The following is a 54261-nucleotide window of genomic DNA, read 5'->3' as shown; positions in this document are numbered from 1 at the left end:
GGCCCCGGCACCTTGCGCAGGCCGCCGCGGGTTTTGTCGAGTGTCTTGCGGATCTGGCGCGCGCCTTTGCCGGTTAATTTTTGCGGTTTGCTACGCTCATCCATAATCTGCCCCTGTTGCTGCGCCCGGCACGGCGGAGTGCAGGGCGGCGTTTACTTCTTACGGCCGAAATCCACCGTTACCACGTTGGAGCCGTCTTCCTTTTCAACACTCGGGGCTTCTGCCTGTTCCGCTTCATCTGGTGCAATGTCGCCATCGGCACGGGCATCAAGGTCCGACTCAGCAGGTTGAAATTGCAGGCCAAAATCCACCGCCGGATCAACAAAGGCGGTGATGGCGGAGAAGGGCACCTGCAGAATGCTCGGGATCTGGTTGAAGCTCAACCCCACGGAAAAACCATCCTGATCCACGGTCAGATCCCAGAACTTGTTCTGCAGGACGATGGTCATTTCGTCCGGGAAGCGTTCTGTCAGATGCGAAGGGATCGAAACCCCCGGCGCATGCGTCTTGAAAGTGATGTAGAAATGGTGGTTCCCGGGGAGTGTGCCACCGGAATGCTGGACTTCACCCAGCACGCGGCCGACCACATCCCGCAGGGCTTCCTGCACGATTTCGTCATAGGGAATAAGGCTGTCAGGCGTATTGTCGCTCATGCCAGCATGAGTGGCGATGGCAAGCTGGTCGGTCAAGCGGAAACAGAGCCTAGGCCGCAATCTGTGTTGCTGGCGATTGATTCCCTGTTTCATCTGCTTATAGGCAAGGCATGCGCACAGGCCGGATCGAACGCAATACAAGCGAAACCAAGATACTCGTTGAGGTCAATCTCGACGGGACGGGGCAATATGACATTTCGACAGGGATCGGGTTTCTCGATCATATGGTGGAGCAATTCTCCCGCCATTCCCTGATCGATGTCACCATGAAGGTCGATGGCGATCTGCATGTTGACCAGCATCACACCACGGAAGACAGCGCGCTGGCGCTGGGCCAGGCGATTTCTCAGGCGCTGGGGGACAAGGCTGGCATTGGCCGATACGGATCGTCTTTCTCCCCGATGGATGAAACGCTCGCCCGGGTGGCGCTGGATATTTCCGGCCGGCCCTTTTTGGTCTGGAATGCTGCGTTCACGCAGGAAAAGCTGGGCGAACTGGATACGGAACTGATTGAACACTGGTTCCAGTCCATTGCCCAGACCGCCGGCATAACCCTGCATATCGAGCTGCTATACGGGCAGAACAACCACCATATCTGCGAAGCGATTTACAAAGGCTTCGCGCGTGCCATGCGCACAGCCGTGGAAAGCGACCCGCGCAAGGGGAACGCCATTCCATCCACCAAAGGCCAGCTGGGGGGCTGAACATTTATGGCTGAGGCACTCGCGCTGATCGATTATGGCGCAGGCAATCTGCATTCGGTGCATAACGCGCTTCGCGCTGCGGGCGCGGAACATGTCACTGTGACGGCGGATCCTGATCTGGTGCGCGGGGCCAGCCGGATTGTCCTGCCTGGAGTGGGCAGTTTTCGTGCCTGTGCAGCAGGGCTGAAGGCGATCGATGGTCTGGTCGAGGCGCTGGAAGAGCGGGTGATGGACGGAGGCGTCCCTTTTCTGGGCATCTGCGTCGGCATGCAATTGCTGGCGACGCGCGGGCTTGAACATGGCACGAGCGAAGGGCTGGGCTGGATACCGGGTGAAGTCGCCCTGATCGAGCGGACCGACCCTGCCGTGAAAGTTCCGCATATGGGGTGGAACGATGTGTCCCCCATGCCGCATCATGACGGCGCGGAACAGATTGAGGCGGGCGAAGCCTATTTCCTGCATTCCTATCACTTTGCGCCCGATAATGGCCGCGATATTGCCGCGATGACGGATCATGGCGGCGGTCTGGTGGCGGCGGTTGCGCGTGACAATTTGCTGGGCGTGCAATTTCATCCTGAGAAGAGCCAGACCTACGGGCTTTCTTTATTACATCGTTTTCTGGAGTGGCAGCCATGATCGTCTTCCCCGCCATTGATCTGAAACAGGGGCAGGTGGTTCGCCTGGCCGAAGGGGATATGGATCGCGCGACCGTTTATGGCGATAATCCGGCTGAGCAGGCGAAGCTCTTCGCCGCTGCCGGGGCCGGACACCTCCATGTGGTTGACCTGGACGGTGCTTTTGCGGGTGAGAGCCGCAATCGGGAAGCGGTCGAGGCGATTATTGCCGAATTCCCCGGTCATGTGCAGCTAGGCGGCGGTATCCGCACGCCAGAGGCGGTGGAGGGCTGGTTCAATCTGGGTGTCAGCCGGCTCGTCATCGGCAGCGCGGCGCTCAGCAATCCGCAATTCGTCAAGGATATGGCGCGCGAATGGGAAAATGGCATCGTCGTGGCGGTGGACGCCCGTGATGGCATGGTCGCCACGGAAGGCTGGGCCAATGTGTCCGACGTGCCGGTGGCCGATCTCGCCCGTCGGTTCGAAGATGCCGGCGTCGCCAGCTTGCTCTTCACCGATATTGGCCGCGATGGTCTGCTGAAAGGCTGCAATATCGACGCTACGGTCGATCTCGCGCGGCAGACCAATATGCCCGTCATCGCCAGTGGCGGCGTGAAGGGCCTGTGTGATATTCGTCTGCTTTCGGTCCATGCGTCAGACGGTATTGAAGGCGTGATCACAGGCCGCGCTCTCTATGATGGCCGCCTCGATCTGGCCGCGGCGCTGCAAATGGCGGAACAGGCATGACTGTTCGTGTCCGCGTGATCCCCTGTCTCGACGTGGCGGAAGGCCGCGTGGTGAAGGGCGTGAATTTCGTCGATCTGCGTGATGCCGGCGACCCGGTGGAGCAGGCGCAGGCCTATGACGCGGCGGGTGCGGATGAGCTGTGCTTTCTCGATATTTCGGCCAGCCATGAAGGCCGCGGCACCTTGCTTGATATCGTCCGCCGTACGGCAGAGGTGTGTTTCATGCCGCTGACCGTGGGCGGCGGTGTGCGATCGGTGGAGGATGCCCGCGCTTTGCTGCTGGCTGGCGCTGACAAGGTGGCTATCAATTCTGCCGCGGTCTCCCGCCCGGAAGTGGTGAAGGAAATTGCCGAGCGAATGGGCAACCAATGTGTGGTCGCCTCGGTCGATGCGCGCCGCAGCGGCGATGGCTGGGAAATCTATACCCATGGCGGCCGTCGTCCCACCGGGATCGATGCGCTGGACCATGCCAAGCGGCTGGCTGCACTGGGGGCGGGCGAATTGCTGGTCACATCGATGGATGGCGACGGGACCAAAAAAGGTTACGACCTTGAACTGACCCGTACCATTGCCGACGCGGTGAGCGTGCCGGTAATCGCCAGCGGCGGCGTGGGCAATCTGGATCATCTGGTGGAAGGTGTGACGCAAGGCCATGCCAGCGCCGTTCTGGCCGCCTCGATCTTCCATTTTGGCGAACATTCGATTTCCGATGCGCATGCGGCTTTGCGCGCCGCCGGGCTGCCTGCACGCGGCTAGGCCGTAAACGCATATACAGCACCATCGAGGCGCCCAAATGGCGAACATATCGGGGCAAAGCGCCCGCCGGGAAGGCTGTTTGCCTTACCAAGGGCGGTTTGGTTCGAGAGGGAAGCCATTTGGGCGTCGCCAAGCGATTTGGTCAAATTGGCCCACCGCTGCGTCAAGAAGCCTTGAAATATCGACATATTCCCACGCCTTCTTTCCTTGCGTTGACCATTTTGCCTCAAACCTCGACGGTGGTGTATATGTGTTTACGGCCTAAGGTTTTGGCCGTATTGGCCGGGGGCACCTAAACGCATAAAAAAGCTATCCACGCGTGACAGGGGCGACGATTTGAGCCCCTGTGGCGGTTCGCAGCCGCTTGACCCAAAGGCTGCTTGGCCGCATTGCAAATGGCTATGACTATGCTCAATCGTCTCGAACAAATCATTGCGGAGCGGCGCACCGCATCGCCCGACACCTCCTATGTTGCCAAGCTCAATCATCGGGGATTGCCGGTGATGGCGCAGAAGCTCGGTGAAGAGGCTGTGGAAACGGTTATCGCCGCCCTTTCGGGGGAGCGAAAGGACGTGATCAGCGAAAGCGCTGATCTGCTGTTCCATCTGCTGGTTCTGCTGGCTGCGAAAGATATCAGTCTGGACGATGTCATGGCCGAGCTCGAACGGCGTGAAGGCACGTCGGGCATTGCCGAAAAAGCAGCCCGGACCGAAAACACATTAGGGGAAGCGTGATGGCGATCGATCCCACCCAGCCTTATGATGATGACAATATCTTCGCCCGCATCCTGCGCGGCGAAGTGCCGGCCAGCAAAGTCTATGAAGATGACTGGGCGCTGGCCTTTCACGATGTCGCGCCGCAGGCAAAGCTGCACATTCTGGTGATCCCCAAGGGGCGATATGTCAGCTGGGATGATTTCTCCGCCACAGCATCGGCGGAGGAGATCACCGGCTTCATCCGCGCGGTCGGCCATGTCGCGCGGGAGCATGATCTGGTGGAGGATGGCTATCGCCTGCTGGCCAATGTTGGCGCGCATGGCGGGCAGGAAGTGCCGCATCTGCATGTTCACCTGTTCGGCGGGCAGCCACTTGGCCGGATGATCGCGGTCTGAAAATGATCCGGCGCTGCATTTGGTCGCTATTGTAACCCGTCTGGTCGAAGCTGCGTGCCGGGTGCCGTTCGCCTTGGCTAAGGGCTTGAAGAGATGACACAACAGCCGCAACCACCCGCTGGTATTTTTGACGAAGGGCTCCACCGTTTCCCGGTCCGGGTCTATTATGAAGATACGGACCTGTCGGGGATCGTTTATCACGCCAATTACCTGCGCTGGTTCGAACGCGCGCGTTCGGACATGCTGCGATTGCTGGGAATAGATCAGCGCAGCGCGGTGGAGACGGGTGAAGGTGCCTATGCCGTCGCCGATTTGTCGCTTCGCTATCTGGCGCCGGCGCGACTTGATGATGTCATTATTGTTTGCACTGTGGCGACGGAACTCAAAGCGGCAAGCGTGCGTTTGACCCAGCGTGCCTTCAGAGAGGAGACATTGCTGGCTGAAGCGCATATCCGTGTTGGTTTCGTTGCTCCTGATGGTCGGCCCCGCCGGCAGCCCAAGGCCTGGCGTCAGGCCTTTGAAACGCTCACCCTTTCGAAAGATCCTGCATGACCTCGCTTTCTTATCTGGCAGCAACAGCGGTTCCGCCGACCCGTCTGGATCCGTGGCAGCTGTTTCTCGATGCCGATATTGTCGTCAAGGTGGTGCTGATCGGTCTGATCGTGGCCAGTATCTGGTCATGGACGATCATTATCGGTTTCCTCATGCGTGCGGCCCGCCTGAAACGGCGCAATGCCCAGTTTGAAGAGGATTTCTGGGGTCATGATGATCCGGAAAAGCTGATTTCCACCAAACGTGCGTCCTCCACCCCTTCTGCGCGGGTGGCGAAGGCCGGAATGGATGAATTGCGCCTGTCCACCAGCGGTGCCAAATTTGACCGCGAAGGCACGCGGCTGCGTGTGGCGCAGGCGATGGAGGGGCAGGTCGCGGCGGAAAGTGACCGTCTGGCAGACCGGCTGAACTTTCTCGCCACCACGGGCTCGGTTGCACCTTTCGTGGGTCTGTTCGGCACCGTTTGGGGCATCATGAACAGCTTCTTCCAGATTGGTTCGCAGCAGAACAGCTCGCTCGCCGTCGTTGCTCCAGGTATTTCAGAAGCCTTGTTCGCTACCGCCGTTGGCCTGTTTGCCGCAATTCCCGCCGTTGTGGCCTATAACCGCTTCAATCACACGGTGAACGGCATCGAAGCCGGAATGCAGCGCTTTGGCGACCGTGTTCATGCGCAGATCAGCCGTGAAATGGACGGTGCCTGATGGCTATGGGCGCAATGTCGGCATCTCGGCGGGGACGGGGACGCGGCTCCCGCCGTGCGCCAATGGCGGAAATCAATGTCACCCCGCTGGTGGATGTGATGTTGGTGCTGCTGATCATCTTCATGGTCACCGCGCCGATGCTGGCGACGGGTGTGCCCGTGGAACTGCCCGATAGCCGCGCCAATGCGCTGGATCAGGAGCCAGATCAGATTACCATCTCGATCGATTCCTCGGGCTTTATCTATATTGACGACACATTGGTGGAGCGCGGCGGCTTGCCCGGAGCGCTGGCCGCGCTGTCGCGTCCGTCGGGTGAGCAGCCCTTGATTACCCTGCGCGCGGATACAGTGCTCGATTATGGCCGGGTCATGGCGGTTATGGGGGAGCTTAATCGCGCCGGTTTCAACAGTATTTCCCTGGTCACCCAGGGTTCATCTGACGCGCCATAACCCGGCATAAAATGGCAGTATTCGCGCATCTTTCCAGTGAAGAACGTCTCGGGCTCGGCGTGGCTCTGGCTGCGCATATCGCGCTGGTCGGCGTGTTGATGCTGCAGGATACGGATCGTCAGCCAATTCCTGAACCCAATCGCATGTCGGTCAGCTTTGCGGATCAGGTATCGCTCGAATCCACGGCGCCTGATGCTTCGGCAACGCCGCAAGCCTCCATCGCGCCCGAACTGTCTGACCAGCCTGAGCCCATGCCGGTGGTGGAGCAGCCGCCCGAAATTGTTGAACGCACCGTGCCGCAGCCGGTGCCTCGGCCCGTTGAGCGTCCGCCGGAGCCAAAACCGCAACCCAAGCCAAGTGCAAAGCCGTCCCCCAAACCGGTGGCCAAACCTGAGCCCAAGCCAAAACCGCAACCGGCAAAGCGGGAGCCCAGTGGCGGCAGCCGCATCGGGGATGATTTCCTTGCCGGCACCAGCTCTGGCGAACGCGATGGCGCAGGTTCCCCAGCGGATAATTTTGGCCCCGCGCAGCAAGCCTCACTGGGGCAGGCGATCACGCGCCAGCTGAAGCCCCATTGGACGGCTCCGCAGGGGCCGGATGCCGAATTGCTGGTGACCATCGTGCGCTTCCGGCTGAACCGCGATGGCAGTCTGGCCGGAACGCCTGAAATCGTCCGGCAATCGGGCGTGAATGCCACCAATGAGACGCAGAAATCGAGGCATGCCGAACAGGCCATCCGCGCGATCCGTCTCGCCGCACCCTTTAACCTTCCCGACCAGTTCTATGATAAGTGGAAGGTCATCACATCCCAATTCGACAGAAGGCTGTAGTCATGATCCTTCGTTTTGCTGCCTGTGTTTCGGCATTTCTGATTGCCGCACCAGCTCTGGCCCAGAGCCCATCATCACCGGTGGAAACGCCGCCATCATCCACCGCCGCCCCGGCCGCGCAAGCTGGCGATAGTGCCGCTGCCCAGCAGGATGATGCCGGCGGCCTGTCCGTGGTCGTCTCGGACGACAATGCCTGGCGCGATCTTGGCATTGCCATACCGGCTTTCGCGACCAATCAGGATGTACCGACCCCGGCCAATTCGCAAGGGACCGCGGCGCTCGGTCTGGAGCTTGCCCGGGTCATCACGGCGGATCTGCGCAATAATGGCCTCTTCCGCCCTGTGGGGCCGGATGCCCTGCCGCGCCCACCCTATGACCGGATCATGGCGCCGGACTATGCCGTATGGAGCGGCCGCTCTGCCGAAATGCTGGTCCATGGATATGTGCGCGCGGGCAGTGACGGCCGGCTAACGGTCGGCTGCTATCTCTATGACGTTGCCCTGCAGGATCAGCTGGACAAGGCAGGCTGGGTCGTTGAGCCCGCCGACTGGCGCCGCGCCGCGCATAAATGCGCCGATCTGGTATATTCGCGGCTGTCGGGCGAAGATCCGTTTTTCGACAGTAAGATTGCCTATATCGCCGAAACCGGTCCCAAAGATAACCGTGTTAAACGGCTCGCCATTATGGATTCTGACGGTGCCAATCATCGTTTCATCACCAGCGGTCAGGCGACTGCGCTCACGCCGCGCTATTCGCCCGATTATTCGAAGATTGTGTATCTCAGCTATCTGAACGGCAATCCGCGGATCTATATCTATGATATTGGCACCGGGCGGCAGCGGTTGATTGTGCAGAGCGATTATCCCGCTTTTGCCCCGCGCTGGTCACCCGATGGCAAATGGATTCTCTATTCCATGGCCAAAGGCTCCAACACGGACATTTACCGCGTTTCGGCGAATGGTGGGCAGAGCGAGCGGCTGACGGATAATCCCGGCATCGATGTCGGTGGCTCCTATTCGCCCGACGGGTCGAAGATCGTGTTCGAAAGCGACCGTTCGGGCAGTCAGCAAATTTACATTATGAATGCGGATGGTTCGAACCAGCGCCGGATCAGCTTTTTCGGAGGCCGCGCCGCGACCCCCGAGTGGAGCCCGCGTGGAGACCAGATTGCATTCACCCATATTGCGGGGGATCTTCGGGTCGCCGTGATGAGCCCCAGCGGCGGCAACATGCGTCATCTGACCAATGGATGGCAGGATGAAGCACCGACCTGGTCCCCCAATGGCCGCATCGTCCAGTTTTTCCGGACAGCGCCCAATTCGGGTAAAACATCGATCTGGCAAGTCGATCTGACAGGGCGGAACCTCCGGGAACTTCCTACGCCGGTCGGAGCTTCCGATCCGGCATGGGGACCGGTTTTGCCCTGAATGCGTTGTAGGTCTGAGTCAGGGGGCACAATCCGCAGGATAAGGTGCCTAAAAGGAGAGTAGCATGAGGTATCTGGTTACTGGAGTTACGATGGCAGCGGCTATTGCGCTGGCCGGTTGTGCGAAAAAAGCACCTGAAGAATTGCCACCGCCGCCGGCTGCACCGGCACCGGCACCCACACCTGCGCCGACTGGGCCGCAGCCGGGTACGCAGGCGCATTTCAGCCAGGCGATGATGGGTCAGGACGTGATCTATTTCGACACGGACAAATACGATATCGATGCTGAAGATCAGGCAGCGCTGCGTCAGCAGGCACAGTATCTGCTGCAATATCCCTCGGCCAATGCCACTGTGGCGGGCCATGCCGATGAACGCGGCACGCGCGATTACAACCTTGCTCTGGGTGAACGCCGCGCCACCGCTGCGAAGAATTACCTGGTGAGCCTGGGAGTTCCGTCGACGCGTCTTTCGACCATCAGCTACGGCAAGGAACGTCCGGTTGCGACCGGTTCCAACCCGCAGGCATGGGCGAAAAACCGCCGCGCTGTGACTGTGGTGGTCAATTGATCACTGGCTGAAGGGGAAGAGGCAGGCCCAAGGGCGCGCCTTTTCTTCAAAATCAAAGGCGCGCTGATCCCTATCGGCGCGCCTTTTTGTTTGATTCAGGGGGCTGTCTGCGGTTTCAAGTACGGCCGGTGCCGTGCGGCGGCGCCTGCGGGTGGTCAAGAGCAGCACGACCACTCTGTACCGCCATCACCAAATCTCGGGACCGCTCAAGCTTGGTGTGGCCTTCTGGCAAGGCACCATTGGTTCTTTCTGACCGAAAATGGCCAGGGCACTTGGAATCCGGCGGTTTTCACGCCACATTAGCACAATGCATAAGGGTAGTATCTGATGGCCAAGGCGCGGCGTTCGCTCGATTGGGGTTTTCCTCGCTGGCGAAGCTATGGCAGCTCGCGAGAGGCGACGAATGTGCGCATTTGCGATCGGCATGGCTGCGATGATGCCGGCAATTGCCCGGCGCCGAAGGCACCCAACAGCCCTGACCGCTGGTATTTCTGCCAGAAGCATGCCGCCGAATATAATTCGAAATGGGATTATTTCGAAGGGCTGGACAAGGCAGAGGCGAAGGAGCGCGCGCAGGCTGAGCAACGCGATAATCAAGGCTATGCCGAATCCCAGCATTATGGCTGGGCCGGATCCGGCGATGGCAGCCGCAGCGCGGATGAGATGCGTGCGCTGGATATGCTGGGGCTGGAAGCCGATGCGGATTTCGACATGATCAAGAAAGCCTGGCGCAACAAGGCCAAGGAAGTGCACCCCGACGTGAAGCCGGGTGATGCCGAGGCAGCCAAGCAGTTTCAGGCCTATCAGCTGGCCTATGATGTGCTGAAGCAGGCGCAGGACCGGCGGGAATGGAAGGGGTGAGGGCTGACTAGCCCGTCACACCTGTTCGAGCGCCTGCTGGAAATCTGCAATCAGATCATCCGGGTCTTCAATCCCGACTGAAATCCGCACCAGATTATCCGTAATCCCCAATGCACGCTTTCGGTCATCAGGGACCGAGATATGCGTCATGCTGGCGGGATGGCTGGCCAGTGTTTCGGTTCCGCCAAGGCTGACTGCCAGCTTGGCAACCTGAAGCGCATCCAGAAAGCGGAAGCTCTCCGCTTCGCCGCCCTTGATGAAGAGCGAGAATGTGCTGCCGGGGCCGGTGCACTGGCGTTGATACAATTCTTTGCGTGGGCCATCGGGCAGCAGGCCCAAAAACCCTATGTCTTCGATCTTGGGATGGCTTTTCAGCGCTTCGCACACCGCGATGGCATTCTGGGTCGCGCGTTGCACCCGGATTTCGAGCGTTTCCAGACTGCGCAGCAGCATCCAGGATGTATGCGGATCGCAGATTGTGCCCATCACATTGCGGAGCGCACGGATCGGGTCGAGCAGGCGCCGCTCACCCGAAATCCCGCCTGCCACCAGATCGGAATGGCCCCCGGCATATTTTGTCAGGGAATAGACCACCAGATCGGCCCCGTGATCCAGCGGCTTTTGCCAGATCGGTCCCAGAAATGTGTTGTCGATTGCGATAGGTGGCACGGTGTCGGCCGGATCAAACGCCATCGAGCGGGCATCATGCACCGCGCGGATATCCACCAGCGCATTGGTGGGGTTGGCTGGGGTTTCGAGGAAGATCATGGCCAGCCTGCCGCCCTGATCCTGCGCCAATGCGCGGCCCTTGGCGATCGCCTGGTCCACCTCCGCGCGAGTTGCCGTGGCGGGAAAATTGACGCAGGTGATGCCGAAATTCCGCAAGATCTTGCCGATGAAGCTTTCCGTTGCGGCATAGAGCGGGCCGGAATGGCACACGACATCGCCCTGTTTGCAATGGGCGAGCAGCAATGTGGCAATGGCCGACATGCCGGAGGAGAAGACAAGCGAATCCTCGGCCTGATCCCACAGGCTGAGCCGGTCTTCCAATATTTCCTGATTGGGACCGTTAAAGCGCGAATAGACCAAGCCTTCGGCGTCGCCTTCAGTCAGTCCGGTAATACGCTCAAAATGGCGTTTCCCCGCGGCGGCGCTTTCAAAAGCGAAGGTGGATGTCAGGAAGATCGGGGGTTTCAGCGCGCCTTCTGAAAGCGACGGCGTAAAACCGTGGCCCATCATCGCAGTTGAGGGCTGAACAGCTGGTTTGCCTGTTGCGCTAGCATTGCGGCTGGCCGCATTGTCGGTTTTTTCGGACATGATTTCATATGTAACCGCCTGGCCGGCGCTTGCCAATCGCCCTTCTGGGAAAAACTGCCCACTTCAAGGGGATACGCCATAAGACAAACGGCCCGCCACATGGTTGCGGCAGACCGTTTGAAGTCACTTATCCGGTGCTGGTGCGGCGCTTATTTCGGCGCCAGAACCATCAGCATCTGCCGGCCTTCAAGGCGGGGATAGGCTTCCACTTTAGCTATTTCGGCAACGTCTTCCTGCACCCGGCGGAGCAAATCCATGCCAAGTTGCTGGTGCGCCATTTCCCGTCCGCGGAAACGCAGCGTGATCTTGACCTTGTCACCCTGTTCGATGAACTTGGTCACGTTCTTCATCTTCACATCATAATCATGCGTGTCGATGTTGGGACGCATTTTGACCTCTTTAATATCCTGGGTCTTCTGCGTCTTGCGTGCTGCGTTCGCCTTCTTCTGCGCCTCGTAGCGGAATTTGCCGACATCGAGGAACTTGCAGACGGGCGGATCGGAATTGGGCGCGACTTCGACCAGGTTCAGGCCGACCGCAGCCGCCCGTTCCATTGCATCACGTGTGTTGAGGACGCCGAGATTTTCACCATCGCCATCGATGACGCGGACTGTGTCGACTTTGATGAAATTATCGAAGCGCGGCCCGCTTTTGACGGGGGGCGATAATGAGCGCCGAGGTGGACGAGCTATTGTGGGGTCTCCTGTATCCGTTAAACTTGAGCTGTATTTAAGGGCAATCTTTCAAATTAGAAAGGGGTTCCCGTTATGTTGCCCGTTTCCACAAGGGGAAATGCAGCAATTTACCCTTCGCATGCAGCATCGCCATGATCGTATCAGCCGGTTGCATTGCCTGTACGATGGCCGGATCGGCCGCATTCATTCCGCCGGTCAGCGCGCCAAAAGCGGGCAAAATCAGGCGTTCGGCGCTGCCCGAGCCATGCACGAGGCAAGGTTTCCTGACCGGCCGGTTACGCAGCGTGACATGGAGCCGGGGGTGATAATGACCAGATATTTCCGGCCGCTTTTCTCCCTCCTGCGCCTGATGACGTAAGTGAATACCGCCGGTTTCTAGCGAATCCACCACTGCTCCGCCCAATTTATCACCCTCTGTCAGTTCCGAATCATGATTGCCGGTGATCCATATCCAGTCGGTCGACAGTGTCAGCGCGCGCAGCATTCCGGCGGCATAGGGTTCGAGCCGGCGGGCTCCTCCGTCATCATGAAAATTATCCCCCAGCGTGAAAACGCGCCGTGCGCCGGTTTCACGAATGGCTCTCGCCAATCGGTCCAGCGTTTCGCGGCTGTCATAGGGGGGCAGCATCTGTCCGTGCCCGGCATAGAAGCTTGCTTTTTCCAGATGCAGATCCGCCACGAGCAGAGCCTGCTCTTTGGGCCAATAGAGCGCATTGGCGCTGGTGAGGGCAAATTCATCCTGAGCGAACGAAACGGGAACCATGGCAATTCCTTGCCGTAAAGCAGAACAAATGGCAAGCGGATGACATTATGGAAAACTGGACCGCCCACACCGATCGCGCAAAAGACTGGTTCGAGAGCCTGAGGGACCGGATTTGCGCCACCTTCGAAGATATCGAGCGCGAGGCCGGCAGCGATGCCAGCTTCGATTATACGCCGTGGAATCGCAGCACGGAAAGCGATGACGAAGAAGGCGGGGGTGGTGTTCGCGGTGTGATGAAGGGCAAGGTCTTCGAAAAAGTGGGCGTGAATGTCTCCACCGTTTCAGGGCAATTCTCCCCCGAATTTGCCCGGACGATCCATGGCGCAGAGGACAATCCCGGCTTTACCGCAACCGGCATCAGCCTGGTCGCCCATATGGCCAATCCACATGTGCCGGCGGTGCATATGAACACCCGCTTCCTGACCACCAGCAAGGCGTGGTTTGGTGGCGGGGCCGATCTCAATCCGCCGATCCCCTATGAGGAGGATACGGAGGAGTTTCATGCCAATTTCCGCGCCGCCTGCGCGAAGCATAATCCGACCTATTACGAACGTTTCAGCAAATGGGCGGATGATTATTTCTTCATCCCGCATCGCAACGTATCGCGCGGTGTGGGGGGCATTTTCTACGACCATCTCGAATGCGGCAATGATGCCGAGTGGGAACGCAACTTCGCCTTCACGCAGGATGTCGGCACGACATTTCTGGACGTATTTCCGCGCCTTGTGCGCCGCCGGATGGGCATGGAATTTACGCCGGAGGAAAAGCGTCAGCAGCTCGAATGGCGCGGCCGCTACGCGGAATTCAATCTGGTGTATGACCGCGGCACATTGTTCGGCCTGAAGACAGGCGGCAATATCGATGCCATTTTGATGAGCCTGCCGCCGGAGGCCAATTGGAGCTGATCCATAACGTCACGGATCATGTGCAAATAGGCGTGCATGATTAAGATTCGTTCAGTGTAATGCTGATAAGCATCCTTTTTGTTGTAAACCGGCGGGAAATCGCCACATCATCGGCCCTGATATGCTGCGCCAATATGAACTAGTCGAACGGGTCAAGGAATACGCCCCCGACGCGGATGAAGCTCTGCTCAACCGCGCCTATGTCTATACCGTGCAGAAGCATGGCACGCAGAAGCGCGCCAGTGGCGATCCGTACTTCAGCCACCCGGTCGAAGTGGCGGGGTTGATGACTGATCTGAAACTGGATCAGGAAACGATCATCACCGCCTTGCTCCACGATACGGTGGAAGACACGCTGGCAACGATCGAGGATATTGAGGCGAATTTCGGGCCTCAGGTCGCGCGTCTGGTGGACGGTGTGACGAAACTGTCCAAGATCGAACAAATGCCCGAGAATGAGCGGGCGGCTGAAAATCTGCGCAAATTCCTGCTCGCGATGAGCGAGGATCTGCGCGTGCTGCTGGTCAAACTGGCCGACCGCTTGCACAATATGCGCACGCTGCATTTCATCAAAAAGCCGGAAAAGCGTCGCCGCATCGCGCGCGAAACCATGGATATCTATGCCCCGCTGGCCGAGCGTGTGGGCATGTATGAATATATGCGCGAAATGCAGTTGCTCGCTTTCGAACAGCTTGAGCCCGAGGGCTATTCCACCATTACCGGCAGGCTGGAATATATCCGCAGCCAGGAAGGCGGCCAGGTTGATGAGATCGCGCTGAAGATCAAGCAGGCGCTGGCTGAAGCCGATGTGAGCGTAGAAGTGTCGGGGCGGGAGAAGCACCCCTATTCCATCTGGAAAAAGATGGCCGAAAGGCATGTCAGCTTCGATCAGATCACCGACATCATGGCGTTCCGGGTGCTGACCGACACGTCCGAGGATTGTTACCGCGCGCTGGGCGTGTTGCATAGCAATTGGCAAATGGTGCCGGGGCGCTTCAAGGATTATATCTCTACCCCCAAGAGCAACGGCTATCGCAGCCTGCACACATCCTTGATTTATGCCGGGTCCATGCGGGTGGAAGTGCAGATCCGCACACGGGAAATGCACCGCCTCAATGAATTCGGACTGGCGGCGCATTGGGCGTATAAGCAGGGCGGGGACCGTCCGGATGGGCAGGTCGGTTGGCTACGCGATTTGATGGAAATCGTGGATTCGAGTCAGGACGCCGAAGAGCTGCTCGAACATACGAAGCTGGCGATTTATCAGGACCGGATTTTTGCCTTCACCCCCAAGGGGGCTTTGTTTCAGCTGCCCAAAGGCGCCACTCCGGTCGATTTTGCTTTCACCGTGCATACCGATCTGGGCGCGCAGACAGTTGGGGCCAAGATCAATGGCCGCCACATGCCGCTCAGAACGTCGCTCCAAAACGGCGATGTTGTCGAAATCATCAAGGGCGCCAACGCCGGGCCGGAATTGTCATGGCTGGGCTTTGTTGTCACCGGGAAGGCGCGCGCGGCCATTCGCCGGTCCGTGCGGATGAAAGAACGCGCCGAGATGATTGATCTCGGTCAGCAGCTGTTTGAGGAAATAGCCGACCGTGTCCCGGCCAAAATCGGCAAGAAGGCCATTCGTCTGGCCGTAGAGCGGCTGGAGCTCGAGGATGAGCAGGACCTGATGTATGCGGTGGGGTCGGCGAAGGTGACCGATCGCCAGGTGATGGAGGCTCTGGTGCCGGGCAGTACGGCAGATTTGCCCGAAGAGCCGCGCCGCGAACGGTCGATTTCGATCAAGGGCATGACGCCGGGCATGGCCTTCGACCTTGCCGATTGCTGCCACCCCGTGCCGGGGGACCGGATCGTCGGGTTGCGCAAGCCGGATTGCAATGTGGAAGTGCACACGATCAATTGTCTCGCACTGGCGGAGCAGGAGGGCGCGGATTGGGTCGATCTGTCATGGGGCGAACGCTCCGGCGGCGCTGTCGGGCGGCTGCGGGCGATGCTGTATGACCGGCCGGGAACGCTGGCGGAAATGGCCGGCATTTTTGCGCAAAACCATGCCAATGTGATCAATCTGTTATTCTTCCAGCGCGAAAGCCCGTTCCATTCCTATGATGTCGATCTGGAAGTGCAGGATCTGGCGCATCTGACCCGCATTCTGAGCGCATTACGGGCCTCTGATGCAGTAGCGCAGGCTGAACGTATTTAGGCGTTTACGGCCTGACTATTCTGGCGAGGCTGCGGCGAGATGCAGCGCAATATGCGCGCTGGCCAGGGATGCGCGGTTATCGAGCAGCGATTGGCGGCTGGATATCAGCTGCCGCTGGGCATCGAGAACGTCGAACAAGGATGCAAGCCCTTCACGGTAGAGAGCATCGGATTGGGCAAGGGCGCTTTCGCTTTCCATGATCGCTTCCTCCAGCGCATCACCGCGATCCGAATAGGCGCCGATCGCCACCAGCGAATTTTCGACTTCGCCAAGCGCCATCAGGAAGGTTCGCTGATACTCCGCCAGACTGGCCTGCGCCTGTGCCTCGGCAGCGGTGATTTCGGCGCGCCGGCGTCCGCCATCGAACAGGGGCAGGTTCAACGCTGCCCCCAGCCTTGCTACCATATCGGAAAACAGGCCGCTCACAGAGCCATCGCCGATCACCAGCTGGGCGGGGAATGTCAGCGACGGCATCAGATCCGAGCGTTCGATGCCGATTTGCGCAGCGGATTGAGCCAGGCGCATTTCGGCTGCGATGACATCTCCGCGCCGCCGCAGAAGATCAGTCGGGCCGCCCAGCGCCGGGCCGGTGGAATAAGCAGGTATGGCATGGAGGCCGCTGTCTTCCGCTACCTCTTGCTCTGCGGCCTGATCCTCCGCTGAGCCCGGGTCAAATATGCCGGGCTCACGTCCCAGCAAAACGGCGAGCGCATTCAGCGCTTCACTGCGCGAAATTTCTATCAACCCGCGGCCCGCTCGCGTCCGGGCAAGGTCAGAGGCTGCGCGGCGAACGTCCAGATTGGCCGCCAGCCCGGCTTGATAGCGCAGCGTCACGATGCGCAATGTCTGTTCCTGCAAGCTGGTCGATTCATCGAGCAAAGCGAGCTGTGCCCCCGTACGGCGATATTCGATATACTGGCTGGCAATGGCGGCGGCCACGATCCGGCGGCGATCGGCCAGCAAATATTCGGATTCAGCATATTCTGCGGCGGCTAGCTCGACTTCTGCTGACAGCCGGCCGGAGAGATCCGGGTCAAATTCGCCAAACAATCCGGCGGTGGCGCTATCGGACGGACCGCTGCCTGTGGCGATGTCTACCTGAGCAGAGCCATCAAGGGAGGGCAAGCGATCTGCCTTTTCGGCGCGCAGCAGCGCTGCCGCGGCGCGCAGGCGGTCCTGCGCGGCATCAATTTCCAGATTTGATTCAAGACCCTGAAGGATCAGCTGATCGAGAACGGGATCAGCAAAGCCTTTCCACCAATAATCATCCAACCCAGATGGAGGCAGATTGCCGGAAAATTCTTCCGGTGCGGTTAGCTGCGGCACGGTGTCCGCTGTTGGCGACACCGCCGCGCAGCCGGCCAGACTTATGGTGATGGTCAGAAGTGGAAGGGCAGATCTGCGGATCATGTCGGCGCCATTGTCATATCTTCATCAACATCGTCGATTTCTTCTTCCAGACGCTTCAGATCCACGTGGCGGGGCTGGCCGAACCGCGCGATGCCGAGATAAATGACCGGCGTCAGGAACAGGGTGAAAATACCGGCAATACCCAATCCCCCGAAGATGACCCAGCCGATCGACTGGCGGGCCTCGGCCCCGGCGCCGCTCGCCAGAATGAGCGGCAAAGCCCCCAGCACGGTGGAAATCAGCGTCATGGCAATGGGCCGCAGGCGCAGACCGGCGGCCTGTTCCACCGCTTCCCTGACGGTGCGGCCCTGATGGCGGAGCTGATCGGCAAATTCGACGATCAGAATTCCGTTCTTGGCCATCAGGCCGATCAGCATAACCAGCCCGATTTGCGAATAGATGTTGATCGAAATGCCCGACAGAAACAGCGACAGGATCGCCGCCGCCAGCGCGAAGGGGATGGTCAGCAACACCACCAAAGCACTGGTCAGGCTTTCAAATTGCGCGACCAGCACCAGAAATACGATGATCAGGGCAAAGGCATAAGTCAGCAGCAGATCGTTTGAGGTCTGCTCCAGACTTTCCGCTTCCCCTTGCAGCAGAATGGAAACATCATCGCCTAGCCTTTCGGTGGCCAGTCGCTCTATTTCATCCACCGCATCCTGCAACGGTACCCCGGCGGCGACATCGGCGCTGAGCTCAATGGCCCGGCGCTGCTCCACCCGGTCCAGTTCCGCCGCGACGCCTTGTTCCTCGATCTCGGTAACGCTGGAAAGGGGCACCAGCGCGCCGTCCGTGCCGCGAATAAACAGATTGCGCAGATCGTCCGGATTGGTGATCGACAGGGCCTGCGATGTCAGGAAAATCGGCACCGCCTGATCCCCGATATTGAGATCGGCAATATCCGCACCGCCGACCATCGCGCGCAGGGTTTGGGAAAGATCATCCAGATCAATTCCCAGATCTGCGGCCCGCCGCCGGTCGATCCGGATAGACAGCTGGGGCTGGGTGGGCTGATAGGAAATGTCGGGATTGGACAGAATGCCGGAATCGCGATCAATTGCGTCTGATAAAGCCAGTGCGGATTGATAGATCGTTGGATAATCGGAACCCGTCAGGGCGACTTCAATGCCGTCGCCGCTGCCACCAAAGCTCAGCGTACCGCGACCGCGCGCACTGACGCGCGAGCCGGGAATATCTCGCAGCTTTTCATTCAGTTCGGCCACGATGGCGCTTTGGCTGCGGGACCGATCGGCCCAATCGGCGAGATAGGCATTCACCTGCACCCGGTTGGGGTCATATCGCCCGACGATGGAGAAGGTGCTGACGATTTCACCACTATCGATATAGGGCTGCAAAACCGCCTCTATCTCATCCAGCTCTTTATCCATGAAGTCCAGCCCGACCCCGTCCGGCCCGGACGCCCAGACCGAAATGGACGCGCGGTCTTCCTCGGGCACCAGTTCACCCTCGAGCTGCGTATAGAGCAGCGCGGTTGCCCCCGCGAGAATCACAGCACCAGCAGTGACCAGTCTGCCGTGATCGAGGCACCAGTGCAGCATGTGATTATAGCGCTCATTCGCGCGGCGGCCCCATTGGGCGATGCGGCCCGCACCGTCCTGATCGCTGGTCAGATAAAGCCGCGCTGACAGTGCAGGCACCAGTGACAGGGCCACGAAGGAGGAAATAATAACAGCCACCGCGAGGACGAAGCCGAATTCGCGGAACAGCCGCCCGGCCTCTGAAGGCAGGAAACTGATCGGCACGAACACCGATACCAATACGGCGGTGGTGGCGACCACGGCAAAGAACACCTGCCGCACGCCGACAATCGCCGCCGCTTTCCGGCCCAGTCCCCTGTTTTGCAATCGCTGGATATTTTCGAGCACCACGATCGCATCATCAACCACGAGCCCGGTGGCCAGAACCAGCGCCAGCAAGGTGAGCAGATTGATTGAAAAGCCCATTGCCCACAGGCCGCACAGCACGCCGATCAAGGCAACGGGAATTGTCGTGGCAGGGACCAGGGTCGGCCGCCATGCGCGGAAAAACAGCAGCATCGTGGCGACCACCACCATGATGGTGAAACCCAGCGTGATCAGCACTTCGCGCACCGATTTGGAAATGAAATCCGCATCATCCGAAATGATCTGAACCTCGACATCATCAAATCGGTTGTTCAGCCGCTTCACCGCCGCGCGCACTGCATCGGAGATTTCGATCGTGTTCGAACTTGCCTGACGGACAATCCCCAGCCCGATCACGGGCGTCGCATCCAGCCGGACAAAGTTGGTCGCATTGGCGGGGGCGAGCGCGACCTCTGCGACATCGCCAATCCGCGTGTTTCCGGCAATCGTCACGTCGCGCAGTCGCGCTGGGTCGCTCGCGCTGGCATCTGCGCGGATCACCAATTGCTGTGCTTCGGAACGGAAGGACCCGACCGGCACATCATAGGGCGCATTGCGCAGGGCATCGGCGACGTCGCTCAGCGTCAGGCCAAAGCGGTTGAGCCGCGCAGGATCGACCGAAACGCGCATTTGTCGCTCGCGCGTGCCGAATTCATTGATACTGGCAACGCCTTGCGCGGTCAGCAATTCCGGCACGATGTCATTATCCACCAGATCGGTCAGCGCAGCTTCGCTCTGGCGGTTGCTGGACACGGCCAGAATCATGATCGGCTGCGCATCGGCGTCGGCTTTCACGATCCGCACTTGTTCAACCCGGTCCGGCAGATCGCGCGTCACCCGGCTGATCGCTTCGCGAACATCGGAAGCGGCCGTGTCCAGATTTACGCCGGGGTTGAATTCCACCCGGACGCGCGAGTTGTTTTCTTCGCTCGATGAGCGGATCTGGCGAATGCCCGACACGCGGGAGGCGGCATCTTCCAGAATGCTGGTGACTTCGGCATCCATCGTTTCCGGCGCGCCACCGGGCAAAGTGGCGGAGACGGAGACGATCGGCCGGTCAACATCGGGCAATTCGCGCACTTCGACGCCGCTCAGCGCGGCGAGGCCAGCCAGGACGATCAGCAGATTGAGAACACATACCAGCAGCGGTCGCTTGACGGCCAGCATTGGCAGGTCGTTCTTATCCTTCATTAGCGGAGCCCGCCGGTTGGATTCGGACCTTCTGCGGTGCGCGTTCGCTGGCCTGAACCAGGCGAATTTTCTGCCCATCGCGCAGTTTCTGCACGCCTTTGACGATTACGCGGTCGCTTTCCGACAGTTTCCCGCTGACGAAGGCATATCCATCACGGCGCGAGACAATCGTGACCGGCACGCGCCGGGCGGTGCCGTCATTCAGGACGAACAGATAGGACCCGTCACTGCCCCACAAGATCGCCTCTTCCGGCACCATCGGGCGGATCGTGCCTGGACCCTGAAATGTTACGCGGAAACTCATGCCGGGGCGCAAACTGTCATCACTATTCGGGATGACGGCGCGCACGATAAAGTCGCGGCCATTCTCGCTCGCGCGGCTATCGGTGGCGAGAATGCGGGCTTCAACGCCCCGCTTGGTATCTGAAAAAGGCACAGCCCGGACATTCTGACCCACGCGCAACTGGCCAAAGACTTCCTCCGGCGCGGAGAAATCGACATAGAGCGTGCTGCGCTGGTCAAGCCGCGCGATCGGTGTTGACGTGGTGACGCGGTCACCCGGATCAATCTCGGTTAGTCCGATATGGCCGGAGAAAGGCGCCCGCACTGTCCGGTCAGCAAGGCTGGCCTCCGCCTGTTTCAGCGCCACCTGTGCAGAGGCGAGCGCGGTTTCGCCAGCCTCTATCTGACTTTCGGAAATGGCGCCGGTGTCTTCAATTCGGCGATAGCGGCCGAGCAATTGATTGGCCTCGCGCACCTGTACCCTTGCGGCTTCCACGGCCAGACGTTCCTGTCGGGAATCGATCTGCAGCAATGTCTGGCCTTTGCGCACATAATCGCCCGCCTGAAACAGAACCTTGAGCACGCGCCCGTTGCTTTCGGGGTAAAGCTCTGCCGATTGTGCCGCCCGCGCGGTCCCGATGGCCTGTGTTTCGGTGCGATCCGCCTCACGCTGCAAATTCTCCGCAATCACCGCGACGGATTGTTCCTTGCGGTCATCCGCGCCGGATGAACAGCCGGAAAGTGCAAGACTAAGCAATGTCAGCAGGGCAAGGAGACGAAAAACATCCATGCGCTGTGCTTGCAGAATCGTAATTCACGGTAAAGGCGTAATATGGGCACTATCCAAATAAGCGGATTTTTGCCGAGGGTGAAGCATCAAGCGCTGCGATGAGTTTCCCTTCAATTGCCGGACTTTGCCGCCTCGGCGCCTTATTGTTTCATTTTCTTTACGCGCTGGGCTGACCCCAAAGAAATCGCATGAGGCGCGCAATTGCTGCGCGGTCCTGAGGCGTGCAGGGGGCAGTGTTCGGGCGCTCAGAGATGATTCCGCCAGACTGATCGCAATTTTTATCGCGCCGGTCGTTTTCCCTGCTGCCATCCCTTGTGCAGGCAGGGGTAAAAGACCTAAGTGTCGGATCAAGTCAATTTCAATGGAATGGGAGATTATATGTCCAGCGCCCCGAAGACCGGATCCGAACAAGCGCAAGAGATCGCACGGGTATTTGCATTGCAGCAGGAACATCAATGGGATGTCAAAGCCAGCAATGCTGCGCAGCGTAAGGCCAAGCTTGAAAAGCTGAAGGCGGCGGTTGAGGCGCATGCCGATGATATTGTTGCCGCCGTGCAGAAGGATACGCGCAAGCCCGAGGGCGAAGTGCGTGTTACCGAAGTCATGAATGTCACGGCCAATATTCAGCGCAATATCGACAATCTCGATGAATGGATGAAGCCGACGCCGGTCACGCCTTCGAACAATGAAGATGACAAGGCGATGATCCTTTATGAAGCACGCGGCGTGTGCCTGATCCTCGGTCCGTGGAACTTCCCGCTGGGGCTGACTTTCGGACCGCTTGCTGCCGCGATTGCTGCGGGCAATTGCTGCATGGTGAAGCTCACCGACCTGTGCCCTGCAACAGCCAGCATCGCCGCCAAGATCGTCAGCGAAGTCTTCGATGAAAACGAAGTCGCGCTGTTTGAAGGCGATGTGAGCGTGGCAGAAGAGCTGCTGGAACAGCCGTTCAGCCATATCTTCTTCACCGGCAGCACGCGCGTGGGCAAGATCGTGATGAGCGCTGCGGCCAAGCATCTGGCCAGTGTGACGCTGGAGCTGGGCGGCAAGAGCCCGGTCATCATCGACAAGGATGCCGATGTTGAGAAGATCGGTGCGGCGCTGGCCGGGGCCAAACAGTTCAATGGCGGACAGGCCTGCATCTCACCCGATTATGTGTTCGTGCCGAGCGACAAGCAGGACCAGCTGGTCGATGCGTTCAAATCCAATGTTGCCGCCAATATGTATGACGAAGATGGCACCTTCAAAAAGGACGCGATTGCGCAGATCGTGAATCAAAGCAATTTCGACCGGGTGAAGGGCATGTTTGACGACGCCGTGGCGCAAGGCGCGACGGTGGCTGCAGGCGGCGAAATGGATGATTCGGATCTGACCATCCGCCCCACCATGCTGACCGGTGTCACGCCGCAGATGAAGATTCTGCAGGATGAGATTTTCGCGCCGGTCCTGCCGGTGATGACCTATGAAGATCTCGATCAGGTGATCGGCTATATCTCTTCGCGCGATAAGCCGCTGGCGCTGTATATGTTCAGCAATGATCAGAACAATGTGCAGAAAGTACTCGATCGCACATCCTCGGGCGGCACCACCATCAATGGTGTGTTCTCGCACTATCTTGAAAACAACCTTCCCTTTGGCGGTGTGAACCAGAGCGGCACGGGCAGCTATCACGGCTATTTCGGCTTCAAGGCGTTCTCTCACGAACGGGCTGTTTATCTGCACCAGTAAGGCAGATCGGCCTCATCAAGCGGCCGCAATAAAGACCTGAATGGACGGCCGGTCCCTGGCGGGGCTGGCCGTTTGTTTTTGCTGAATTCTTCGGCGCGTATTCAGGGATTTTTGGCGCCAGTCTTCTGGCGCGCCGGTCCGGCTACAGATGTTGCAATGAGGGGCAAGGCTCCCTATTAACAGCTCAGCATCAAGAGTTGGGGCGACGCCCAACGCCAACCTGCCATCCCGGGCAAGGTGGTGCTCCTGCAAAGGAGGATGTGGCCTGATCGGCAATTATGCGGATGCAGCCACCGGCGTCGTTTCCCGAAACAAGGATAGACGCGAAGTGCCAATTACGATTCCCGACGATCTGCCCGCCCGGCGTCAGCTGGAAGAAGATGGCGTGATCGTTATGAGTGAGACCGATGCCGTAAGGCAGGAAATCCGCCCCTTGCGCATCGGATTGCTCAATCTCATGCCAGACAAGATCAATACAGAGGCGCAACTGGCGCGTCTGCTGGGTGGTACGCCGCTGCAAATTGAACTGACATTGGTCAGCATTACCGGTCACGTGCCGCGCAATACGCCGCTCGACCACATGGATGCGTTTTATCGGTCCTGGGAGGATGTGCGCAATGAGCGGTTTGACGGATTTATCATTACCGGCGCCCCGGTGGAGCATCTGGCTTTTGAAGATGTGACCTATTGGTCGGAATTGCAGGACATCTTCAACTGGACGCAGACCAATGTGCATCGCAGCCTGATGATTTGCTGGGCCGCGCAGGCGGCGCTTTACCACTTTTACGGTGTGCAGAAGCAATTGCTCGCACATAAGGCCTATGGCATTTTTGAACATCGCAATTTGGCGGCGACATCCCCGTATCTGCGGGGCTTTTCCGACGAATTCGCTGTTCCGGTTTCGCGCTGGACAGAGGTTTCCGAGCAGGAAATAGCCGGGATCAAATCACTGGAAGTGCTGGCTGACAGCGCGGAGACCGGGCTGTGCCTGCTGGATGATGCGCGTCATTCCATGCTCTATATGTTCAACCATCTGGAATATGACGCGGATACGCTTGCACGCGAATATCAGCGCGATCAGTTGCAAATTCCCGCGAATTATTTTCCGGACGGCAACCCAGAATTGCCGGTCCGCAACAATTGGCGCAGCCATGCCCAATTGCTGTTCGGCAATTGGATCAACGAGATTTACCAGACCACATCTTTCGATTTCGTCTAGCAGGTGCCCTGCGATGATTACGCGCGCAGGGCTTAAATTCACGTGGTTCTTGCGCAAGTCACTCAGGCGCTGCCGCTCTCGCTTCATCTACCAAGGCCCGCGCTTCTGCGCCCGCCCAGTCGAACCCGCCGGTGATCCGCCAGACTTCATGGCCCCCGGCATCATACATGACGGTCATCGGCAATTCTCCGCCGCCATAGCCAAAAGGCAGGTCGTTTTCCGGGTCCATCCAGGGGTGCAGATTGGGCAGGGGTGTTTCGGCAAAGAAGGCTTCGACCTGCTCTGCGCCGCCCATATCTTCGCTCACCACCATAACGCGGACATCATCGCCCAGCTCGCCCGCCAGTTCATTCAGCAGCGGCATTTCCGTGACGCAGGGCACGCACCATGTCGCCCACAGATTGAGCAACAGGGGCTTGCCGGTCATTTCCGATATATTCGCCGTCACACCGGCAGGGTCGGCAACTGTCACGGCGGGCAGCGGGGCGCCGACATGGCTCCGGTCCACTTCGCCGGTCAGTTCATCTGCCTTTTCGCCGGCAGAGTTTTCCTGTTGTTGCGCCTCTTCTGTGCTTTCCCTATCGCAAGCAGCAGTAAGCAGCGCCAGAAGAAGGGTGGACAAAAGCGTGAGTGAACGGGCCAAGAGCGACTCCAATCAGATGTGGGGCGGGCGTTTCGCCGAAGGGCCTAGCGCCATCATGCGCGAGATTAACGCATCTATTCCCTTCGACAAGGCCCTGTGGCGGCAAGATATCGCGGCCAGCAAAGTGCATGTCGCGATGCTGGGATCATGCGGGATCGTTTCCGCCGATGATGTCAAACAGATTGATCAGGGTCTGGACGCTGTCGCTGCGGAATATGAAGCGAATGGCGTGCCCGAGGACTGGGACCTCGAAGATATTCACATGACCACCGAAAGTCGCCTGTCCGAACTGATCGGCCCGGTGGCCGGGCGGCTGCACACAGCGCGGAGCCGAAATGATCAGGTGGCAACCGATTTCCGGCTCTGGACGCGCGAAGCGATGGACCAGATGGATGCCGGCCTGGCCGCTTTGCAGCGCGCCCTGGTTACGCGTGCCGGCGAACATGCGGATAGCATCATGCCCGGCTTCACCCATTTGCAAACCGCGCAGCCTGTCACGCTCGGCCACCATCTGATGGCCTATTACGAAATGATCCGGCGTGATCGCTCGCGGTTTCAGGATGCACGCCGGCGGATGAATGAAAGCCCGCTGGGCAGTGCCGCGCTGGCCGGAACGGGTTTCCCGATTGACCGGGAAATGACGGCGCAGGCCATGGATTTCGACCGCCCGACTGCCAACAGTCTGGATGCGGTGTCCGACCGTGATTTCGCGCTCGATTATCTGCAGGCGGCGGCGCAATGTTCCTTGCATCTGTCGCGGCTGGCGGAAGAGTTCATCATCTGGGCCAGCCAGCCCTTCGGCTTTGTGCGGATGCCCGATACGCTGTCCACCGGCAGTTCGATCATGCCGCAAAAGAAGAACCCCGATGCGGCCGAATTGGTGCGTGGCCATGCCGGACGCATCATTGGCTGCGCGACCGCGCTGATGGTGACGATGAAAGGCCTGCCGTTGGCCTATTCGAAGGATATGCAGGACGACAAGCCGCCCGTGTTCGAAGCGGCCAGCCTGCTCGGCCTGTCGGTCGCCGCGATGACGGGGATGGTGGCTGATGCCACCTTCCGCACGGAAAAGATGCGTAAAGCGGCTGAGCTGGGTTATGCCACCGCCACCGATCTGGCTGACTGGCTGGTGCGCGAGGCGGATATCCCCTTCCGCGAGGCCCATCACATCACCGGTGCCGCAGTAAAGCTGGCCGAAAGCAAAGGCGCTGCGCTGGAGGAACTTTCGATGGCTGAACTGAAAGCGATTGATGAGCGGATTGACGAGCGGGTTTACAACGCCTTGTCGGTCGAGGCTTCGGTCGCCGCACGTTGCAGCCTGGGCGGCACGGCGCCCGATCAGGTCCGCCATCAGGTCGGTCTTGCCCGACAAGCTCTGGAAATGGACCAATGATGCGCGGTAATCATCTGGCGGCACTGGCCGCCGGAATGGCTGCTTTGCTGGCGCTGACCGGTTGCGGGCAGAAGGGCAATCTGCGGCTGCCGGAAGGGGAAACGCCGCCACCCGTCGCTTATGGTGAAAGTGAAAGCGCCGGTTCCAAAGAACTTCTTGAACTCCCCTCTCAGGCGGCGCCGGAACGCAGCGTGGAGCTGCGAAAACGGTCGGAGGAGCGCGAAGACGATCCTTTTGACCTACCCCCGGAAGATTAAGACTCATGGACCATTTTGAAATTCGCAATGGCGAGATGTTCGCCGAAAACGTGCCGCTTGCCACCATCGCAGCCGAAGTCGGCACGCCGGTATATGTCTATTCGCATTCCACGTTGCAGCGTCACGCGCAGGTGTTTCGCGATGCACTGTCCGCGCTGCCGCGCAAGCATCTGGCCTTTGCCGTAAAATCCAATCCCAACCTTTCCGTTCTCAGCGTGCTGCGCGATGAAGGATATGGCGCGGATGTCGTGTCCGAAGGCGAAATGAAGCGCGCACTGGCTGCTGGTATTCCCGCCAGTGACATCGTCTTTTCGGGCGTTGGCAAAAGCCGCCGCGAACTGGCTGCCGCACTTGATGCAGGGATCGGCCAGTTCAACATCGAAAGTGAAGAAGAAGGTGTCGAGCTGGCGGAAATCGCGCGGGACAAGGGGGGGCACGCTGTGGCCACCCTGCGCGTCAATCCCGATGTCGATGCGGGCACACATGCAAAGATTTCGACCGGCAAGGCGGAAAACAAGTTTGGCGTTGCTTATCATGATGCAGCGGAGATTTATGCGCGGCTTTCGGCTTGCGAAGGGCTGAATCTGCGCGGTCTGGCGGTGCATATTGGCAGCCAGATTTCTGATCTCGCCCCCTCACGGGCAGCATTCGAGAAAATGGGCGAACTGATGCGGCAGCTGCGCAGCGCTGGTCATTCAGTAACCCATATGGATCTAGGCGGCGGTCTGGGTGTACCATATCGGCTCGGCGAAACACTGCCCGGTCCGGATGATTATGGCGCGATGGTCGCTGAAGTCACGCGGGACTGGGACGCCACGATCATGTTTGAACCCGGCCGGGTCATCACCGGCAATTCGGGCGTGCTGATCACCGAAGTCATCCGCGTGAAACCCGGTGTTTCCGCGCCTTTCGTGGTGGTGGATGCGGCGATGAACGATCTGGCGCGGCCGTCGCTTTATGATGCCTGGCACGATTTTCTGGCCGTGCGTCCGCGGGGGGAGATGATGGAAGCCCATATTGTCGGCCCGATTTGTGAAAGTTCGGACACTTTCGCCAAAAACCGCACGATCGACGTGGTTGAGGCAGGTGATCTGGCCGTGTTCCGTACAGCCGGTGCCTATGGGGCAACCATGGCCAACACCTATAACAGTCGCGCTCTGGTGCCGGAAGTGATGGTTAAGGGCGATAAATGGGCGGTGGTGGCCGACCGGATCGAACCGGAAACCATCTTCGCGGCTGAACGGCTGCCTGACTGGCTGAGCTGATATGCGCAGCCTCCCGCTCTTCCACCGGATCGCAGACCGGCCCGTGCTGGTGCTCGGCGATGGGGCTATGGCAGAGCCAAAGCGCCGGCTGGTCGAGCGTGCCGGAGGCCGCGTGATCAGTGATGAGGCGGAGGGAATCGCTCTGGGCGCGCGGCTGGCCTTCATTGCCCTTGAAGATGCGGAAGCCTGCGCTCTGGCATCGGTCCGTCTGCGCAAAGCCGGCGTGCTGGTGAATGTCGTTGATCAGCCGGATTTGTGTGAATTCACGACGCCCAGCCTGCTGGAGCGTGACCCGGTGCTGATTGCGATTGGCACATCGGGCGCGTCAGCGGGTCTTGCCAAGCAATTGCGGTTGCGGCTGGAGGCCTTGCTGCCTGCCAGTCTTGGCCGGCTGGCACAGGCCCTGAATTATCGCCGTAAGGATATCCGCGCCCGTTACCCCGATGGCGGAGACCGGCGGCAGGCTCTCGACGCCGCACTGGGGCGCAACGGACCGCTCGACCCGCTGGATGAAGGCAGCGCGGACCGCATGGATGCATGGCTGCAGGCACCACGCGCAGCACCGGCATCGGGCGTGGTAGAATTGCATATTTCCAGCGACGATCCTGAAGATCTGACCTTTCGTCAGGCGCGGCTGATGGGCAGTGCCGACCGGATATTTTATGACAGCGGCATTGCGCCGCAAATTCTCAATCGCGCGCGCGCGGATGCGGAGCGGATCGAGCTGGATCAGGCCGAGTGCATGGACGACCTGCCCGGATTGTCCTTGATCATGCGCCGGATCCCTGACTGACGCGGCTTCGGAATGCATGGCAGAGCGGCGTTCCGCCGGTTTGTCACGCACACTGAATTGGCAGCATCGGGGAAATTTCCACTTTTCTGTGCATCTCCTACGCCACCGGGGAAGCGTGAGGGGAGCCGTCCGATGATCGCCCAGCCCAAGCGGGCTGCTTTGGTTCAGCCTGTCCGGAACGCCTTCAAGTCCGCCAGTTCATTCTTGCGCAGGGTCAGAACCTCGACGCCATCACTGGTCACGGCCACCGTATGTTCGAATTGTGCGGAGAGTTTTCCGTCCTCGGTCACGACCGTCCAGCCGTCATCCAGATCGGCGATCTTGCGGCTGCCTTCATTCAGCATCGGTTCGATGGTGAAGACCATGCCCTCGCGCAGTTCCAGCCCCTGACCCGCACGGCCGAAATTGAGCACTTGCGGCTCTTCATGCATTTCGCGCCCGATTCCATGGCCGCAGAATTCGCGCACCACGGAATAGCCGTGTTTGCGTGCGTGTTGGGCAATTGCATGGCCGACATCCCCTAAATGCGCGCCGGGGCGGACCTGCCGAATGCCTTTCCACATGGCCTCCTGCGTCACCCGGACCAATCGGCGGGCGTGTGGGGGAGGATTGCCGGTCAGATAGGTCTTGCTCGAATCGGCGATGAAGCCGTTCTTCTCCAATGTGATATCGAAATTGACGATATCGCCATCTTTCAGAACCGCTCGCGGGTCCGGCATGCCGTGGCAGACAACGTCGTTGATCGAGCAATTGAGCACATATTTATAGCCATATTGGCCTTTGCTTGCCGGACGAGATGCCAGATCGGCGGTGATGAAGTGCTCCACCAGATCATTGACCTCCATTGTCGTCATGCCGGCAAGCGGGAGATCGTCGAGCATTTCCAGCACAGAGGCCAGCAACTTGCCGGAGATGCGCATCAGAGCGATCTCATCAGGCGTCTTGATCATGTTAGGCATCTTCACAGGCCGGGGATTGAGCGTCTGCCTGTGCCATCCTGAGTTTGACGATTTCGTGGAAGGATAATGTCGGATTGGCTTCCGCCAGCTTGCCAATGGTCATCCAGAATTCGGCCTGTGCGTTGATGCTGCGGCACATGGCCGTGCTGACGCGGCGCAAATCCTCATGCAATTCGTCACCAATTTTCACGATACCCATATATGCACCATATCCTTTATATATGGATCGTATATGGTTCGTATAAGGCTAAGTCAAACCATCAGCTGGCGGTGCTCAGAATGCTGACCCGGCCAACGCGTCGATGGCGGCCTGCAAAATCACGGCGGCAGCATGCGAATCGATTCGCTCGGCGCGTTTGGCGCGGGACAAATCCTGCGCGATCATGGCGCTTTCGGCACTGGTGGTTGACCAGCGCTCATCCCACAGCAAAATCGGCAGGCCCAGCGGGGCGAGATTGCGCGCATAGGCGCGGCTGGATTGCGCCCGCGGCCCCTGCGAACCATCCATATTGAGCGGCAGGCCAAGCACGATGCCCTTTGCCATGCGCTGGCTCACCAGCTTTTCCAGCTCGCTCAGATCATGCGTGAACTTGCCGCGTTTCAGCGTTTTTCCCGGGCTGGCAAAGCTCCAGCCTGCATCACAAAATGCGGTGCCAATGGTTTTCGTGCCGAGATCCAGACCGAGGAGAACGCCCCCATCGGGCAGCGCATCGCCAAATTCCAGCGCGCCGGTGGCGATTATTGGTTTTGCGTCCACGTCTTCACCCGTCTTGCCACATCTGCCTGCACATTCCGCCAGAACAGCGGAATATCGTAAACGTGATAATTATTGCCCGGTAACACATAGGGACCAAGATCCGGCCCTTCTCCGATCAGCAACAGGCCTTGTTCGTCACACCGCGCCGGAACCACGCCTGGCACCAATTCACCGGATGTCAGCTGATCATTGGGAAAGAGTGTGCCCAGATTGTCGCGCGGGGGTGCTTCCCCGCCCATCGTGCCGGTAATCGGATTGGCGCAGAGTATGGGGCTTTCGCCGCGCAGTTCACCGTCAAAGCCCATTGAATCGCCATAGATGGTCAGCACGCGGCCGGGTTTTGCCGGCTCCCCGAAACTTGACCAGGTCGAAATGCAACTTGCCTGATCCGGCGTGTCGCAGGCGGGCAGGCCGAGTTCCGGCAGATCATGCTCCACCGATATCGGCCAGCCAACCGGATAGAATGCCGCGATGCGTTGCTGCAGCGGCGTTCCGGCGATCCGGTCATGCATCAGCCGCAGCAAATGCAGCGATCCCTGACTGTGTCCCGCCAGCACGATCGGCATGTCGGGATCGGTGTGTTCGAGGAAGTAGTCGAATGCTTGCTCGACATCGCGATAGGCCGCGTCGATGGCTTGCTGCGCTTCTTCCGAATTGGTCAGGAAGGCGCCGAAGGTGGCCTGGCGATAGCGCGGTGCCCATATTTCGCTCGCCTGATTGAACGGACTGGCCAGCCCATGGACGAACAATCGCGCGCGTTTCTGCGATTCGGGATCATTCAGCGGCGCATTCCACTGCGAGCGATCCAGATAGCTGGTCGGATGGACGAAGAAGACTGCGAAAGGCAGCCGCTCTGATTTGGCCGGGAAAGTGGCCGGGGGGGCGGGAGCAGCGGGTGAGGCTAAGGTCGCAGCGGAAGCGTCCTCGGCAACGACTGCCTCATCATCCGAATCTGCCTCGCTCTCCTCGACAGCCAAAGCAGGCCGTTCAATCGGTTGCCAGCGCGCAGGGTTTTCACCCGCGTCCATTCCCTCGCGCGAAAACCACATGGCGGGATCGGCATAGGCATTGGTTTCAAGCGGCGCCTGTTCGACAAAGTCAGTCTGGGGCACGAAGGCGATTTCAGTCAGTTCGTCCGACCAGATGCGCAATGCGGCGAGCGCGGCAATCACGAGCACGATCAGCGCCGCGATAACGTAGAGAAATTTACGGGCCATTATTCGGTTTCTTTGGAGGGGGTGCCAGTGCCGTCAGTCAGAGACTGAAAATGACGGTCATTGCTGCGGGCGCGCTGTTCCAGCACGACCTTGATCATCGCGAGCAGCGGATCGGCCAGAAACAGGCCGAGAATGCCAAACAGGATACCCATCACCAGCTGCATGGCTAGCACCAGAGCAGGCGCCAGATCGACGGTTTTTCGGGCGATCATCGGGATCACCAGATATCCATCCAGCGTCTGGACGAAGATATACACAAAGATGGTGTAAAGCCCTGTTTCAGTGCTGACAGAAAAGCCAACCAGCGCCATCAACAAGCCGGAAATGACTGCCCCCACATTCGGGATGAAAGCCAGCAATCCGGTCAGAATCCCTAGCAAAACAGCCATAGGAACGCCGTAAAATGCCAGCATCAGATAGGTGAACAGGCCTTCAAACACCATGCCGAGGATGCGGCCGGCCATCAGGCGGCGCATCGTCTGCGCCATTTCGGTGATCGTGCTGTAAAAGTCAGACCGGCGTTTGCGCGGCAAAATCCACGCGACACCGCGTTCATAAAGCCGCGGCTCCAAGGCAACATAAATGCCGATAATGACGATCAGAAACAGCGTGGTAAGCCCGCCGAAAACGCCGGTCAGAGCGCGGGTGACAGTGCCGACGCCGCTCATCAACTGCCCGGCGATGCTCTGCACATTTTCGGCGCGAATCGACAGCCCGTTTTTCTGCGCCCAGCTGATCAGCCTGTCGGCCTGCGTGGCGACCACTTCAGGCAGTGCCGCGGCCTGCTGCGCAACCTGGGAGCCGGCAAAATAGCCCAGCCAGACCAGAAAGCCGGTAGCTAGGATAAGGATCATGATGATTCGCCAGCTGCGGGGCAGGGGCAAAATCTTGCCCAGCAGACGCGCACCACCATCAATGATCGCGGCGAACACCATCGCACCGAAAATAACCAGCAGCGATTGGGAAATGTAAACAGTCAGCAGGGCGATGCCGACCACTGCGACCCAGACAAACGCGCGGCCAGCTTCCATCCGCAATTGCGGGTCAACGATATGGCTCGGGCTGGCACCCATGCTTTTATCGTTGTCGGAAGAGTCTTTCATTCGGATTGTCCAATAGTGTCGGTATCGCTGTCAGCATCAGGTATGATGGCCGGGCGCAGGCTGGTCCATGCGCGGCCTTTCCGCAATGCACCGATCCAGCTGAGCGGATTCCAGTTCTCGCTACCATCAATCGAAAAGGTAATGAATTCAGCGCGTCCGCCAATATTGGCCATCGGCACCGGACCGCCCAGACCATTGCCATAGGGGCCTGCCGGTGCGCGGCTATCAGCAGAATGGTCGCGATTATCGCCCATCACGAAGACCGAATCCTCCGGCACCGTGATTTCCGGCATATTGTCGAGCGGCTGACGAATATGGTCGATCACCAGATAGGTGGCCCCATTGGGCAGCGTTTCACGGTAGGTGGGCGGCTCATAATAGGCGCTGCCATCTGCCTCGGTCACCCGGTAGTCTGCGAAATCGGCGAGGCAAAGTTCCAGCCCGCAATATTGTTCATCGGCGGCCGGAATTTTCACAGGCGGCACCGTCTCGCGCGGAATAGGCTGCCCGTTCAGGATGATACGGCCATCGACGAGGGCGATACGGTCCCCGGGCAAAGCGACGACGCGCTTGATCAGGTCTTCTTTGCGGTCTGGCGGAACGGGCACGACAATATCGCCATATTCCGGGGTTGAGGGCGCGATGCGCCAGTCGGAGCGCTTAAGTACATGGAAAGACGCCGACACCCAGCTCCACCCATAGGGATACTTGCTCACGACCAGACGATCACCCACCAGAAGCGTGGGCATCATGGAGCCAGAGGGGATGTAAAACGGCTTCGCGATCAAAGTATGAAACGCCACCACCGCAAGCAGCATCAGCACCAGCCCGCGAATCTCGTGCAGCCAGTTTACCTTCTCCGCCTTGGGATCTGACGCCTTCTTTTTCCTGAACATCACACTCTTTTCATTCACAATATCTACGCCTGTGGGCGCGCTTCCAGAATAATGAAAGCCTGCGCCCATGGGTGATCATCCGTTAGCGTGACATGAATCACGGCCTCATGACCTTCAGGAACCATACGGTCCAGCGCCTCTTTCGCTCCGCCCGAAAGCGCCAGCGTTGGCGCACCGGAAGGCGCATTGACCACGCCAATGTCTTTCATGAAGACACCGCGCCTGAACCCGGTTCCCACCGCCTTGGAAAAAGCTTCCTTCGCAGCGAAGCGCTTCGCGTAGGTTCCCGCACGGCTATAGGGCCGCCTGGCCGCCTTGGCGCGCTCTGTTTCGGTAAAACAGCGATTCTCGAAACGCTGGCCATGCCGGTCGAGTGCCGCTTGAATACGCTCGATATTACATAGGTCGGAGCCAAGGCCGATGATCATCAGCGGGCCTCATCCATCAATTCGCGCATTTTGGTTACGGCAGGTTCCAGCCCCGTAAACACGGCCTCACCGATCAAATAATGCCCGATATTGAGTTCTGCGAGCTGCGGAATCGCGGCAATCGGCTGAACATTCTCATAGGTAAGCCCGTGGCCGGCATGCGGTTCGATGCCATTTTTGGCGGCGAGGGCAGACATGTTGGCGATGCGTTTAAGCTCGCTCTCCACGTCCGCGCCGGTCGCATGGGCATATTCGCCCGTGTGAAATTCGACCACTGGCGCGCCGAGCCGCAACGCCGCGTCGAGCTGCCGCTCATCAGGTGTGATGAACAGGCTTACCCGAATGCCAGCATCCAAGAGGCGCCCCACGACAGGCTGCAACTGATTATGCAGGCCGGCGGCATCCAGCCCGCCCTCGGTCGTGCGTTCTTCCCGCTTTTCCGGGACGATGCAGGCGGCATGCGGCCGATGCTGCAATGCGATGGCCAGCATTTCATCGGTCGCGGCCATTTCGAGATTCAGCGGCAGATCGGTCGCATCCTGAATACGCCTCAGATCTTCATCGCGAATATGACGGCGATCTTCCCGCAGATGGGCGGTGATGCCATCGCCGCCCACACGGGCGACGATTTCCGCCGCACGCACGGGATCGGGATGGTCCCCGCCGCGCGCATTACGAATGGTGGCGACATGGTCGATATTGACCCCGAGCCGAAGGCGCCTTGGCGTGCCAGCCTGGTTCAATTCTTGCGGCTCCCGGGTTTTTCAACCGGCTTTTCTGCCAGTTCAGGGGGAAGCTCATCCTCGGCATAGGTCGGGAAATTGAGCGATACCAAGGCGTAATAAGGCACATCAAAGGCCACTTCACCGCCAGAACGGTCCACCAGCGAACATGCTGCGATGATCGATCCACCCGCCTTTTCCACTTCGGTCATCGCCTCACGCGAGGACAGGCCCGTTGTGACCACGTCTTCGACCAGCAGAACCTTCTGTCCCTCGCTCAGACCGAAGCCGCGGCGGAACTCGAATGTTCCGGTGGGCCGTTCGACAAACATCGCATCCTTGCCCAAGGCGCGGCCCATTTCATGGCCGATGATGATCCCGCCCATGGCCGGTGAAACAACAACATCGATTGCCTGACGCACTTCACGTGGTATCTTGTGTACCAGCGCGATAGCCAGACGGCTGGCCCGTTCCGGGTCCATAAGAACACGCGCGCATTGGAGATAATGGGCACTGTGGCGCCCGGAGGAGAGTTTGAAATGGCCCTCAAGCAGCGCTTTGCTGGCGCGAAATTCGGAGAGAACCTCTTCTTCGGTCATAGCAGTGATACAGCCTTTTTTATGGGCGCTGAAGCACCCGTTACGGGGGATTTGGGTAACAGCTTTCGAAAAATCTCCCTAGAAGCGCTTGAGGCGCGGAGCAAGCGCGCGTATAGGCCCGGCAAAACCGGCCCGCTATATTTGGGGCAACGGGCGGACCTGCGCCCATCTTGAAAACGGAAAGCGTCTGACACATGAATTTCTGCCAAGTCGCTAGTAAGCAGCTGAAAATCGTAAGGGCGGTGATTCTCGCCTTCGCTCTGGTCGTGATTCCCCAGGCAGTATCTGCACAGGATACCGCCGCGGCGAATGTACAAACACAAAACGTGGCTGACGCATCGGTTCCTGCCGAAGTTGCTGCGGATGGCCAGAATGCCGAAGCAGCTGTTGGTGCTGATGCGTATAAGCCGCTCGGCCCCGATATGATCGTTGGTCAGCCCACGCCGGGTGGCATGACTTTCCAGGAACAATATTCGCCGAATGGGGAATATGCCCTCTGGATGCATGATGCGATCCTACTGCCGATCATCGTGGCGATCTCGCTGTTGGTGCTGGGCCTGCTGATGTGGGTTGTCGTGCGCTACAATCGCCGTTCGAACAAAGTTGCATCGAAGACCAGCCACAATACGGTTATCGAAGTCATCTGGACATTGGTTCCGGTGCTGATCCTCGTCGTTATCGCGGTCCCTTCGATCACGCTGCTCTCGCGCCAGTATGAAAGCCCGCCCGAAGATGCCTTCACCGTGAAGGTGACCGGTTATCAGTGGTATTGGGGCTATTCCTATCCCGACAATGGCGATTTCGAAGTCATTTCCAATATGCTGGATGACGATGAAGCCGTTGCACGTGGTCTTCCTGAGAAGCTGGCCGTTGATAACCGCATGGTCGTTCCGGTCGGTGAGCCGATCCGGATTCAGACCACGGGCGCCGATGTGATTCACTCCTTCGCGCTGCCCTCCTTGTGGTTCAAGCTGGACGCCGTTCCGGGCCGTTTGAATGAAAAGATGCTTCTGATTCAAAAGCCGGGTATTTACTACGGTCAGTGTTCGGAGCTTTGCGGCGTGCGTCATGGCTATATGCCGATTGCAATCGAAGCGCTTCCGCGTCCGCAATTCGAAGCCTGGGTGCTTTCACAGGGCGGCGAAATCGGGGGCGAGGACGTTTCGGACGAGCCCGAAGCCGCTGATCTGCAGGAGCCGGAAAGCTCCGTCGAAGGCGCTCCGGGCGCCGGCGCTCCGCCGGTTGACGCCGAAGAAGTCTGAGTCGAAACGAAGTTACTGAACAGGGTTGATCGTCATGGCTACCACCGCCGACAGTTTTCAGGCTCATACCGAAGAGCATCATCACGACGCGGACCATAAGCCGAGCTTTTTCGCTCGCTGGTTCATGTCCACCAACCACAAGGATATCGGCACACTCTATCTGATCTTCGCGATCTTTGCCGGTGTGATCGGGGGCGGCATTTCGGGCATCATGCGTGCCGAATTGCGCGAACCGGGTATCCAGTATCTCGGCTGGTGGGTTGCCCTGCTGGGCGGTGAGGCTGGTTTCGATCAGACGCTGCATATGTGGAATGTGCTGATCAGCGCCCATGGCCTGATCATGGTGTTCTTCATGGTCATGCCGGCCATGATCGGCGGTTTCGCCAACTGGTTCGTGCCGATCATGATCGGTGCGCCGGACATGGCCTTCCCGCGCATGAACAACATTTCCTTCTGGCTGACCGTCGCCGGTTTCTGCTCGCTGATGATCTCGACCTTCATGCCGGGTGGCACGGGTCTGGGTGCGGGCACGGGCTGGACTGTCTATGCCCCGCTGTCGACTTCGGGTTCGCCCGGTCCGGCAGTCGATTTCGCCATTTTCTCGCTCCACCTTGCCGGTGCGGGCTCGATTATGGGCGCGATCAACTTCATCACCACCATTTTCAACATGCGCGCTCCGGGCATGACGCTGCACAAGATGCCGCTGTTCGTGTGGTCGGTGCTGGTTACGGCCTTCCTGCTGCTGCTGGCTCTGCCGGTTCTTGCGGCCGCGATCACCATGTTGATCACCGATCGTAACTTCGGCACGACCTTCTTCGATCCGGCCGGTGGCGGTGACCCGCTGCTGTATCAGCATCTGTTCTGGTTCTTCGGTCACCCCGAAGTGTACATCATGATTTTGCCGGGCTTCGGCATGATCAGCCAGATCATCGCAACCTTCAGCCGCAAACCGGTCTTCGGCTATCTCGGTATGGCATATGCCATGGTCGCGATTGGCGTGGTTGGCTTCATCGTGTGGGCGCACCACATGTATACGGTCGGCCTGGACGTGAACACGAAGATGTATTTCACGGCTGCGACGATGGTGATCGCGGTGCCCACGGGCATCAAGATCTTCAGCTGGATCGCAACCATGTGGAAGGGGTCGCTGACCTTCGCTTCGCCGATGGTGTGGGCGCTGGGCTTCATCTTCCTCTTCACCGTGGGCGGCGTGACGGGCGTTGTGCTTGCGAATGGCGGCATCGACGACAATCTGCATGATACCTATTATGTGGTTGCGCATTTCCACTACGTTCTGTCGCTGGGTGCTGTGACATCACTCTTCGCTGGGTTCTATTACTGGTTCCCGAAGATGAGCGGCCGGATGCATTCGGAGCTGCTGGCGCATATCCACTTCTGGATCTTCTTCGTTGGCGTGAACATGATCTTCTTCCCAATGCACTTCCTCGGGATGGATGGCATGCCGCGTCGTATTCCGGACTACACACCGGCTTTCGCCTATTGGAACAACTTCGCCACGATTGGTTACGAAGTGATGGCTGTGTCCGTCGGCGTGTTCTTCGTGAACCTGATCTACGCCTTTGTTGCTGGTAAGAAGGCTGGCCCGAACCCCTGGGGTGAAGGTGCGACTACGCTGGAATGGACGCTCAGCAGTCCTCCGCCCTTCCACCAGTTTGAAACCCTGCCGGTGATCGATGACAATCACGATCACAGCCATGGCGGCAAGCCGGCAACGGCTTGATCATACCGTCCCGCAAGGATGCCGTAACAGGCATAAGGGCATGAAACAGGGCAGGGGCGCATCGGGAACGATGCGCCCCTGCTTTCAGGAAACGGACCCCAAACAGCAATGACCACCTCGAAAACTCAATTGATGCAGGCCGAATGGAGCGATTTCTACGCGCTCACGAAGCCGCGCGTCATGAGCCTGGTGGTCTTTACCGGTCTCTGCGGCCTGCTCGCGGCGCCCGGGCATATCCATCCCATTCTCGGCTTTACGGCAGTATTGTGCATCGCGCTGGGCGCAGGCGGTGCGGCCGCTCTCAACCAGTGGTGGGAAGCCGATATCGATGCCGGCATGAAACGCACCGCGAAGCGTCCCTTGCCGCAAGGACGCATGTCGCGGGACAACGCCCGTGATTTCGGCGTCATGCTGTCGGTCGGTTCGGTCATCATCATGGGACTGGCGGTTCATTGGCTGGCCGCCTCGATCCTCGCCATTTCCATTGTCTATTATGCGGTCGTTTACACGATCTGGCTGAAGCCGCGCACGCCGCAGAATATCGTTATCGGCGGCGGTGCCGGGGCATTTCCGCCGCTCATCGGCTGGATTGCCGTCACCGGCTCGATCACACCGATGCCGATCTTGCTGTTTGCGATTATCTTTTTCTGGACACCGCCGCATTTCTGGGCGCTGGCGCTGTTTGTACAAACGGATTACGCCAAGGTCGGGATTCCCATGCTGCCCGTGGTCGCGGGTGAAGTGGTCACGCGGCGGCAGATTCTGGCCTATAGCGTTATCCTGCTGCCTCTGTCGCTCGCCCCCTGGTGGATTGGTGGCACTGGAGCGATTTACGGCATTTCCGCACTGATACTGTCCGGCCTGTTTTTGGCCCTGTCGGTGCCGGTCGCCGTGCGGCGCAAGCAGCCGGAAGACACGATGAAGCCGGAAAAGCGCCTGTTCGGCTTTTCGATCCTTTATCTCTTCGCTCTGTTCGGGGCGCTGGTTGTGGATCGACTCTGGCTTGGTCAAGGATTATCAATATGAACATGACACCTGATGAAGAAGCTGAATTCAAACGCCGCAGGCGTGGCCGCAACGTGGCTCTCGGGCTGGTGCTCGCGGCTTTTGTCGTGCTGTTCTACTTTATCACATTTGCCCGGATGGGGGGCTGATTATGGCTATCGCCCGTGACCGCAACGCACGCACCATGCTTATTTTGCTGGGCTTCGTCGCTGCCATGCTGGCGCTCGGCTTCGCGTCGGTTCCGCTTTATCGCATGTTCTGCCAGGTGACCGGCTTTGCCGGAACCACACAGCGCGTCGATGTGGAACAGGCCAATTCGGTCAAAGCCACGGCAAATACCATTTCGGTGCGTTTTGACGGCAATACTGAACGCGGCATGCCGTGGGAATTTCGTCCCGAACGGCCCACCGATACGGTGACCATCGGCGCGAGGGACATGGCAATTTTCATTGCCCGCAACAATTCGGATAAGCCGATCACCGGAACCGCGACCTATAATGTCGAACCGGAACAGACCGGTCCTTATTTCACCAAGATCCAGTGCTTCTGCTTCACCTCGCAAACGCTTCAGCCGGGCGAGGAAGTGCGCATGCCGGTCTTGTATTATGTCGACCCGGCGATTCTCGATGATGAGAATGCGAAGGATGTTGAACAAATTACCTTGAGCTACACTTTCCATCAGGCGAAGGTGCAGCCCGAAACTTAGTCGTATATTCCTCGCACCGGATTAGTCTGGCGCGGGGGATGGGGGTATCAATGGGGGGAAGGGGGCACTTGCCTCTGGACCCGGGGGCAAGCCCACTTTAGAAGGGCGTGCTGAAGCAAGTTTGAGGACTCAAAGCATCATGGCTGGCGCCAAGAACCACGATTATCACATTCTGCCGCCCGATATCTGGCCATTCGTTGCCTCGATGTCGGCGCTGACTTTCACCAGCGGCATGGTCCTGTTCATGCACGAAATGGCCAATGCCTGGCTCGTTCTTGGTCTGGGCGTTGCCGGTCTGATTGCCACCTTCTTCGGCTGGTTCGGCAAGATCGTTGCCGAAGCGCAGCGCGGCGACCACACACCCGTGGTACAGTTGCACCTGCGTTATGGCATGATCCTGTTCATCGCGTCGGAAGTCATGTTCTTTGTAGGCTGGTTCTGGAGCTGGTTCGATTTCGCGCTGTTCCCCACTGACATGACCGATGTGATCGGCGGCATTTGGCCCCCGGAAAGCATCGAGGCCGTGATGGATCCCTTCGATCTGCCGCTGCTCAATACGTTGATTCTGCTGTGTTCGGGCACCACGGTAACCTGGGCGCATCACGCGTTGATTCATGGCGACCGCGAAGGTTTGAAGAAGGGGCTGTGGGCCACGATTGTGCTCGGCGTGATCTTCTCCTTTATTCAGGCTTTTGAATATATGCACGCGCCGTTCGGCTTTGGTGGCAACACCTATAGCTCGGCATTCTATATGGCGACCGGCTTCCACGGCTTCCACGTGCTGATGGGCACGATCTTCCTGATCGTTTGCCTGGTGCGCACCTATAAGGGCCATTTCACACCGCGCCAGCATTTCGGTTTCGAAGCTGCTGCATGGTATTGGCATTTCGTCGACGTTGTGTGGCTTTTCCTCTTCGTCACGGTCTATGTCTGGGGCGGCTGGGGCGCGGAGCTCCACTGATCTGCATGCCTGACAGTTCCCGATTGGAAACAGGGCAGCCCGCCATTGGCGCGGCTGCCCTTTTCGCATGGATTGCCCGCTTATGATTTCCCGTCTTCCCATCATTCCGACCGTGCTGGTTTCCGCCGCTATTGCGCTGATGATCGGTCTGGGCATCTGGCAATTGCAGCGGGCCGAGTGGAAGAATGCGCTGCTGGCCCATTATGCCGAGGCAGAAAATGCCGGCCCGGTGCCATTCCCGACCGATCCAGAAGAGGTCGAACAGGTTCTCTATCGCCCCAGCACCGTGAACTGCGCCCGCGTGGTGCAACTTGACGCGATGGCCGGCCGCAATGCGAGTGGCAAAAGTGGCTGGGCTGAGGTCGCCCGCTGCGAACTTACCGCGGGCGGGCAGGCTGACATTGTTCTGGGCTGGATTGACAGGCCGGAAATCGCCGAATGGTCCGGCGGTGACGTCAGCGGCATTATCGGGCCCGGCCGCGATGGCGAGGCGCGGTTGGTGGCGGCGCCGCCCCAGGCCGGTCTGACGGCCAATGCACGGCCAGATCCCGCTGATCTGCCCAACAATCATCTGTCTTATGCCGTGCAATGGTTCTTCTTCGCACTGACCGCGCTCGTCATTTATATTCTTGCGCTGCGCCGCCGGGACTAGTCGCGTATTTGCATCACATCCAAACTTCGCGCGAGCAAAGTGCTGCCATAGTTGCGCGAAAGCAGGTCAGAGGGTAACGGCGCTTCATCATGGACTATATCTCCACTCGTGGCAGCGCTCCTGCGCTCAATTTCGAAGGTGTGACCCTTGCCGGGCTCGCATCGGATGGCGGCCTCTATATTCCGCGCGAATTCCCGCGTTTCACGGCGGAAGAAATCGCTGCGATGGCTGGCCTTCCTTATGCCGAGCTGGCCGTCCGGGTGATGAAACCCTTCGTCGGTGATAGCCTTACGGAACAGACGCTGCGCGATTTGTGCCAGCGCGCCTATGGCCGCTTCTCGCATGAGGCGGTGACCCCGCTGAAGCAGTTTGATGAGCACAATTGGTTGCTCGAATTGTTCCACGGGCCGACGCTGGCATTCAAGGATGTGGCGCTGCAATTGCTGGGCCGGTTGTTCGAAGAATTTCTCAGCCGCAGCGAAGATCGCCTGACGATTGTCGGCGCGACCAGCGGTGACACCGGGTCTGCCGCGATCGATGCCGTTGCCGGGCGTGACCGGGTCGACATCTTCATGTTGCATCCCAAGGGGCGGGTGAGTGATGTTCAGCGGCGGCAGATGACCACCGTGCTTGCCCCCAATGTCCACAATATCGCCATTGATGGCAGCTTTGACGATGCGCAGGCGATGGTGAAGCGCATGTTCGGCGATACGAATATGACCGGGCGCTTCCACATCAGCGCGGTGAATTCGATCAATTGGGCGCGCTTGATGGCGCAGGTCGTGTATTATTTCGCGGCCGCTTTGCAGCTCGGTGCCCCCGCGCGCAAAGTTGCCTTCAGCGTGCCGACCGGCAATTTTGGTGATGTCTTTGCCGGCTATGTCGCAGCGAAGATGGGCCTGCCGATCGAACAGCTGATCGTGGCCACCAATGTGAATGACATTCTGCACCGCGCGCTGTCTGATGGTGACTATTCTGCCGGAACCGTCACCCCTACTGCCGCGCCGAGCATGGATATTCAGGTCAGTTCCAATTTCGAACGGCTGCTGTTCGATTGCGGCGGACGTGATGGCGCAGCCATGGCTGAACAGATGCGCGGCTTTGAAAGCAGCCGTGCGATGCGGCTCACCAATGCTCAGCGCGAAGGTGCAGCAGGATTGTTTACCAGCATCCGCGCCGACCAGTCGGATATGGCGCAGGCCATGCAATGGGCGAGCGAGAAATGCGGCGAGATCATTGATCCGCATACCGCGATCGGTCTCCATGCCGCGCGGGCCTCTGAATTGCCCCGCTCCATTCCCGTCGTGACCCTGGCCACGGCGCATCCCGCCAAGTTCCCCGATGCGGTGGAGCGCGCGACAGGCGTGCGACCGTCCTTGCCGAACCGGGTGGGCGACCTTTTCGAGCGCGAAGAGCGCTATAGTGAATTGCCGGGCGATTATGATTCCGTGGCGGAATATGTCGCGGAGCATGCGACGCCGAGCGTGTAAGGCCGGATTGTGGCACATCTGATCCAACAACCCTGCCTGCTGCAAGGCGAAGCATGGGGCGATTACGGACTGATCGATAGCGGCAATGGTCGCAAGATCGAACGCTATGGCTCTCGCCGTTTCATCCGGCCTGAGCCGCAGGCGATGTGGTGCCCGCGCGAAAGAAACTGGGACGCCGATGGCGAATTCATTCCCGGTTCTGACGATGATGGTGGTGGCCGCTGGCATTATAATAACCGGGTCCCCAGTGGCTGGAATCTGGAGTGGAATGATGTGCGCTTCGTCGCCCAATGCACGCCCTTTCGCCATCTGGGCTTCTTCCCCGACATGTCGCCCGTCTGGAACTGGATGCGCGGCCAGTTGGCGGACAAGCCCGATGCCTCCACGCTGAACCTGTTCGGCTATACGGGCGTCGGCTCGCTGGCCCTTTCGGAATGCGGGCCGGTGACGCATGTCGATGCGTCCAAGAAATCCGTCGCGCAGGCGCGTGAAAATGCCGAATTGTCGGGGATGGAGGATCGCCCGATCCGCTGGCTGATCGATGATGCCGGCAAATTCACGGCGCGTGAGGTGCGGCGCGGCAATCGCTATGATGGGATCATTCTCGACCCGCCAAAATTTGGCCGCGGCCCGAAGGGTGAAACATGGCGTCTTGAGGCCGGCCTGCCGGATCTGGTGAAGGATTGCCGGACGCTGCTGGATGAGGATAGCCGGTTCCTGTTTCTCACCGTTTATGCGGTGCGTATGTCCTCACTCGCATTGGGCGGGTTGCTGGACGAAATTTTCGCCGGACTGCCCGGCACGATAGAACATGGCGACCTGGCCATGCGTGAGGAAGGCGAGGACGGTCGTTTGCTGCCCACAGCCATTTTTGCGCGCTGGTCACGCAATGGATCGCCCGCAGGAGAGTGATGATGGCCGACAGTCTTGTGCTGGAAATTGCCGATTTCGAACATGATGTGCTGACCGGCATCTATTCCGAAGAAACCGGCAAGCCGCAGCCGTTGCGCTTTACCATTTCGGTCGAGCTGAAAGTGATCGACCGCTACGATCCCGAAACGCCGCTGGATGCCAGCAAGAATTACATGGATCTGAAATTTGCCGCATCGGATGCCTTTCCCGAAGGTCTGCATTTCAAGCTGATCGAATCGGTGGCGGATCATGTGTGCGACACGCTGTTTCTGCAGGATGATCGCGTGCTGTCGGTAACGGTTAAGATCGTGAAGCTGGCGCTCAGTGAAGCCAATGAAAAGATTGGCATGACGCTGCGGCGGGAACGCCGGGCCAGCTGATGCAGGAGGTGCTGCGTGTCTCCGTGCCCGCCGGGGGTGAGCTGCAGGCCGCCAGCGCGTTTTACGATACCGAACTGCCGCGTGTGCGCGCCCATCTGACCAGACTTCGTGAACAAAGCGCGGCGGCTGCCTTGCTGGTGTGTTTTATCGACCCGGCGCAGGAGCGCGTTTCCGCGCAGCATGGCTGGCGTCTGGCAGCGATACAGCAGCTCGCACGGGACTATGCGCCGCTGCGGGTCAATGGCCTGCAGGAAAATGGCGGTGCGGGTGCAAATGACGCGGCCGTGGATGAGACGGCAGAGTGGCTTCAGGGCGCCTCGGGCATTACCGGCCAGCTCTTCACGCTTGGGTAAAGTATGGCGGGTGGAAACGCCGGCGCATTTGCTGCATTGTAGTGTCATGACATGTGGCACCGGTCCCTTAGTGGACGCATTCAATCGCCGGATTACGTATCTTCGCCTGTCGGTTACCGACAGGTGCGATTTGCGCTGCACCTATTGCATGCCCGAACGGATGCAGTTCCTGCCGCGCAAGGAAGTGCTGACGCTGGAGGAATTGCACAAGCTGTCACTGGGCATGATGGCGCGCGGCATTTCCAAGATCAGGCTGACCGGGGGGGAACCCTTGGTGCGCCGGGACATGATGGATCTGGTCCGCGCTCTGGGCCGCCGGATCGGTGACGGTCTGGAAGAACTGACCCTGACCACCAATGGTACGCAGCTGGCTGATTATGCGGATGATCTGGCCGCTGCCGGGGTGCGGCGGGTGAATGTCTCGCTCGATACGCTCGATCCGCAATTATTCGCTGACCTGACCCGCCGGAATCGTCTGAACGAAGTGCTCCAAGGCATTACCGCAGCGCGGGAGGCCGGGCTGAAGGTCAAGATCAACACAGTGGCGTTGAAAGGTCTGAATCAAGACCATCTGCCGGAAATGATCGCCTGGGCACATAGTGAAGGGCATGATCTGACCCTGATCGAGGTTATGCCGCTGGGTGAAGTGGAGGGCGACAGGGTTGATCATTATCTGCCGCTAACGGCGGTACGCGACGTGCTGGATCAGCGTTTCACCCTGCAGCCATCAACGGATAGCAGCGGCGGTCCGGCGCGCTATTTCGATATTGAGGAAACCGGCGGACGGCTTGGTCTGATTTCTCCGCTGACGAACAATTTCTGCGCTGGATGCAACCGCATCCGGGTGACCGCCACGGGCCAGCTTTATGCGTGTCTGGGCGGAGCGGAAAAGGTCGATCTGCGCGAGGCTCTGCGTTCGGATGATCCCGATCTGCGCTTGGGGCAGGCGCTGGATGAAGCCATGCGAATCAAACCGGAAAAGCACCATTTCCAGATTGATAAACGCGGCGCTGTCCCGGCACAGCCGCGCCATATGTCTCTGACTGGCGGCTGATCCATGAGTGTGACCGTGGTTTTTCTGGGGCGCCTCGCCGATCTGGCAGGAGCTGAGCAGATGATGGAGGCACCGCTCGACTGGGCTGGCCTCTTGGCGGGACTGCCGGAGGATGCGCGCGTCGCGATTGGTGATGCACGGGTGAAGCTGGCGCATAATGGCAATCTGCTGAGCGACCGTGAAGCCTTGCAGGCCCAGAATGGTGATGAGGTGGCGTTGCTTCCGCCAGTCAGCGGTGGTTGAAGCGGTTACGGACATTCGGCTGCTCGAAACGGGATTTTCACCCGGTCGCGGATTGGGCAAGTTTGCGCAGCAAGTGCCAGAGGCGGGCGGCATCGCCAGCTTCGTGGGAAAGGTGCGCGCGGATGATGGCGTGAAAGCGCTGGAGCTTTCCCATTATGAACCGCTGACGCTGCCAGGCATGCAGCAGCTCGCGCAGCAGACGATCGGGCGCTGGCAGCTGGACGGTCTGTTAATGTGGCACCGGGTCGGCATTATGCGGCCCAACGCGCCGATTGTGCTGGTTTCGGCTGCGGCGCGCCATCGCCGGGACGCTTTCGAGGCGGCAGACTTCGTGATGGATCATTTGAAAAGCGATGCCTGGTTCTGGAAACGCGAACGCCGCGATGACGGGTGGCACTGGATAGACCCGCGCGCTGCAGATCATGATGATCTTGCCCGCTGGGGCTGAAAATAGGCCAGACATGCACAAAGGTGCAGCTTATTTTCGCAGAAATTTCTTATTTTGATTGTGGTCAAAGTCCTCCGCACTGATTGGGCCGAAGAATAGCCTTGTCATCACGGAGGTGAAAATGGTTCGGAAACACACACAGTTGGAGCTTTCACACAAAGCTCTGGTGCATGCTGATCTTCCCCGTCCGGCGGTTTCTGTCCGAGCGGCAGATCTCCCACTGGGCCTTTCCACCTCTGCGATTGGTCTCGCTCAAGCTTCTCCGGCGATGCTGGGAATCGGTTTGAGCGACGCCAGTTCTCTTCTCCATGGCGCCAGCGATCCAGCCGAAGCCGAGCTTCAACTCAAGATTCTGGCCGCCATGACACTGTTCTGGGGATTTGCTGTCGCCTTGATAGCTGCCCTAGTTTGACTGCCTTCATGGCATTCTCCCAACAACTTGGCGGAACCGGGCAACCGGTTTCGCCAATTTTTTTGGCAGTGGCGTAATTCTCTGAAGAATCAGTGTGGCTTCAGCTCGGGCTTCAATTCAGCCTAGCTAAAAGCGAATCGATAATTTTGTCTTCTGCCGCGACCATGGCGATAACCTCTTCGCGAACGGAATCGATTCGGTTTAGTTGTTCTGCATTCACTGCAGCATCGACATAAATACGGTCGAGATCGGCCAGGAAGACCATCGTGCTGCTGCGATGGCTTGCCATATTTGCCAGCGCCACTTGTGCATCGGTCCATCCATCACTGCCTGTCCTGGCGGAAGAATTTGCGGCCACGATTCGCTGCACCTGAGGGGCAAGGCTTAGAAAACGCTCATGCGCAGCCGCAGCCTCGCCGCGTAATTGCGCGATTCGGTCGACAATTTCGGCGGGTGGGGGCGGCGGAATGTAAGGTTCTGCTGCTGGTGGCTGCATTGTGCCGCTGACGCGTTCCGCATCGCGAATCGCCAGATCGGGATAAGTGCCGGAACTGGCGCAAGCGGCCAACATGGTGTAGAGCAAGCCTACGGAAATAATGCGAAGCGTCATGAATCTCGCTCTAGCCCGCCCATGCAAACTCTTCCAGAGTATATGGATATTGGCAGAGCATCGTTGACACATCGCAGGGCTTGCCTTAACGGCAACCATCTTTCCGGCGCCTTTTGGGGCGCGCGGCGCGTCGCCCGTTGTCCGACCTGACATGTTGTTGGGGCAGGATTGCAAGGCGGGGCGACATATGCAGATGATTGGATGGATATTACCATGTTCGCAGTAGTGCGCACGGGCGGCAAACAATACCGGGTTGCCGCAGGAGACAAGATTGCGGTTGAGAAGCTTTCTGGCGAAGCCGGCGAGACGATCACTTTGGGCGATGTTCTGTTGGCCGGCGAAGGCGGCGAACTGAAGGACGCTGGCAAGGTGAAGGTTTCGGCTGAAATCATCGCTCAGGCGAAGTCGGAAAAGGTTACGGTCTTCAAGAAGCGCCGTCGCCATAATTACCGCCGCAAGAACGGCCACCGTCAGCAGCTGACGCTGCTGCGCATCATGGCTGTTGGTGATTCGAAGGCTGCGCCTAAGAAGGCCGCCGCCAAGAAAGAAACCGCTGAAACAGCGGAAGCATAATTCAGCCGGGTACGGAGGAAGATTAGATGGCACATAAAAAAGCAGGCGGTTCGTCCCGCAACGGTCGTGACTCTGCCGGCCGTCGTCTCGGCGTAAAGAAGTTCGGCGGTCAGGAAGTGATCGGCGGCAACATTATCGTGCGTCAGCGCGGCACCCGTGTTTATCCTGGCGTGAATGTCGGGATGGGCAAGGACCACACGCTGTTTGCGCTCGCCGAAGGTCACGTGCGTTTCCACGATGGCAAACTCGGCCGCAAATACGTGTCGGTAGACGCGATGGCCGAAGCGGCCGAATAAGCGGACAGTTACCTATTGCGGGCTGTCCTTCGGGATGGCCCCGCCGGAGCTGAAAATCCGGCAGAAAGAGGGAGACGGGGCCTTACCCGTCTCCCCTTTTTCGTCTCCCCACACATGTCGCCCGTCGGGCGATCTGGCGTAGCATCTCCTCGTCTTGTGCGGCCTTTTCAGGTGGCATTGAGGGCAAGGGGAATATGGAGACGAAACGATGTTTATCCGTACCCAAAACCTGTTTTTGAGGCCCGCTTTCGCGGAAGACTGGCCCGCCTTGTTTGCTGGCATTGCTCAGGAAAAGGTCGTGCGGATGCTGGCTCGTGCGCCATGGCCCTATCACGCGCAGCATGCGCGCGCTTTCATCGCACAGCCGGCGGAGCCACTCTATCCCAGTTTGCTGGTCACTTTGCCCGCTGTTGATGGTGCGCCCATCATTGGCGGTGCAGGCATATCCAATGAAACTGACGGAGCGAATCTGGGCTATTGGATTGATCCGAATTGGTGGGGCCGCGGATATGCCAGCGAGGCAGGCGCAGCGATGTTGGAAATAGCAGCCAGTCTGGGTCACCGGCGTGTTGTCGCGCGGCATTATCCCGACAATCCGGCTTCAGGCCGGGTGCTGGAGAAGATCGGCTTTCATGCAACAGGCCGGTCTGGCCGGGCATTTTGCAAGGCGCGGCAGGAAATTCTGCCGACGAAAAATTATTTTATCGATCTCCATGCGCCGCATCCTGAAGCTGGCGATGGAGCGAGATACGCAGCCTAGGCTGCGCATGATAGTTAAGCCCCGATTAAGAACATCCTGCTTATTTTTCAGTAGTTAGCTGGCTATCCCGTCAGCCCTTGTTGCAAAACATTGCAGAGAGTAATTGCCCAAATCGGTCGGCGGTGGTCGACTGATTTGGGTTTTAAGGAGTCCTAAGTGTCGCGTGCGCCCAGAAAACGTCTGTCACCTGAAGAAAGCCGGAAAATGGCTCTGGAGGCAGCGCGTATATTGCTTGTTGAAAATGGGCCTCAGGGCGTCACGCTAAAGGCGGTGGCTGCGCGCATTGACCGCACGCATGCCAATGTTCTCCACCATTTCGGCACGGCGGCAGACCTGCATCGCGAATTGGCCAAATATATGGCCAGCCATGTGTGCCAGAGCATTTCCGATGCCATCCATGCACGCCGCGTTGGTGAAGCCACACCGCGCGATGTCGGAGATCTGGTGTTTGACGCCTTCGATCAGGGAGGAGCGGCGGCCTTGTCGTCATGGGCGGCCCTGTCTCGCAATACCGACACGCTTGAACCTATTCTCGCATCCATTCGCAGCGTGGTTGAGGAGTTTTCTCCTGACTGTGATGCGCGCGAGCTGGCCCGTATTTCGCATCTGCTGGTGCTTTGGGCGCTAGGTGATGCATTGATGGGGGAACAGCTCAGCAATGCGCTCGACCTCCCGCGCTCGACCGCGCGCGATGTGGCTGAAAGCACTTTGAAGAGGTGGTTTGAAGAGGATGTCTTCCGAATCGGCGCGTGATATCCGCTAGTCGGGCTGGCTGCTATCCGCATCGAGTGAAAGCCAGGCCGGCAGGATCGCCGGGTTAATATCCGCCACACGCAGATGATCCAGCGCATAGCCGAGCTCAGGATAGGCGGCCTTGCGCCGTTTTTCTTCCGAGCGATCAAATGGGACCACGACCAGCCGCCGGTTGACCTTTTGCCGCCAGTTCATGCGCGCGGTGTTTTCCTGCCCGATATAGCAGCCTTTTTCAAAACTAACCCCGTTGAGCTCGACCGCATTGGTTTCCAGCCACAAGATATCCGCCATTTCTGCGCGTCCTTCGGGCACGCCCAGCGACAGGCGGTGGCGAAGATAGGCATCATCCGCGCCTCTGTCCTCTGACGTAATGGGCGCGATCCAGCGTTGGCCGAGATCGCCCAGTCTTGGGTCTGCCGCGCCGCCATCACCCAGCTCGGCCTGCCAGAACACACCGATCGTGTCGTCGCGGGCAATCGTGATCTTCCGGCGCAGGCGGTAAAGCGACAGTCGCTTGATCAGGTCATCAGCCGCCGCGTCCTCACAATCGATCAACAGATCATCGCCCGACGGCCACACCAGAAAATCGAACATCGTTTTGCCCTGAGGCGTGAGCAATGCGGCATAGGCGGGCAGTTGCCCGCGCAAATCGTTGGTGACGAGACCTTGCAGGAAGCCGGTCAGATCTTCGCCGTCTGCATCGGCAGAAAGACGAATCACGGCGCGATTGAAAAGACGTTGCTGAGACATGCACCGAAAGTGGTCCCTGATGAGCGCAAATCAATAGTCTTTCCGGTCGGGGGCTGCGTATGCGCCAAGATAACAGGCAGCTTGCCAGTGCGGGCCGGGATAGGGCAGGGCGTTCAGACGTTGATGAGCCGCACACACGTATAGAAAGGCCTGCCATGACCCAATCGCCCGAAACCGTCCTCAGCGGAGGAACCGTTCACACCCCATCCGGGCCGGTTATCGCCGATGTAGCTATGCGAGATGGCAAGATTATCGGCGTGGGTACCTATCCCGATGCAGCGCGGCGGGTGGATTGCACCGGTCTGGATATTTTGCCCGGCGTGATCGACAGTCAGGTGCATTTCCGCGAGCCGGGCCTTGAACACAAGGAAGACCTCGAAAGCGGCAGCCGGGCAGCGGTACTGGGCGGCATTACGGCGGTTTTCGAGATGCCGAATACCAACCCCAATACCGACAGTGTGATGCGGATTCACGACAAGCTGGAGCGCGCGCATCACCGGATGTGGTGCGACCATGCCTTCTATGTCGGCGCGACAGCGGATAATGCCGAGCAATTGGGCGAGCTGGAGCGGATTCCAGGCACTGCCGGGGTCAAGATCTTCATGGGCGCATCGACCGGCAGCCTGTTGGTGGCCGAAGATAAGGAGCTGGCCCGCGTGCTCGCCCATGGACACCGCCGCGTGGCGATCCATGCGGAGGATGAGGACCGGATGAATGCCCGCAAGGGGGAACGCGTCGAAGGCGATCCTGCCAGCCATCCGGTATGGCGCGATGACGAGAGCGCTATGCTGGCCACGCAGCGTATTCTGAAGCTGGCGCGGGAGGCCCGCCGCCCGATCCATATCCTGCATGTGACAACGCCGGCCGAATTGGAGGTGATCTCGCGTCACCGGGATGTGGCGAGCTGTGAAGTCACGCCGCAGCATCTGACCCTGCGCGCGGAGGATGCCTATCCGCGTCTGGGCAGCCATGCGCAGATGAATCCGCCAATCCGTTCAGGGGCGCATGTTGACGGTCTGTGGGAATGGCTGCGTGCCGGTGTGCCCGATGTGATCGGGTCCGACCATGCGCCGCACACGCTGGAGGAAAAGGCCAAACCCTATCCGCAAAGCCCCAGCGGCATGCCGGGTGTGCAGACGTTACTGCCGTTGATGCTGGATCACGTTGCCAAGGGGCATATGTCGATCGAGCGGCTGATTGATATGACCAGCGCGGGTGTTCAGCGTATTTTTGGTCTGGTTGGCAAAGGGCGGATCGCCGCTGGCTATGATGCCGATTTCACCGTGGTTGACCGCAAGGGCAATTTCACGATTACCGAGGATTGGCTGGCGAGCCGGGCGGGCTGGTCCCCCTTTACCGGCATGGAGCTGGAAGGCCGCGTGGTCGGTACGATCGTTCGCGGGCAACAGGTGATGTGGGAAGCCGAACTTGCCGAGCAGGCTCTTGGCGAACCCCTACGTTTTGCGGGTTGCCTGTAAGGCAGAGCGGGATTTGGCCGATTTCCATTGATGCCAGATAAACAGGCCGACGCCCGACCAGATCAGCAGGAAAGCGAGGAGCTGCGCAATGTGCAGCTCCTCATGAAACACAAACAGGCCCATCCCGAAAACGATGGTCGGGCTGAGGAATTGTAAAAAGCCCATAAAGACCATCGGCAAACGCCGGGCTGCGGCGGCAAAACACAGCAGCGGTATGGCGGTCATCGGTCCGCCCAATGCTATTGAAAGGCCTTGGCCCCAGCTATGTGTCAGGCTTGAGCCGTCGGGCCCGGCAGCATAGATCAGTGCAATCACCGCCGCGATTGGCATCAGGATGATGGATTCCAGTGTCAGTCCCACCAGCGCGCGTGCGGCCACTGTCTTGCGCAATAATCCATAGAGGGCGAAACTGCTCGCAAGGCCAAGGCTGACCCACAAGGTCGCCAGTTCCTCTAGTGCCAGTACGGTCACCGCTATGGCAGCCAATCCCACCGCTATCCATTGCGGCGCGCTCATCTTCTCACGCAGGACAATCAGGCCCAGCAGCATCATCAGCAGGGGAAGGATATAATAGCCGATGCTGGCGGCATAGACATGGTCATGCTGGATCGCCCAGACATAAATCAGCCAGTTTGCCCCGACCAGAAGAGCGCTGCCGAGTAAGGACAGCATGGCCTTGCGGTCCCGCAATACGCCGCGCATTTCGCCGATCAGCTTGCGCTGAAAAATGAAGGCGAGGCAGATTGGCAGTGTGATGATCACCCGCCAGGCCACGAATTCGACCGCGGGCACCTGTTTAACCAGCAGGAGATAGACCGGCATCGATCCCCAGATGGCATGTGCGCCCAGTGCCAGGAACAACCCCTGACGGTCGATAGAATGTGATTCGCCGGCCATGATGAGGTCGGCCTAGAACTGCACCAACAGCCTAACAAGCTGCATCTCGTCGCACCACGTCAAACGGCTGGTCGCAAATTTCTCAAAATGCGGATTTGTTGCGGTGTGTTCAGGAAACCTAATCTATTCCTGAACCGTATTGGCAGGGTAAGAAGGAGATAAAGAGATGGGTAAGATGATCAGAAGCGCGATGTTGGCAGTAGCGGCAGGCGGTATGGCCATCACGGGGCTGGCCCCTGCGGCGGCGGCTGATTTTTCAGGTGCAGCGCCGGTTGCTGCGGGTAATTTTGCGAATGCGATACCGGTGATGTCCCCGGCGGATCAGGTGCTCGAATATGGCCGAGATCGTGGCCGTCATGAAGGGTGGCATCGCGGTCGCGGGCATCGGGACCGTTACGATCGCCGTGATGACCGCCGCGTATCCTATCGCGGTGAACGGGTGCGGCGTGACACCCGTGTGTGGCGCGGGCGCGACGGCCGTTACCGGTGTGAGAAGGAAAATGGGACCACTGGTCTTCTGATCGGCGGCGCAGTTGGCGGCTTGGCCGGCAATCAGATTGCAGGCCGCGGTGACAAGACGCTGGGCACGTTGCTGGGCGGTGTGGTTGGTGCTCTGGCCGGCCGGGAAATCGACCGTTCGGATGCTGCCTGCCGCTAAGCGCCTATAATATCGATTATTACGCTTACGGAATGTCCGGCCGGCTGTTGGCCATCGCCGGACATTTGCGTGGTTGATCCGGGTCGCACAAGTCGGAGATGCCACGCCAGGGCGCCCGGTGCACATATGATGCGCGCCGGGCGCCTTGCGCTATGAACATCTGCGCAGACGGCGAACTGTTGCTGCGTCAGTTAAAGCCTACGCCTACGCTGGCGCGGGGCTGTTCCATTTCCGTGCTGGCGACCGGATAGGCACAATAATCAGCGGCATAGAAGGCAGCGGGACGATGATTGCCCGACAGGCCGATCCCGCCAAAGGGCGCCGCGGAGGATGCCCCGTTTGTGGGGCGGTTCCAATTGACGATACCGGCGCGGATATTGGCCCAGAAACGGCTGTAATCCTTTGGCGATCCGCCCACCAGAGAGGCTGACAGGCCAAAGCGCGTATTGT

Annotated in this window: 63 protein-coding genes, 1 pseudogene and 1 riboswitch (2 of these 65 running past the window's edge); of the genes and pseudogenes, 42 read left to right on the top strand and 22 right to left on the bottom strand. The window is 59.2% G+C overall.

All coding sequences use genetic code 11. From position 1 onward, the window contains the following. A protein-coding gene (locus GRI91_RS14400) for a hypothetical protein (protein WP_160737378.1) crosses the window boundary here: on the bottom strand, positions 1–104 show its 5' portion. It extends 322 nt beyond the left edge of the window; only the first 104 of its 426 coding nucleotides appear in the window; the start codon lies at positions 102–104; its stop codon lies off the left edge, out of view. Between the two features lie 48 nt (positions 105–152). Beyond that, entirely contained in the window at positions 153–653 is a 501-nt protein-coding gene (locus GRI91_RS14395; protein ID WP_160737477.1) for an SspB family protein, read from the bottom strand. A gap of 110 nt (positions 654–763) precedes the next feature. Here GRI91_RS14395 and hisB point away from each other — a divergent pair, with 110 nt between their 5' ends. From hisB to GRI91_RS14330, 13 genes are all read left to right on the top strand, one after another. After that, positions 764–1357: an imidazoleglycerol-phosphate dehydratase HisB gene (gene hisB, locus GRI91_RS14390; RefSeq protein WP_160737377.1), complete on the top strand. Its 594-nt coding sequence runs from the start codon at positions 764–766 to the stop codon at positions 1355–1357. Positions 1358–1363: 6 nt separating this feature from the next. Beyond that, complete coding sequence (gene hisH, locus GRI91_RS14385) at positions 1364–1993, top strand: imidazole glycerol phosphate synthase subunit HisH (protein WP_160737376.1); 630 nt, start codon at positions 1364–1366, stop codon at positions 1991–1993. Next, entirely contained in the window at positions 1990–2718 is a 729-nt protein-coding gene (hisA, locus tag GRI91_RS14380) for a 1-(5-phosphoribosyl)-5-[(5-phosphoribosylamino)methylideneamino]imidazole-4-carboxamide isomerase (RefSeq protein WP_160737375.1), read from the top strand. The genes hisH and hisA overlap by 4 nt, the downstream gene beginning before the upstream one ends. Continuing rightward, positions 2715–3473 carry an imidazole glycerol phosphate synthase subunit HisF gene (gene hisF, locus GRI91_RS14375; RefSeq protein WP_160737374.1) on the top strand — a complete coding sequence of 253 codons (759 nt, stop codon included), beginning with the start codon at positions 2715–2717 and terminating at the stop codon, positions 3471–3473. The genes hisA and hisF overlap by 4 nt, the downstream gene beginning before the upstream one ends. A 401-nt stretch (positions 3474–3874) precedes the next feature. Continuing rightward, positions 3875–4207 carry a phosphoribosyl-ATP diphosphatase gene (locus GRI91_RS14370; protein WP_160737476.1) on the top strand — a complete coding sequence of 111 codons (333 nt, stop codon included), beginning with the start codon at positions 3875–3877 and terminating at the stop codon, positions 4205–4207. Further along, entirely contained in the window at positions 4207–4584 is a 378-nt protein-coding gene (locus GRI91_RS14365) for a histidine triad nucleotide-binding protein (protein ID WP_160737373.1), read from the top strand. Before GRI91_RS14370 ends, GRI91_RS14365 begins: the two co-directional genes overlap by 1 nt. A 93-nt stretch (positions 4585–4677) precedes the next feature. Then, positions 4678–5136 carry a tol-pal system-associated acyl-CoA thioesterase gene (gene ybgC, locus GRI91_RS14360; protein WP_160737372.1) on the top strand — a complete coding sequence of 153 codons (459 nt, stop codon included), beginning with the start codon at positions 4678–4680 and terminating at the stop codon, positions 5134–5136. Next, a complete protein-coding gene (gene tolQ, locus GRI91_RS14355; RefSeq protein WP_160737371.1) occupies positions 5133–5837 on the top strand; it encodes a protein TolQ in 705 nt (234 codons plus the stop codon). Before ybgC ends, tolQ begins: the two co-directional genes overlap by 4 nt. Further along, positions 5837–6286: an ExbD/TolR family protein gene (locus GRI91_RS14350; protein ID WP_160737370.1), complete on the top strand. Its 450-nt coding sequence runs from the start codon at positions 5837–5839 to the stop codon at positions 6284–6286. Before tolQ ends, GRI91_RS14350 begins: the two co-directional genes overlap by 1 nt. An 11-nt stretch (positions 6287–6297) precedes the next feature. Further along, positions 6298–7116 carry a TonB C-terminal domain-containing protein gene (locus tag GRI91_RS14345; RefSeq protein WP_160737369.1) on the top strand — a complete coding sequence of 273 codons (819 nt, stop codon included), beginning with the start codon at positions 6298–6300 and terminating at the stop codon, positions 7114–7116. A gap of 2 nt (positions 7117–7118) precedes the next feature. After that, positions 7119–8543: a Tol-Pal system beta propeller repeat protein TolB gene (tolB, locus tag GRI91_RS14340; protein ID WP_160737368.1), complete on the top strand. Its 1425-nt coding sequence runs from the start codon at positions 7119–7121 to the stop codon at positions 8541–8543. 64 nt (positions 8544–8607) lie between these two features. After that, on the top strand, positions 8608–9111 hold the full coding sequence (gene pal, locus GRI91_RS14335; protein WP_160737367.1) for a peptidoglycan-associated lipoprotein Pal: 504 nt from the start codon (positions 8608–8610) through the stop codon (positions 9109–9111). 327 nt (positions 9112–9438) lie between these two features. Then, positions 9439–9972, top strand: a complete 534-nt coding sequence (locus GRI91_RS14330; RefSeq protein WP_160737366.1) for a J domain-containing protein — start codon at positions 9439–9441, stop codon at positions 9970–9972. A 15-nt stretch (positions 9973–9987) separates the two neighbouring features. Here GRI91_RS14330 and GRI91_RS14325 read toward each other — a convergent pair whose 3' ends face one another. The 3 genes from GRI91_RS14325 to pdeM all read right to left on the bottom strand — a co-directional run bounded on the left by GRI91_RS14325 (position 9988) and on the right by pdeM (position 12747). Continuing rightward, positions 9988–11289, bottom strand: coding sequence for a cystathionine gamma-synthase family protein (locus tag GRI91_RS14325; protein ID WP_160737365.1), 1302 nt, complete (start codon positions 11287–11289; stop codon positions 9988–9990). A 149-nt stretch (positions 11290–11438) separates the two neighbouring features. Continuing rightward, positions 11439–11981 carry a translation initiation factor IF-3 gene (gene infC / locus GRI91_RS14320; protein WP_160737475.1) on the bottom strand — a complete coding sequence of 181 codons (543 nt, stop codon included), beginning with the start codon at positions 11979–11981 and terminating at the stop codon, positions 11439–11441. 73 nt (positions 11982–12054) lie between these two features. Then, complete coding sequence (gene pdeM / locus GRI91_RS14315; protein ID WP_160737364.1) at positions 12055–12747, bottom strand: ligase-associated DNA damage response endonuclease PdeM; 693 nt, start codon at positions 12745–12747, stop codon at positions 12055–12057. A 47-nt stretch (positions 12748–12794) separates the two neighbouring features. On the opposite strand from pdeM, the gene hemF reads away from it, so the two are divergent. Continuing rightward, positions 12795–13652 (top strand): oxygen-dependent coproporphyrinogen oxidase, encoded by an 858-nt coding sequence (gene hemF, locus GRI91_RS14310; protein ID WP_160737363.1) that lies wholly within the window; start codon positions 12795–12797, stop codon positions 13650–13652. Between the two features lie 121 nt (positions 13653–13773). Continuing rightward, a complete protein-coding gene (locus tag GRI91_RS14305; RefSeq protein WP_160737362.1) occupies positions 13774–15858 on the top strand; it encodes a RelA/SpoT family protein in 2085 nt (694 codons plus the stop codon). Positions 15859–15873: 15 nt separating this feature from the next. Here the strand turns inward: GRI91_RS14305 and GRI91_RS14300 are convergent, their stop codons facing one another. From GRI91_RS14300 to GRI91_RS14290, 3 genes are read right to left on the bottom strand one after another with little or no spacing between them, the layout of a single operon-like run. Further along, on the bottom strand, positions 15874–17268 hold the full coding sequence (locus tag GRI91_RS14300; protein ID WP_160737361.1) for an efflux transporter outer membrane subunit: 1395 nt from the start codon (positions 17266–17268) through the stop codon (positions 15874–15876). After that, on the bottom strand, positions 17265–20366 hold the full coding sequence (locus GRI91_RS14295; RefSeq protein WP_160737360.1) for an efflux RND transporter permease subunit: 3102 nt from the start codon (positions 20364–20366) through the stop codon (positions 17265–17267). Before GRI91_RS14295 ends, GRI91_RS14300 begins: the two co-directional genes overlap by 4 nt. Further along, the gene (locus GRI91_RS14290) at positions 20356–21438 is read right to left on the bottom strand and encodes an efflux RND transporter periplasmic adaptor subunit (RefSeq protein ID WP_160737359.1); all 1083 of its coding nucleotides are present in this window, start codon (positions 21436–21438) and stop codon (positions 20356–20358) included. Before GRI91_RS14290 ends, GRI91_RS14295 begins: the two co-directional genes overlap by 11 nt. Positions 21439–21816: 378 nt before the next feature. Here GRI91_RS14290 and GRI91_RS14285 point away from each other — a divergent pair, with 378 nt between their 5' ends. Beyond that, entirely contained in the window at positions 21817–23166 is a 1350-nt protein-coding gene (locus tag GRI91_RS14285) for an aldehyde dehydrogenase family protein (protein ID WP_160737358.1), read from the top strand. Between the two features lie 182 nt (positions 23167–23348). Next, a riboswitch (SAM-I-IV-variant riboswitch) is annotated at positions 23349–23456 on the top strand. 38 nt (positions 23457–23494) lie between these two features. Further along, positions 23495–24385 (top strand): homoserine O-acetyltransferase/O-succinyltransferase family protein, encoded by an 891-nt coding sequence (locus GRI91_RS14280; protein ID WP_160737357.1) that lies wholly within the window; start codon positions 23495–23497, stop codon positions 24383–24385. Between the two features lie 58 nt (positions 24386–24443). Here the strand turns inward: GRI91_RS14280 and GRI91_RS14275 are convergent, their stop codons facing one another. Next, positions 24444–25028 (bottom strand): TlpA family protein disulfide reductase, encoded by a 585-nt coding sequence (locus GRI91_RS14275; protein WP_160737356.1) that lies wholly within the window; start codon positions 25026–25028, stop codon positions 24444–24446. 16 nt (positions 25029–25044) lie between these two features. On the opposite strand from GRI91_RS14275, the gene argH reads away from it, so the two are divergent. From argH to GRI91_RS14255, 4 genes are read left to right on the top strand one after another with little or no spacing between them, the layout of a single operon-like run. Next, positions 25045–26421 carry an argininosuccinate lyase gene (gene argH, locus GRI91_RS14270; RefSeq protein ID WP_160737474.1) on the top strand — a complete coding sequence of 459 codons (1377 nt, stop codon included), beginning with the start codon at positions 25045–25047 and terminating at the stop codon, positions 26419–26421. Then, positions 26418–26678, top strand: a complete 261-nt coding sequence (gene lptM, locus GRI91_RS14265; RefSeq protein WP_237437911.1) for an LPS translocon maturation chaperone LptM — start codon at positions 26418–26420, stop codon at positions 26676–26678. The genes argH and lptM overlap by 4 nt, the downstream gene beginning before the upstream one ends. A 5-nt stretch (positions 26679–26683) precedes the next feature. Further along, positions 26684–27943 (top strand): diaminopimelate decarboxylase, encoded by a 1260-nt coding sequence (gene lysA / locus GRI91_RS14260; RefSeq protein ID WP_160737355.1) that lies wholly within the window; start codon positions 26684–26686, stop codon positions 27941–27943. Position 27944: 1 nt separating this feature from the next. Further along, complete coding sequence (locus GRI91_RS14255) at positions 27945–28736, top strand: precorrin-2 dehydrogenase/sirohydrochlorin ferrochelatase family protein (protein ID WP_160737354.1); 792 nt, start codon at positions 27945–27947, stop codon at positions 28734–28736. Between the two features lie 164 nt (positions 28737–28900). Here GRI91_RS14255 and map read toward each other — a convergent pair whose 3' ends face one another. From map to pyrE, 9 genes are all read right to left on the bottom strand, one after another. Next, entirely contained in the window at positions 28901–29686 is a 786-nt protein-coding gene (gene map, locus GRI91_RS14250; RefSeq protein WP_160737353.1) for a type I methionyl aminopeptidase, read from the bottom strand. 1 nt (position 29687) lies between these two features. Continuing rightward, positions 29688–29894: a ParD-like family protein gene (locus GRI91_RS14245; protein WP_160737352.1), complete on the bottom strand. Its 207-nt coding sequence runs from the start codon at positions 29892–29894 to the stop codon at positions 29688–29690. A gap of 75 nt (positions 29895–29969) precedes the next feature. Beyond that, the gene (gene ruvX, locus GRI91_RS14240) at positions 29970–30452 is read right to left on the bottom strand and encodes a Holliday junction resolvase RuvX (protein ID WP_337190381.1); all 483 of its coding nucleotides are present in this window, start codon (positions 30450–30452) and stop codon (positions 29970–29972) included. After that, the gene (locus tag GRI91_RS14235) at positions 30434–31669 is read right to left on the bottom strand and encodes a DUF3089 domain-containing protein (protein ID WP_160737351.1); all 1236 of its coding nucleotides are present in this window, start codon (positions 31667–31669) and stop codon (positions 30434–30436) included. Before GRI91_RS14235 ends, ruvX begins: the two co-directional genes overlap by 19 nt. After that, the gene (locus GRI91_RS14230) at positions 31669–32772 is read right to left on the bottom strand and encodes an AI-2E family transporter (protein ID WP_160737350.1); all 1104 of its coding nucleotides are present in this window, start codon (positions 32770–32772) and stop codon (positions 31669–31671) included. Before GRI91_RS14230 ends, GRI91_RS14235 begins: the two co-directional genes overlap by 1 nt. Continuing rightward, positions 32769–33668 (bottom strand): signal peptidase I, encoded by a 900-nt coding sequence (lepB, locus tag GRI91_RS14225; protein ID WP_160737349.1) that lies wholly within the window; start codon positions 33666–33668, stop codon positions 32769–32771. The genes GRI91_RS14230 and lepB overlap by 4 nt, the downstream gene beginning before the upstream one ends. Before the next feature lie 23 nt (positions 33669–33691). Beyond that, entirely contained in the window at positions 33692–34096 is a 405-nt protein-coding gene (gene acpS / locus GRI91_RS14220; RefSeq protein WP_160737348.1) for a holo-ACP synthase, read from the bottom strand. Then, entirely contained in the window at positions 34096–34839 is a 744-nt protein-coding gene (locus tag GRI91_RS14215) for a pyridoxine 5'-phosphate synthase (protein WP_160737347.1), read from the bottom strand. Before GRI91_RS14215 ends, acpS begins: the two co-directional genes overlap by 1 nt. Continuing rightward, positions 34836–35417, bottom strand: a complete 582-nt coding sequence (gene pyrE, locus GRI91_RS14210; RefSeq protein ID WP_160737346.1) for an orotate phosphoribosyltransferase — start codon at positions 35415–35417, stop codon at positions 34836–34838. Before pyrE ends, GRI91_RS14215 begins: the two co-directional genes overlap by 4 nt. Before the next feature lie 194 nt (positions 35418–35611). On the opposite strand from pyrE, the gene coxB reads away from it, so the two are divergent. The 15 genes from coxB to GRI91_RS14140 all read left to right on the top strand — a co-directional run bounded on the left by coxB (position 35612) and on the right by GRI91_RS14140 (position 47036). Next, positions 35612–36679, top strand: a complete 1068-nt coding sequence (coxB, locus tag GRI91_RS14205) for a cytochrome c oxidase subunit II (protein WP_160737345.1) — start codon at positions 35612–35614, stop codon at positions 36677–36679. Positions 36680–36713: 34 nt separating this feature from the next. After that, positions 36714–38420 carry a cytochrome c oxidase subunit I gene (ctaD, locus tag GRI91_RS14200; RefSeq protein ID WP_160737344.1) on the top strand — a complete coding sequence of 569 codons (1707 nt, stop codon included), beginning with the start codon at positions 36714–36716 and terminating at the stop codon, positions 38418–38420. 108 nt (positions 38421–38528) lie between these two features. After that, positions 38529–39446 carry a heme o synthase gene (locus tag GRI91_RS14195; protein WP_160737343.1) on the top strand — a complete coding sequence of 306 codons (918 nt, stop codon included), beginning with the start codon at positions 38529–38531 and terminating at the stop codon, positions 39444–39446. Further along, positions 39443–39574 carry a hypothetical protein gene (locus GRI91_RS16300; RefSeq protein ID WP_272917862.1) on the top strand — a complete coding sequence of 44 codons (132 nt, stop codon included), beginning with the start codon at positions 39443–39445 and terminating at the stop codon, positions 39572–39574. Before GRI91_RS14195 ends, GRI91_RS16300 begins: the two co-directional genes overlap by 4 nt. 2 nt (positions 39575–39576) lie before the next feature. Continuing rightward, entirely contained in the window at positions 39577–40131 is a 555-nt protein-coding gene (locus tag GRI91_RS14190) for a cytochrome c oxidase assembly protein (protein ID WP_160737342.1), read from the top strand. Between the two features lie 139 nt (positions 40132–40270). After that, entirely contained in the window at positions 40271–41092 is an 822-nt protein-coding gene (locus GRI91_RS14185) for a cytochrome c oxidase subunit 3 (protein WP_160737341.1), read from the top strand. 82 nt (positions 41093–41174) lie between these two features. Then, on the top strand, positions 41175–41744 hold the full coding sequence (locus GRI91_RS14180) for an SURF1 family protein (protein WP_202385599.1): 570 nt from the start codon (positions 41175–41177) through the stop codon (positions 41742–41744). Positions 41745–41833: 89 nt separating this feature from the next. After that, positions 41834–43234 carry a threonine synthase gene (thrC, locus tag GRI91_RS14175; protein ID WP_160737340.1) on the top strand — a complete coding sequence of 467 codons (1401 nt, stop codon included), beginning with the start codon at positions 41834–41836 and terminating at the stop codon, positions 43232–43234. A 9-nt stretch (positions 43235–43243) separates the two neighbouring features. Next, on the top strand, positions 43244–44146 hold the full coding sequence (locus GRI91_RS14170; protein ID WP_160737339.1) for a class I SAM-dependent methyltransferase: 903 nt from the start codon (positions 43244–43246) through the stop codon (positions 44144–44146). A 2-nt stretch (positions 44147–44148) separates the two neighbouring features. Continuing rightward, positions 44149–44526: a dihydroneopterin aldolase gene (locus GRI91_RS14165; RefSeq protein ID WP_160737338.1), complete on the top strand. Its 378-nt coding sequence runs from the start codon at positions 44149–44151 to the stop codon at positions 44524–44526. Continuing rightward, entirely contained in the window at positions 44526–44879 is a 354-nt protein-coding gene (locus tag GRI91_RS14160) for a Rossmann fold domain-containing protein (RefSeq protein WP_160737337.1), read from the top strand. The genes GRI91_RS14165 and GRI91_RS14160 overlap by 1 nt, the downstream gene beginning before the upstream one ends. Positions 44880–44925: 46 nt before the next feature. Then, on the top strand, positions 44926–45933 hold the full coding sequence (moaA, locus tag GRI91_RS14155; RefSeq protein ID WP_160737336.1) for a GTP 3',8-cyclase MoaA: 1008 nt from the start codon (positions 44926–44928) through the stop codon (positions 45931–45933). A gap of 3 nt (positions 45934–45936) precedes the next feature. Then, positions 45937–46176 (top strand): MoaD/ThiS family protein, encoded by a 240-nt coding sequence (locus tag GRI91_RS14150; RefSeq protein ID WP_160737335.1) that lies wholly within the window; start codon positions 45937–45939, stop codon positions 46174–46176. Continuing rightward, positions 46139–46624: a molybdenum cofactor biosynthesis protein MoaE gene (locus GRI91_RS14145; RefSeq protein WP_160737334.1), complete on the top strand. Its 486-nt coding sequence runs from the start codon at positions 46139–46141 to the stop codon at positions 46622–46624. The genes GRI91_RS14150 and GRI91_RS14145 overlap by 38 nt, the downstream gene beginning before the upstream one ends. A 121-nt stretch (positions 46625–46745) precedes the next feature. Further along, positions 46746–47036 (top strand): hypothetical protein, encoded by a 291-nt coding sequence (locus tag GRI91_RS14140; protein WP_160737333.1) that lies wholly within the window; start codon positions 46746–46748, stop codon positions 47034–47036. A 112-nt stretch (positions 47037–47148) separates the two neighbouring features. On the opposite strand, the gene GRI91_RS14135 is transcribed toward GRI91_RS14140, so the two are convergent. Beyond that, positions 47149–47646 carry a hypothetical protein gene (locus GRI91_RS14135; protein WP_160737332.1) on the bottom strand — a complete coding sequence of 166 codons (498 nt, stop codon included), beginning with the start codon at positions 47644–47646 and terminating at the stop codon, positions 47149–47151. Positions 47647–47859: 213 nt separating this feature from the next. Here GRI91_RS14135 and rplU point away from each other — a divergent pair. The 4 genes and pseudogenes from rplU to GRI91_RS14115 form a co-directional block, all read left to right on the top strand. Next, positions 47860–48216: pseudogene (rplU, locus tag GRI91_RS14130) on the top strand (50S ribosomal protein L21); the annotation flags it as partial. Positions 48217–48245: 29 nt separating this feature from the next. After that, entirely contained in the window at positions 48246–48515 is a 270-nt protein-coding gene (rpmA, locus tag GRI91_RS14125; protein ID WP_160737330.1) for a 50S ribosomal protein L27, read from the top strand. Between the two features lie 208 nt (positions 48516–48723). Further along, on the top strand, positions 48724–49275 hold the full coding sequence (locus GRI91_RS14120) for a GNAT family N-acetyltransferase (RefSeq protein ID WP_160737329.1): 552 nt from the start codon (positions 48724–48726) through the stop codon (positions 49273–49275). A gap of 156 nt (positions 49276–49431) precedes the next feature. After that, a complete protein-coding gene (locus tag GRI91_RS14115) occupies positions 49432–50028 on the top strand; it encodes a TetR/AcrR family transcriptional regulator (protein WP_337190380.1) in 597 nt (198 codons plus the stop codon). Positions 50029–50034: 6 nt separating this feature from the next. On the opposite strand, the gene ygfZ is transcribed toward GRI91_RS14115, so the two are convergent. Further along, the gene (gene ygfZ / locus GRI91_RS14110) at positions 50035–50778 is read right to left on the bottom strand and encodes a CAF17-like 4Fe-4S cluster assembly/insertion protein YgfZ (RefSeq protein ID WP_160737328.1); all 744 of its coding nucleotides are present in this window, start codon (positions 50776–50778) and stop codon (positions 50035–50037) included. A 155-nt stretch (positions 50779–50933) separates the two neighbouring features. Here ygfZ and GRI91_RS14105 point away from each other — a divergent pair, with 155 nt between their 5' ends. Then, positions 50934–52256 carry a dihydroorotase gene (locus GRI91_RS14105; RefSeq protein ID WP_160737327.1) on the top strand — a complete coding sequence of 441 codons (1323 nt, stop codon included), beginning with the start codon at positions 50934–50936 and terminating at the stop codon, positions 52254–52256. Here GRI91_RS14105 and rarD read toward each other — a convergent pair. Then, on the bottom strand, positions 52233–53153 hold the full coding sequence (gene rarD, locus GRI91_RS14100; protein WP_160737326.1) for an EamA family transporter RarD: 921 nt from the start codon (positions 53151–53153) through the stop codon (positions 52233–52235). The genes GRI91_RS14105 and rarD overlap by 24 nt on opposite strands. A gap of 166 nt (positions 53154–53319) precedes the next feature. Here rarD and GRI91_RS14095 point away from each other — a divergent pair, with 166 nt between their 5' ends. Continuing rightward, positions 53320–53811, top strand: a complete 492-nt coding sequence (locus tag GRI91_RS14095; RefSeq protein ID WP_237437909.1) for a glycine zipper 2TM domain-containing protein — start codon at positions 53320–53322, stop codon at positions 53809–53811. 187 nt (positions 53812–53998) lie between these two features. Here the strand turns inward: GRI91_RS14095 and astD are convergent, their stop codons facing one another. After that, positions 53999–54261, bottom strand: the end of a protein-coding gene (astD, locus tag GRI91_RS14090; protein ID WP_160737325.1) for a succinylglutamate-semialdehyde dehydrogenase. The gene runs 1183 nt beyond the window's last position; 263 of the gene's 1446 nt are visible here — the last part of the coding sequence; the start codon falls outside the window, past its right edge; it ends in the stop codon at positions 53999–54001.

Origin of the sequence: Altericroceibacterium endophyticum (assembly GCF_009827595.1) — a bacterium.
GTDB lineage: Bacteria > Pseudomonadota > Alphaproteobacteria > Sphingomonadales > Sphingomonadaceae > Altericroceibacterium > Altericroceibacterium endophyticum.
Note: the sequence above shows the minus strand (reverse complement) of the source record. Positions and strands in the feature narration are given on the sequence as shown.

What these genes read in the sequence shown, in the direction of transcription:
- GRI91_RS14395 (WP_160737477.1), bottom strand. Translation starts at nt 653, where the DNA reads ATGAGCGACAATACGCCTGACAGCCTTATTCCCTATGACGAAATCGTG.
- hisB (WP_160737377.1), top strand. Translation starts at nt 764, where the DNA reads ATGCGCACAGGCCGGATCGAACGCAATACAAGCGAAACCAAGATACTC.
- hisH (WP_160737376.1), top strand. Translation starts at nt 1,364, where the DNA reads ATGGCTGAGGCACTCGCGCTGATCGATTATGGCGCAGGCAATCTGCAT.
- hisA (WP_160737375.1), top strand. Translation starts at nt 1,990, where the DNA reads ATGATCGTCTTCCCCGCCATTGATCTGAAACAGGGGCAGGTGGTTCGC.
- hisF (WP_160737374.1), top strand. Translation starts at nt 2,715, where the DNA reads ATGACTGTTCGTGTCCGCGTGATCCCCTGTCTCGACGTGGCGGAAGGC.
- GRI91_RS14370 (WP_160737476.1), top strand. Translation starts at nt 3,875, where the DNA reads ATGACTATGCTCAATCGTCTCGAACAAATCATTGCGGAGCGGCGCACC.
- GRI91_RS14365 (WP_160737373.1), top strand. Translation starts at nt 4,207, where the DNA reads ATGGCGATCGATCCCACCCAGCCTTATGATGATGACAATATCTTCGCC.
- ybgC (WP_160737372.1), top strand. Translation starts at nt 4,678, where the DNA reads ATGACACAACAGCCGCAACCACCCGCTGGTATTTTTGACGAAGGGCTC.
- tolQ (WP_160737371.1), top strand. Translation starts at nt 5,133, where the DNA reads ATGACCTCGCTTTCTTATCTGGCAGCAACAGCGGTTCCGCCGACCCGT.
- GRI91_RS14350 (WP_160737370.1), top strand. Translation starts at nt 5,837, where the DNA reads ATGGCTATGGGCGCAATGTCGGCATCTCGGCGGGGACGGGGACGCGGC.
- GRI91_RS14345 (WP_160737369.1), top strand. Translation starts at nt 6,298, where the DNA reads ATGGCAGTATTCGCGCATCTTTCCAGTGAAGAACGTCTCGGGCTCGGC.
- tolB (WP_160737368.1), top strand. Translation starts at nt 7,119, where the DNA reads ATGATCCTTCGTTTTGCTGCCTGTGTTTCGGCATTTCTGATTGCCGCA.
- pal (WP_160737367.1), top strand. Translation starts at nt 8,608, where the DNA reads ATGAGGTATCTGGTTACTGGAGTTACGATGGCAGCGGCTATTGCGCTG.
- GRI91_RS14330 (WP_160737366.1), top strand. Translation starts at nt 9,439, where the DNA reads ATGGCCAAGGCGCGGCGTTCGCTCGATTGGGGTTTTCCTCGCTGGCGA.
- GRI91_RS14325 (WP_160737365.1), bottom strand. Translation starts at nt 11,289, where the DNA reads ATGTCCGAAAAAACCGACAATGCGGCCAGCCGCAATGCTAGCGCAACA.
- pdeM (WP_160737364.1), bottom strand. Translation starts at nt 12,747, where the DNA reads ATGGTTCCCGTTTCGTTCGCTCAGGATGAATTTGCCCTCACCAGCGCC.
- hemF (WP_160737363.1), top strand. Translation starts at nt 12,795, where the DNA reads ATGGAAAACTGGACCGCCCACACCGATCGCGCAAAAGACTGGTTCGAG.
- GRI91_RS14305 (WP_160737362.1), top strand. Translation starts at nt 13,774, where the DNA reads ATGCTGCGCCAATATGAACTAGTCGAACGGGTCAAGGAATACGCCCCC.
- GRI91_RS14300 (WP_160737361.1), bottom strand. Translation starts at nt 17,268, where the DNA reads ATGATCCGCAGATCTGCCCTTCCACTTCTGACCATCACCATAAGTCTG.
- GRI91_RS14295 (WP_160737360.1), bottom strand. Translation starts at nt 20,366, where the DNA reads ATGAAGGATAAGAACGACCTGCCAATGCTGGCCGTCAAGCGACCGCTG.
- GRI91_RS14290 (WP_160737359.1), bottom strand. Translation starts at nt 21,438, where the DNA reads ATGGATGTTTTTCGTCTCCTTGCCCTGCTGACATTGCTTAGTCTTGCA.
- GRI91_RS14285 (WP_160737358.1), top strand. Translation starts at nt 21,817, where the DNA reads ATGTCCAGCGCCCCGAAGACCGGATCCGAACAAGCGCAAGAGATCGCA.
- argH (WP_160737474.1), top strand. Translation starts at nt 25,045, where the DNA reads ATGTGGGGCGGGCGTTTCGCCGAAGGGCCTAGCGCCATCATGCGCGAG.
- lptM (WP_237437911.1), top strand. Translation starts at nt 26,418, where the DNA reads ATGATGCGCGGTAATCATCTGGCGGCACTGGCCGCCGGAATGGCTGCT.
- lysA (WP_160737355.1), top strand. Translation starts at nt 26,684, where the DNA reads ATGGACCATTTTGAAATTCGCAATGGCGAGATGTTCGCCGAAAACGTG.
- GRI91_RS14255 (WP_160737354.1), top strand. Translation starts at nt 27,945, where the DNA reads ATGCGCAGCCTCCCGCTCTTCCACCGGATCGCAGACCGGCCCGTGCTG.
- map (WP_160737353.1), bottom strand. Translation starts at nt 29,686, where the DNA reads ATGATCAAGACGCCTGATGAGATCGCTCTGATGCGCATCTCCGGCAAG.
- GRI91_RS14245 (WP_160737352.1), bottom strand. Translation starts at nt 29,894, where the DNA reads ATGGGTATCGTGAAAATTGGTGACGAATTGCATGAGGATTTGCGCCGC.
- GRI91_RS14235 (WP_160737351.1), bottom strand. Translation starts at nt 31,669, where the DNA reads ATGGCCCGTAAATTTCTCTACGTTATCGCGGCGCTGATCGTGCTCGTG.
- GRI91_RS14230 (WP_160737350.1), bottom strand. Translation starts at nt 32,772, where the DNA reads ATGAAAGACTCTTCCGACAACGATAAAAGCATGGGTGCCAGCCCGAGC.
- lepB (WP_160737349.1), bottom strand. Translation starts at nt 33,668, where the DNA reads ATGTTCAGGAAAAAGAAGGCGTCAGATCCCAAGGCGGAGAAGGTAAAC.
- acpS (WP_160737348.1), bottom strand. Translation starts at nt 34,096, where the DNA reads ATGATCATCGGCCTTGGCTCCGACCTATGTAATATCGAGCGTATTCAA.
- pyrE (WP_160737346.1), bottom strand. Translation starts at nt 35,417, where the DNA reads ATGACCGAAGAAGAGGTTCTCTCCGAATTTCGCGCCAGCAAAGCGCTG.
- coxB (WP_160737345.1), top strand. Translation starts at nt 35,612, where the DNA reads ATGAATTTCTGCCAAGTCGCTAGTAAGCAGCTGAAAATCGTAAGGGCG.
- ctaD (WP_160737344.1), top strand. Translation starts at nt 36,714, where the DNA reads ATGGCTACCACCGCCGACAGTTTTCAGGCTCATACCGAAGAGCATCAT.
- GRI91_RS14195 (WP_160737343.1), top strand. Translation starts at nt 38,529, where the DNA reads ATGACCACCTCGAAAACTCAATTGATGCAGGCCGAATGGAGCGATTTC.
- GRI91_RS16300 (WP_272917862.1), top strand. Translation starts at nt 39,443, where the DNA reads ATGAACATGACACCTGATGAAGAAGCTGAATTCAAACGCCGCAGGCGT.
- GRI91_RS14190 (WP_160737342.1), top strand. Translation starts at nt 39,577, where the DNA reads ATGGCTATCGCCCGTGACCGCAACGCACGCACCATGCTTATTTTGCTG.
- GRI91_RS14185 (WP_160737341.1), top strand. Translation starts at nt 40,271, where the DNA reads ATGGCTGGCGCCAAGAACCACGATTATCACATTCTGCCGCCCGATATC.
- GRI91_RS14180 (WP_202385599.1), top strand. Translation starts at nt 41,175, where the DNA reads ATGATTTCCCGTCTTCCCATCATTCCGACCGTGCTGGTTTCCGCCGCT.
- thrC (WP_160737340.1), top strand. Translation starts at nt 41,834, where the DNA reads ATGGACTATATCTCCACTCGTGGCAGCGCTCCTGCGCTCAATTTCGAA.
- GRI91_RS14165 (WP_160737338.1), top strand. Translation starts at nt 44,149, where the DNA reads ATGGCCGACAGTCTTGTGCTGGAAATTGCCGATTTCGAACATGATGTG.
- GRI91_RS14160 (WP_160737337.1), top strand. Translation starts at nt 44,526, where the DNA reads ATGCAGGAGGTGCTGCGTGTCTCCGTGCCCGCCGGGGGTGAGCTGCAG.
- moaA (WP_160737336.1), top strand. Translation starts at nt 44,926, where the DNA reads ATGACATGTGGCACCGGTCCCTTAGTGGACGCATTCAATCGCCGGATT.
- GRI91_RS14150 (WP_160737335.1), top strand. Translation starts at nt 45,937, where the DNA reads ATGAGTGTGACCGTGGTTTTTCTGGGGCGCCTCGCCGATCTGGCAGGA.
- GRI91_RS14145 (WP_160737334.1), top strand. Translation starts at nt 46,139, where the DNA reads ATGAGGTGGCGTTGCTTCCGCCAGTCAGCGGTGGTTGAAGCGGTTACG.
- GRI91_RS14140 (WP_160737333.1), top strand. Translation starts at nt 46,746, where the DNA reads ATGGTTCGGAAACACACACAGTTGGAGCTTTCACACAAAGCTCTGGTG.
- GRI91_RS14135 (WP_160737332.1), bottom strand. Translation starts at nt 47,646, where the DNA reads ATGACGCTTCGCATTATTTCCGTAGGCTTGCTCTACACCATGTTGGCC.
- rpmA (WP_160737330.1), top strand. Translation starts at nt 48,246, where the DNA reads ATGGCACATAAAAAAGCAGGCGGTTCGTCCCGCAACGGTCGTGACTCT.
- GRI91_RS14120 (WP_160737329.1), top strand. Translation starts at nt 48,724, where the DNA reads ATGTTTATCCGTACCCAAAACCTGTTTTTGAGGCCCGCTTTCGCGGAA.
- ygfZ (WP_160737328.1), bottom strand. Translation starts at nt 50,778, where the DNA reads ATGTCTCAGCAACGTCTTTTCAATCGCGCCGTGATTCGTCTTTCTGCC.
- GRI91_RS14105 (WP_160737327.1), top strand. Translation starts at nt 50,934, where the DNA reads ATGACCCAATCGCCCGAAACCGTCCTCAGCGGAGGAACCGTTCACACC.
- rarD (WP_160737326.1), bottom strand. Translation starts at nt 53,153, where the DNA reads ATGGCCGGCGAATCACATTCTATCGACCGTCAGGGGTTGTTCCTGGCA.
- GRI91_RS14095 (WP_237437909.1), top strand. Translation starts at nt 53,320, where the DNA reads ATGGGTAAGATGATCAGAAGCGCGATGTTGGCAGTAGCGGCAGGCGGT.